This window comes from Streptomyces doebereineriae, assembly GCF_031845645.1.
Taxonomy (GTDB): Bacteria; Actinomycetota; Actinomycetes; order Streptomycetales; family Streptomycetaceae; genus Streptomyces; species Streptomyces canus.
This window is the reverse complement of sequence record NZ_JAVREZ010000033.1, coordinates 1-56,845: the sequence shown is the minus strand read 5'-3', so window position 1 is coordinate 56,845 and position 56,845 is coordinate 1. Positions and strand designations below refer to the sequence as shown.

53 protein-coding genes, 1 tRNA gene and 1 pseudogene (1 of these 55 cut by a window edge) are annotated in these 56,845 nt (G+C 70.5%); 32 read left to right on the top strand and 23 right to left on the bottom strand.

The window, feature by feature from the left end:
- Positions 1-378, bottom strand: the start of a protein-coding gene (locus RNB18_RS48365; RefSeq protein ID WP_311720537.1) for a P1 family peptidase. It extends 648 nt beyond the left edge of the window; 378 of the gene's 1,026 nt are visible here — the first part of the coding sequence; its start codon is at positions 376-378; its stop codon lies beyond the left edge, outside the window.
- Between the two features lie 52 nt (positions 379-430).
- Entirely contained in the window at positions 431-1,630 is a 1,200-nt protein-coding gene (locus RNB18_RS48360; protein ID WP_311720536.1) for a low temperature requirement protein A, read from the bottom strand.
- Positions 1,631-1,743: 113 nt separating this feature from the next.
- Here RNB18_RS48360 and RNB18_RS48355 point away from each other — a divergent pair, with 113 nt between their 5' ends.
- Positions 1,744-1,926, top strand: a complete 183-nt coding sequence (locus tag RNB18_RS48355) for a hypothetical protein (protein WP_311720535.1) — start codon at positions 1,744-1,746, stop codon at positions 1,924-1,926.
- 22 nt (positions 1,927-1,948) lie between these two features.
- Here RNB18_RS48355 and mscL read toward each other — a convergent pair whose 3' ends face one another.
- From mscL to RNB18_RS48325, 6 genes are all read right to left on the bottom strand, one after another.
- Positions 1,949-2,416 carry a large conductance mechanosensitive channel protein MscL gene (gene mscL, locus RNB18_RS48350; RefSeq protein WP_311720534.1) on the bottom strand — a complete coding sequence of 156 codons (468 nt, stop codon included), beginning with the start codon at positions 2,414-2,416 and terminating at the stop codon, positions 1,949-1,951.
- 138 nt (positions 2,417-2,554) lie between these two features.
- Positions 2,555-3,091, bottom strand: coding sequence for a CpaB family protein (locus tag RNB18_RS48345; RefSeq protein WP_311720548.1), 537 nt, complete (start codon positions 3,089-3,091; stop codon positions 2,555-2,557).
- A gap of 133 nt (positions 3,092-3,224) precedes the next feature.
- Entirely contained in the window at positions 3,225-4,058 is an 834-nt protein-coding gene (locus RNB18_RS48340; RefSeq protein WP_311720533.1) for an S-methyl-5'-thioadenosine phosphorylase, read from the bottom strand.
- Positions 4,059-4,157: 99 nt separating this feature from the next.
- Complete coding sequence (locus RNB18_RS48335) at positions 4,158-4,487, bottom strand: FmdB family zinc ribbon protein (protein WP_079072329.1); 330 nt, start codon at positions 4,485-4,487, stop codon at positions 4,158-4,160.
- Positions 4,488-4,554: 67 nt separating this feature from the next.
- A complete protein-coding gene (locus RNB18_RS48330; protein ID WP_311720532.1) occupies positions 4,555-5,823 on the bottom strand; it encodes an MFS transporter in 1,269 nt (422 codons plus the stop codon).
- 204 nt (positions 5,824-6,027) lie between these two features.
- The gene (locus tag RNB18_RS48325; protein ID WP_311720531.1) at positions 6,028-7,563 is read right to left on the bottom strand and encodes a potassium/proton antiporter; all 1,536 of its coding nucleotides are present in this window, start codon (positions 7,561-7,563) and stop codon (positions 6,028-6,030) included.
- Between the two features lie 323 nt (positions 7,564-7,886).
- Here RNB18_RS48325 and RNB18_RS48320 point away from each other — a divergent pair, with 323 nt between their 5' ends.
- The gene (locus RNB18_RS48320; protein ID WP_311720530.1) at positions 7,887-10,703 is read left to right on the top strand and encodes a penicillin acylase family protein; all 2,817 of its coding nucleotides are present in this window, start codon (positions 7,887-7,889) and stop codon (positions 10,701-10,703) included.
- Positions 10,704-10,813: 110 nt separating this feature from the next.
- Here the strand turns inward: RNB18_RS48320 and RNB18_RS48315 are convergent, their stop codons facing one another.
- Positions 10,814-11,362: a 5-formyltetrahydrofolate cyclo-ligase gene (locus RNB18_RS48315; protein ID WP_266563572.1), complete on the bottom strand. Its 549-nt coding sequence runs from the start codon at positions 11,360-11,362 to the stop codon at positions 10,814-10,816.
- 168 nt (positions 11,363-11,530) lie between these two features.
- Between RNB18_RS48315 and galU the strand changes: the two genes are divergently transcribed.
- The 7 genes from galU to RNB18_RS48280 all read left to right on the top strand — a co-directional run bounded on the left by galU (position 11,531) and on the right by RNB18_RS48280 (position 17,094).
- The gene (galU, locus tag RNB18_RS48310; RefSeq protein ID WP_266563574.1) at positions 11,531-12,433 is read left to right on the top strand and encodes a UTP--glucose-1-phosphate uridylyltransferase GalU; all 903 of its coding nucleotides are present in this window, start codon (positions 11,531-11,533) and stop codon (positions 12,431-12,433) included.
- Positions 12,434-12,437: 4 nt separating this feature from the next.
- Entirely contained in the window at positions 12,438-13,760 is a 1,323-nt protein-coding gene (gene glp / locus RNB18_RS48305; RefSeq protein ID WP_311720529.1) for a molybdotransferase-like divisome protein Glp, read from the top strand.
- 62 nt (positions 13,761-13,822) lie between these two features.
- The gene (gene moaC / locus RNB18_RS48300; RefSeq protein WP_266518136.1) at positions 13,823-14,302 is read left to right on the top strand and encodes a cyclic pyranopterin monophosphate synthase MoaC; all 480 of its coding nucleotides are present in this window, start codon (positions 13,823-13,825) and stop codon (positions 14,300-14,302) included.
- Positions 14,299-14,805 (top strand): MogA/MoaB family molybdenum cofactor biosynthesis protein, encoded by a 507-nt coding sequence (locus RNB18_RS48295; RefSeq protein ID WP_311720528.1) that lies wholly within the window; start codon positions 14,299-14,301, stop codon positions 14,803-14,805. Before moaC ends, RNB18_RS48295 begins: the two co-directional genes overlap by 4 nt.
- Positions 14,802-15,440, top strand: coding sequence for a GNAT family N-acetyltransferase (locus RNB18_RS48290; protein ID WP_079072327.1), 639 nt, complete (start codon positions 14,802-14,804; stop codon positions 15,438-15,440). Before RNB18_RS48295 ends, RNB18_RS48290 begins: the two co-directional genes overlap by 4 nt.
- Positions 15,441-15,614: 174 nt before the next feature.
- On the top strand, positions 15,615-16,931 hold the full coding sequence (gene sepX / locus RNB18_RS48285; protein WP_311720527.1) for a divisome protein SepX/GlpR: 1,317 nt from the start codon (positions 15,615-15,617) through the stop codon (positions 16,929-16,931).
- A gap of 89 nt (positions 16,932-17,020) precedes the next feature.
- Positions 17,021-17,094 (top strand) — tRNA-Ala (locus RNB18_RS48280).
- 60 nt (positions 17,095-17,154) lie between these two features.
- Here RNB18_RS48280 and RNB18_RS48275 read toward each other — a convergent pair.
- Complete coding sequence (locus tag RNB18_RS48275) at positions 17,155-17,631, bottom strand: GNAT family N-acetyltransferase (protein WP_311720526.1); 477 nt, start codon at positions 17,629-17,631, stop codon at positions 17,155-17,157.
- Positions 17,632-17,697: 66 nt separating this feature from the next.
- Between RNB18_RS48275 and RNB18_RS48270 the strand changes: the two genes are divergently transcribed.
- On the top strand, positions 17,698-18,501 hold the full coding sequence (locus tag RNB18_RS48270; protein ID WP_311720525.1) for an exodeoxyribonuclease III: 804 nt from the start codon (positions 17,698-17,700) through the stop codon (positions 18,499-18,501).
- Positions 18,502-18,534: 33 nt separating this feature from the next.
- On the opposite strand, the gene RNB18_RS48265 is transcribed toward RNB18_RS48270, so the two are convergent.
- Positions 18,535-19,179: a MerR family transcriptional regulator gene (locus RNB18_RS48265; protein ID WP_311720524.1), complete on the bottom strand. Its 645-nt coding sequence runs from the start codon at positions 19,177-19,179 to the stop codon at positions 18,535-18,537.
- 127 nt (positions 19,180-19,306) lie between these two features.
- Here RNB18_RS48265 and RNB18_RS48260 point away from each other — a divergent pair, with 127 nt between their 5' ends.
- The 4 genes from RNB18_RS48260 (at position 19,307) to RNB18_RS48245 (ending at position 22,890) form a co-directional block, all read left to right on the top strand.
- Complete coding sequence (locus RNB18_RS48260; RefSeq protein WP_311720523.1) at positions 19,307-20,803, top strand: flavin-containing monooxygenase; 1,497 nt, start codon at positions 19,307-19,309, stop codon at positions 20,801-20,803.
- The gene (locus tag RNB18_RS48255) at positions 20,800-21,717 is read left to right on the top strand and encodes an alpha/beta fold hydrolase (RefSeq protein WP_311720522.1); all 918 of its coding nucleotides are present in this window, start codon (positions 20,800-20,802) and stop codon (positions 21,715-21,717) included. The genes RNB18_RS48260 and RNB18_RS48255 overlap by 4 nt, the downstream gene beginning before the upstream one ends.
- On the top strand, positions 21,714-22,598 hold the full coding sequence (locus RNB18_RS48250; RefSeq protein ID WP_311720521.1) for an SDR family oxidoreductase: 885 nt from the start codon (positions 21,714-21,716) through the stop codon (positions 22,596-22,598). Before RNB18_RS48255 ends, RNB18_RS48250 begins: the two co-directional genes overlap by 4 nt.
- 88 nt (positions 22,599-22,686) lie before the next feature.
- Entirely contained in the window at positions 22,687-22,890 is a 204-nt protein-coding gene (locus tag RNB18_RS48245; protein ID WP_266563589.1) for a hypothetical protein, read from the top strand.
- A 65-nt stretch (positions 22,891-22,955) separates the two neighbouring features.
- Here the strand turns inward: RNB18_RS48245 and RNB18_RS48240 are convergent, their stop codons facing one another.
- The gene (locus RNB18_RS48240) at positions 22,956-26,201 is read right to left on the bottom strand and encodes a S41 family peptidase (protein ID WP_311720520.1); all 3,246 of its coding nucleotides are present in this window, start codon (positions 26,199-26,201) and stop codon (positions 22,956-22,958) included.
- 184 nt (positions 26,202-26,385) lie between these two features.
- Between RNB18_RS48240 and RNB18_RS48235 the strand changes: the two genes are divergently transcribed.
- Positions 26,386-26,988 (top strand): TetR/AcrR family transcriptional regulator, encoded by a 603-nt coding sequence (locus RNB18_RS48235; RefSeq protein ID WP_311720519.1) that lies wholly within the window; start codon positions 26,386-26,388, stop codon positions 26,986-26,988.
- A 105-nt stretch (positions 26,989-27,093) separates the two neighbouring features.
- Complete coding sequence (locus tag RNB18_RS48230; RefSeq protein WP_311720518.1) at positions 27,094-29,292, top strand: MMPL family transporter; 2,199 nt, start codon at positions 27,094-27,096, stop codon at positions 29,290-29,292.
- 36 nt (positions 29,293-29,328) lie between these two features.
- Here RNB18_RS48230 and RNB18_RS48225 read toward each other — a convergent pair whose 3' ends face one another.
- Together RNB18_RS48225 and RNB18_RS48220 are read right to left on the bottom strand one after the other, a co-directional pair.
- Complete coding sequence (locus RNB18_RS48225; RefSeq protein WP_311720517.1) at positions 29,329-29,958, bottom strand: GNAT family N-acetyltransferase; 630 nt, start codon at positions 29,956-29,958, stop codon at positions 29,329-29,331.
- Positions 29,959-30,006: 48 nt separating this feature from the next.
- A complete protein-coding gene (locus RNB18_RS48220) occupies positions 30,007-30,330 on the bottom strand; it encodes a hypothetical protein (protein WP_311720516.1) in 324 nt (107 codons plus the stop codon).
- 139 nt (positions 30,331-30,469) lie between these two features.
- Between RNB18_RS48220 and RNB18_RS48215 the strand changes: the two genes are divergently transcribed.
- From RNB18_RS48215 to RNB18_RS48185, 7 genes are all read left to right on the top strand, one after another.
- On the top strand, positions 30,470-31,231 hold the full coding sequence (locus RNB18_RS48215) for a 2-phosphosulfolactate phosphatase (protein WP_311720515.1): 762 nt from the start codon (positions 30,470-30,472) through the stop codon (positions 31,229-31,231).
- A 42-nt stretch (positions 31,232-31,273) separates the two neighbouring features.
- Positions 31,274-31,783, top strand: coding sequence for a YbaK/EbsC family protein (locus RNB18_RS48210; protein ID WP_311720514.1), 510 nt, complete (start codon positions 31,274-31,276; stop codon positions 31,781-31,783).
- Complete coding sequence (locus RNB18_RS48205; RefSeq protein ID WP_311720513.1) at positions 31,780-32,625, top strand: DMT family transporter; 846 nt, start codon at positions 31,780-31,782, stop codon at positions 32,623-32,625. The genes RNB18_RS48210 and RNB18_RS48205 overlap by 4 nt, the downstream gene beginning before the upstream one ends.
- Before the next feature lie 183 nt (positions 32,626-32,808).
- On the top strand, positions 32,809-33,753 hold the full coding sequence (locus RNB18_RS48200) for an ABC transporter ATP-binding protein (RefSeq protein ID WP_311720512.1): 945 nt from the start codon (positions 32,809-32,811) through the stop codon (positions 33,751-33,753).
- On the top strand, positions 33,750-35,099 hold the full coding sequence (locus RNB18_RS48195) for an ABC transporter permease (RefSeq protein WP_311720511.1): 1,350 nt from the start codon (positions 33,750-33,752) through the stop codon (positions 35,097-35,099). The genes RNB18_RS48200 and RNB18_RS48195 overlap by 4 nt, the downstream gene beginning before the upstream one ends.
- Positions 35,100-35,103: 4 nt before the next feature.
- Positions 35,104-37,839 carry a bifunctional YncE family protein/alkaline phosphatase family protein gene (locus RNB18_RS48190; RefSeq protein WP_311720510.1) on the top strand — a complete coding sequence of 912 codons (2,736 nt, stop codon included), beginning with the start codon at positions 35,104-35,106 and terminating at the stop codon, positions 37,837-37,839.
- Between the two features lie 128 nt (positions 37,840-37,967).
- On the top strand, positions 37,968-38,243 hold the full coding sequence (locus tag RNB18_RS48185) for a DUF1876 domain-containing protein (RefSeq protein ID WP_311720509.1): 276 nt from the start codon (positions 37,968-37,970) through the stop codon (positions 38,241-38,243).
- A gap of 3 nt (positions 38,244-38,246) precedes the next feature.
- Here the strand turns inward: RNB18_RS48185 and RNB18_RS48180 are convergent, their stop codons facing one another.
- The 6 genes from RNB18_RS48180 to RNB18_RS48155 form a co-directional block, all read right to left on the bottom strand.
- On the bottom strand, positions 38,247-39,407 hold the full coding sequence (locus RNB18_RS48180) for a serine hydrolase domain-containing protein (protein ID WP_311720508.1): 1,161 nt from the start codon (positions 39,405-39,407) through the stop codon (positions 38,247-38,249).
- A 35-nt stretch (positions 39,408-39,442) separates the two neighbouring features.
- Positions 39,443-39,889, bottom strand: coding sequence for an organic hydroperoxide resistance protein (locus RNB18_RS48175; RefSeq protein WP_311720507.1), 447 nt, complete (start codon positions 39,887-39,889; stop codon positions 39,443-39,445).
- 107 nt (positions 39,890-39,996) lie between these two features.
- The gene (locus RNB18_RS48170; protein WP_311720506.1) at positions 39,997-40,458 is read right to left on the bottom strand and encodes a MarR family winged helix-turn-helix transcriptional regulator; all 462 of its coding nucleotides are present in this window, start codon (positions 40,456-40,458) and stop codon (positions 39,997-39,999) included.
- The gene (locus RNB18_RS48165; RefSeq protein ID WP_311720505.1) at positions 40,455-41,216 is read right to left on the bottom strand and encodes an energy-coupling factor ABC transporter ATP-binding protein; all 762 of its coding nucleotides are present in this window, start codon (positions 41,214-41,216) and stop codon (positions 40,455-40,457) included. Before RNB18_RS48165 ends, RNB18_RS48170 begins: the two co-directional genes overlap by 4 nt.
- Positions 41,204-41,965, bottom strand: coding sequence for a cobalt ECF transporter T component CbiQ (gene cbiQ / locus RNB18_RS48160; protein WP_311720504.1), 762 nt, complete (start codon positions 41,963-41,965; stop codon positions 41,204-41,206). The genes RNB18_RS48165 and cbiQ overlap by 13 nt, the downstream gene beginning before the upstream one ends.
- Position 41,966: 1 nt before the next feature.
- Positions 41,967-43,007 carry an energy-coupling factor ABC transporter permease gene (locus RNB18_RS48155; RefSeq protein ID WP_311720503.1) on the bottom strand — a complete coding sequence of 347 codons (1,041 nt, stop codon included), beginning with the start codon at positions 43,005-43,007 and terminating at the stop codon, positions 41,967-41,969.
- 168 nt (positions 43,008-43,175) lie between these two features.
- Between RNB18_RS48155 and RNB18_RS48150 the strand changes: the two genes are divergently transcribed.
- A complete protein-coding gene (locus RNB18_RS48150) occupies positions 43,176-43,523 on the top strand; it encodes an SsgA family sporulation/cell division regulator (RefSeq protein ID WP_280858188.1) in 348 nt (115 codons plus the stop codon).
- Here the strand turns inward: RNB18_RS48150 and RNB18_RS48145 are convergent.
- The 3 genes from RNB18_RS48145 to RNB18_RS48135 form a co-directional block, all read right to left on the bottom strand.
- The gene (locus tag RNB18_RS48145) at positions 43,520-45,193 is read right to left on the bottom strand and encodes a penicillin-binding transpeptidase domain-containing protein (protein ID WP_311720502.1); all 1,674 of its coding nucleotides are present in this window, start codon (positions 45,191-45,193) and stop codon (positions 43,520-43,522) included. The two genes, RNB18_RS48150 and RNB18_RS48145, sit on opposite strands and share 4 nt — an antisense overlap.
- Before the next feature lie 96 nt (positions 45,194-45,289).
- Positions 45,290-46,912 (bottom strand): penicillin-binding transpeptidase domain-containing protein, encoded by a 1,623-nt coding sequence (locus RNB18_RS48140; RefSeq protein ID WP_311720501.1) that lies wholly within the window; start codon positions 46,910-46,912, stop codon positions 45,290-45,292.
- A 125-nt stretch (positions 46,913-47,037) separates the two neighbouring features.
- On the bottom strand, positions 47,038-48,777 hold the full coding sequence (locus RNB18_RS48135; protein ID WP_311720500.1) for a dolichyl-phosphate-mannose--protein mannosyltransferase: 1,740 nt from the start codon (positions 48,775-48,777) through the stop codon (positions 47,038-47,040).
- A gap of 85 nt (positions 48,778-48,862) precedes the next feature.
- Between RNB18_RS48135 and rsmI the strand changes: the two genes are divergently transcribed.
- From rsmI to RNB18_RS48095, 8 genes and pseudogenes are all read left to right on the top strand, one after another.
- Positions 48,863-49,711, top strand: a complete 849-nt coding sequence (gene rsmI, locus RNB18_RS48130; protein WP_266563630.1) for a 16S rRNA (cytidine(1402)-2'-O)-methyltransferase — start codon at positions 48,863-48,865, stop codon at positions 49,709-49,711.
- 246 nt (positions 49,712-49,957) lie between these two features.
- Entirely contained in the window at positions 49,958-50,350 is a 393-nt protein-coding gene (locus RNB18_RS48125; protein ID WP_311720499.1) for a hypothetical protein, read from the top strand.
- Between the two features lie 46 nt (positions 50,351-50,396).
- Entirely contained in the window at positions 50,397-51,281 is an 885-nt protein-coding gene (locus tag RNB18_RS48120) for a TatD family hydrolase (protein ID WP_311720498.1), read from the top strand.
- A gap of 118 nt (positions 51,282-51,399) precedes the next feature.
- Entirely contained in the window at positions 51,400-52,797 is a 1,398-nt protein-coding gene (locus RNB18_RS48115) for a ubiquitin-like domain-containing protein (RefSeq protein WP_311720497.1), read from the top strand.
- Positions 52,798-52,832: 35 nt separating this feature from the next.
- A complete protein-coding gene (gene rsmA / locus RNB18_RS48110; protein WP_311720496.1) occupies positions 52,833-53,708 on the top strand; it encodes a 16S rRNA (adenine(1518)-N(6)/adenine(1519)-N(6))-dimethyltransferase RsmA in 876 nt (291 codons plus the stop codon).
- Positions 53,705-54,598 (top strand): 4-(cytidine 5'-diphospho)-2-C-methyl-D-erythritol kinase, encoded by an 894-nt coding sequence (locus RNB18_RS48105; RefSeq protein ID WP_311720495.1) that lies wholly within the window; start codon positions 53,705-53,707, stop codon positions 54,596-54,598. The genes rsmA and RNB18_RS48105 overlap by 4 nt, the downstream gene beginning before the upstream one ends.
- A gap of 83 nt (positions 54,599-54,681) precedes the next feature.
- Positions 54,682-56,484, top strand: coding sequence for an ABC-F family ATP-binding cassette domain-containing protein (locus RNB18_RS48100; RefSeq protein ID WP_057610420.1), 1,803 nt, complete (start codon positions 54,682-54,684; stop codon positions 56,482-56,484).
- Positions 56,485-56,677: 193 nt separating this feature from the next.
- Positions 56,678-56,845, top strand: a pseudogene (locus RNB18_RS48095) (DNA-binding response regulator); the annotation flags it as partial.

The window sequence follows — 56,845 nt, the reverse complement described above, 5'->3', positions numbered from 1 at the left end:
CCGGGCCCGGAAGTCACCGCCCCGCCCGAGGTCGAAGACACACGCGGCAGGCACGACCGGTACCACATGCGAGGGCTCCGGCCCCACCCGCACCCCCCGCCCCTGCTCCTCCAGCCAGGCCATCACCCCGGAGGCCGCGTCGAGCCCGTACGCGCTGCCCCCGGTCAGCACGATCGCCTCGACCTTCTGCACCAGGTTGCGCGGATCGAGCGCGTCGGTCTCCTTGGTGCCGGGACCTCCACCGCGTACGTCCACTGCGGCGACGGCCCCGCCCTCCGGGGCGAGCACGACGGTGGTACCGGTGAGCCAACCGTCGCCGGTGCGCGTCGCGTGCCCCACGCGCACCCCGGCGACATCCGTCAGAGCGTCAACTGTCATGGAACCAGTCTCGTCCAGCCCCGCCGGACGAGGTGGCCCCAGCCGGACGAGGTCACGCCGCCCGAACCGGCTCCCCGCGCTCCCGGGCCGCCATGCGCGCGGTCAACGTCGTCCCGGTCACCACGGCCAGCGTCGCCACGATGCCCGCAGCAAGCACCGCCCAGTCGCCCAGGAAGGTGCAGCAGATCACCAGCAACGCCGTGACCGGCAGCACCAGTTGCTGCGCGATGCCCACCTTGAAATGCCGCGAGTGCAGGACCCAGACGGTCAGCAGGTAGAGGGTGGTCGGCAGCGTCACCGCGGCCGAAGCGGCCAGTGTCGAGATGTGTGCCTTGCCGACGGCCTGTTCCACGGCCACCTCCAGGCCCGCCCCGATCGCGGCGGCCGACGCGAACACCAGGTAGTGGCCGTATCCCCACAGGAACGCCTGCTTGTTGGAGCGCAGACGGCCGTGGATGGGCACCACGAAGTAGATCCACCAGGCGGCGAAGATGATCAGCAGTCCGCCCATGGCGATCGGCAGCAGCTCGTCCAGCGCGTCGTTCTCGTCGATGCCGGACTTCACGGCGACCGTGGCGGCGGCGATCGTCTCGCCGAGCACGATGATCGTGAACAGCCCGTACCGTTCCGCGATGTGGTGCGGATGCCACGACGTCGGATGGTCCCTCTCGGCGAAGGGCGGCACACACATCTCCAGCACCGCCATCACCAGGAAGACCCAGACCCGCCCGCCCTCGGGCAGCACCAGCAGCCCCAGCCAGCCGACCTGGCACAGCAGCACGCCGAACGCGTACCGCAGGGCCATCGTCCGCTCCGCGCCCTCGCTCGAACGCGCCACCCGCAGCCACTGCGCGATCAGCGCCAGCCGCATGATCACATAGCCCAGCCACACCGCCAGGAACTCGTGGTCCTCGAAAGCCCGGGACACCCCGGCCGCCAGCACCAGAACACCGGCGATCTGTACCAGGGTGACGACCCGGTAGAGCGCGTCGTCGTTGTCGTACGCCGAGGAGAACCACGTGAAGTTCATCCACGCCCACCAGATGGCGAAGAAGACCATCGCGTAGTTGAGGATCCCCTCGCCGGCGTGGCCCTCGGCGATGGCGTGCACGAGCGCCACGCCCGCCTGGGCGATGGCCACGACGAAGCACAGGTCGAAGAAGAGCTCCAGCGGCGAGGCGACCCTGTGGGCCTCGTCCCGGGCCCGGGCGGTGAGTCTGCGCAGTGGACTGCGTGTCGGACTGGACGTCATGGCCCAAGCACAGCAGATACCGGCCGGAAATTCCCTCGCGGCCGTTAACGAGCTGCCGGAGTGAGGGATCCGCGTCATACGAGCCGTCGGGACCGCTGCCGTACCCTGGACCGGTGAGCACCGCCCCCGACCCCACGCCCTCCGAGCCGAAGCCCGCGCTGGTCTTCGACGATCCGCTGGACCAGCAGTCCCCGGACGACACCGACCGAGGCTGGGGCGACCGACCGCGCGCCGACGGCGACAGCGCGGCCGACCTGAAGCGCTTCCTCGACGAGAAGCCGCCCCACCACCTCTGAGCGAGGCGCACGGCCCGGCTCGCTAGCGCCCGTCGTGGCCCGAGCCCCGCTGCGCGACCAGGGCGTCGCGGATCTCCTTGAGGACCTCCAGCTCGGTCACCTCGATGACCTCGTGCGTGCCCTCCTTCGCCTTCCGGCGGGCCTCCATCCGGGCCAGGTACTTCGACATCGGCAGCACCATCAGGAAGTAGACGACGGCCGCGGTGATCAGGAAGGTGAGCGTCGCGCCGAGGACCGAGCCCCACAGAATCCGGACACCCGTCGCGCTGTCGCCGGTACCTGTGCACGGGCCCTTGAGGCACGAGCTGTAACCGTCGAGGTTCTTCGTCCCGATCGTCCCTACCAGCGGGTTGATGATTCCCTTCACCACCGAGTTGACGATGTTGGTGAAGGCGGCGCCGATGACCACCGCGACAGCCAGATCGACGACGTTCCCGCGCATCAGAAAGGCCTTGAAGCCCTCCAGGACGTTCGGCTTCTTCTCGCTCACCTAGAGGCCTCTTCTCACACGCACAGGTTGTGGAACAAACAGCTCCGCAACCTACGTCAACGCGAGGTGACCCTGTCCAATGGGGTAGCTCGAAAGGGGCCCGTGACAGAAACACCCGCAACGGACGGGCCGCACAGCTCAGCACAGCGTCACCGCCAGCCGTGCCGTCGCGCTCGCGCCCGCGAGGCGTGCCGCCGTCGACCGCGGCACCGAGAGCACGATCAGTGCCCCGCTCTCGGTCACACCGTCCAGCGGCTCCGGCACCTTCGTCACCCGCGCCCCGCGCGCGACCACCCGCGCATCCCCGCCCAGCGCCGACTCTTCGGCGGCGATGACGTCGACCCGGTCCCCGGGGCGCAGCAGCCGGACCGTCGCACCGTCGGCGATCCGCACCGGCGCCGACACCGTCTCCACGGCACGGTGCTCGCGCACCGGCTCGGTTGCCGGATGCCCCCGCGCCCCGTCGACGCCGTGCGGGCCCGCCGCCACCAGCGCGGCCGCGGTGACGGCCAGGCCTAGGGCCAGGGCCCGCCCGCGGTGCCGTACGAGCCGCCGTAGTTGCCGGCGTCCGCCGCGCACCCGCACCGGCGCGAAGTGCGGGACCTCGCAGGTCGGGGGAGCGTCGGTGCCCAGTGGGAGGGGAGCGAGGGGAGAGGGGGACGGAGCGAAGGACATGAGGACCACCACCAGCGACGAGACATCGGCTTGCGCTGCCACGATGAGGCTTCGCGCCGGTTCCCGCCGGGGCCGGTGGACTACCCGCTGGTTGTGGAAAACTCCCTCACCCGAACGAGAACTTCCGTCGCCGCTACGGCAGTTCGAACCCCGGATTCATCCCGCCCAGCGCGTTCACGCACAGACAGTCCCGCTCCCCGCTCGCAGGCAGCGCCGCCACCGCGTCGAACAGCACACCCCGCAGCCTGTCCACGTTCGCCGCGAACACCCGCAGCACCTCGTCGTGCGAGACGCCCTCGCCGGTCTCGGCGCCCGCGTCGAGATCGGTGACCAGGGTCAACGACGTGTAGCAGAGCTCCAGTTCACGGGCGAGCGCCGCCTCGGGGTGGCCGGTCATGCCCACCACCGACCAGCCCTGGGCCTGATGCCACACCGACTCGGCGCGGGTCGAGAACCGCGGCCCCTCGATCACCACGAGCGTGCCGCCGTCCACCGCCTCCCAGTCCCGCCCACGGGCCGCCTTCAGCGCGGCCGCCCGCCCGACGGGGCAGTACGGGTCGGCCAGCGACACGTGCACCACGTTCGGCACACCGCCGTCCGGCAGCGGCAGCCCGTCGAAGTACGTTCCCGCCCGGGACTTCGTACGGTCGACCAGCTGGTCCGGCACGAGCAGCGTGCCCGGGCCGTACTCGGGGCGCAGCCCGCCCACGGCGCACGGGCCGAGGACCTGCCGTGCCCCCACCGACCTGAGTGCCCACAGATTGGCCCGGTAGTTGATCCGGTGCGGCGGCAGATGGTGGCCGCGGCCGTGCCGGGGCAGGAAGGCGACCCGTCGGCCGGCGACCTCGCCGAGGAAGAGGGAGTCGCTGGGCGGACCGTAGGGGGTGTCCACCTGAACCTCGGTCACGTCGTCGAGGAACGAGTAGAAGCCGGAGCCGCCGATTACGCCGATCTCTGCGTTCGCCATGACCAGCACAGTATCCGGCCCCGGAAAGCCGCGGCGGCCGGGCTCGGGAAACGCCGAAGACCCCGCCGTCTTACGACGGCAGGGTCCCGGAAGTGAGACCTATGCGGCGGAGCTGCTGCTGGACGAGGTGCCCGAGCTCGACGACTTCGAGTCCGAGGAGGACGAGGAAGAAGACGAGGACGACTCGGACGACGACGAGGTGGACGTCGACGGCTTCGAGGACGACGACGCCGGGGAGCTGCTCGACGAGGAGCCGCGGCTGTCGTTGCGGTAGAAGCCGGAGCCCTTGAAGACGATGCCGACCGCGGAGAACACCTTCTTGAGGCGACCCTGGCAGTTGGGGCACTCGGTCAGAGCGTCGTCGGTGAACTTCTGCACCGCCTCGAGGCCCTCGCCGCACTCGGTGCACTGGTACTGATAGGTGGGCACTGTCTTCCTCCTGGCACTCTCACTCAATGAGTGCTAACGATGGTCCATAGTGACGTATTCCCGGGGATCAGTCCACTGCCACCGGCACTCGGTGACCGATGCCACGTGCGACGGTCCGGCCGCGGGGTCGCGCCACGAGGTGTGAACGCAGCGCCAGCAGAGTCGCCAGGGCGAGCAGAGTGCCACCCATCGGCACCAGGAACCCGGCGCCGCCCCAGAGGCGGTCCTCCAGCTGTCCGGCGATCGTGACGGCGGCCGCCTGGCCGAGCGCCACCGCGCCGGTCAGCCAGGTGAAGGCCTCGGTGCGGGCGCCGGCCGGGACCAGGCTCTCGACCAGGGTGTAGCCGGTGATCAGGGTGGGCGCGATGCACATGCCGACCAGGAGGCCGAGGCCCGCCAGGACGAGCACCGACTGCGCGGCCCACAGGCCGGAGGCCGTCAGCGCGAGGGCGCCGTATCCGACGATCAAGCGCCGCTGGGGGGCCACCTTCCAGGCGATGGCGCCGCAGACCAGGCCGGAGAGCATATTGCCCGCGGCGAAGACGCCGTACAGGACACCGTTCAGGCCGGGTTCGCCGATCGACTCGCTGAACGCGGCCAGCGAGACCTGCATGCCGCCGAAGACGGAACCGATGCCCAGGAACGTCACGATCAGGACCCGCACCCCGGGGATGCGCAGTGCCGAGGCGTGCTCCACGCGTGCGTGCCCGTCGACGGCCGTGACCGACGGCTGCGTGCTCTTCTGCGCGGCGAACAGCAGGCCGCCGAGCAGTGTCAGGGACGCCTCCGTCAGCAGGCCCGCGGCCGGGTGCACGGCGGTGCACAGGGCGGTGGCGAGCAGCGGGCCGAAGACGAAGGTCAGCTCGTCCGTGACGGACTCGAAGGCCGCCGCCGTGGTCATCAGGGGCGAGCCCTGCAGCTTCACGCCCCAGCGGGCGCGCACCATGGGCCCGATCTGCGGCACCGAAGCACCGGTGGGCACGGCCGCCGCGAACAACGCCCACAGGGGCGCGTGCGCGAGGGCGAGGGCCGTCAGGGACAGGCCCGAAAGGGTGTGCACCAGCACGCCGGGGATCAACACGGCGCGCTGGCCGTGGCGGTCCGCGAGACGGCCGCTGTAGGGCGCGAACAGCGCCATGGCGACACCGGTGACGGCCGCGACGGCGCCCGCCGCGCCGTACGAGCCGGTGGTGTGCTGCACGAGCAGCACGAGGGAAAGGGTGAGCATCGCGAACGGCTGGCGCGCCGCGAAGCCGGGGAGCAGGAACGTCCAGGCGCCGCGGGTACGCAGCAGCTGCCCGTATCCGGGGCGGGAGGAGGTGACCGTGGATGCCACGGCCCGTGCCTTTCTGCCGCCTGGTAGCGCGGCTCCCCTTCCAAAGGGGCGGCGCCGAGAGCTGTCCTCTTGCGCGGACTGCGGTAGATGCCGGACTGCTCAGGGACGTCTCGGCCGCCATACGGTCGCGCCAGCTCTGCGTCAGGCAGAGTTGGTTCGATCAGGGGTGCGAGCTCATCGTACAGGGCCGCGCGTAACACGCTCTTAACGTGTGCCGTCGGCGCCGTCCGTGCCCAGCCAGTCGGCCAGCTTGCCGCCGTGGCCCACCGCGCGCAGCCGCCGTTCCGCGGCGTCGCGGACGGGGTCGGTGGCGACGACGAGCAGTTCGTCCCCGCGCCGCAGCACCGTGGTGGGCAGCGGAACGAACGATTTTCCCTCGCGGACGACGAGAGTGACCGCGGCCCCGGCCGGCAGCCGCAGCTCGTTGACCTCGACGCCGTGCATCCGGGACCCCTCGGGGATCGCGACGGACAGCAGGTGCCCGCGCAGCCGCTCCAGGGGCGCCGACTCGATGCCGAGGTCGGCGGCCTCAGGGTCCCCGCCCAGGCGCAGCTTGCGTGCCAGCCAGGGCAGCGTCGGACCCTGCACAAGGGTGTATACGACGACCAGGACGAAGACGATGTTGAAGATGCGACGGCTGCCCTCGACGCCGCTCACCATGGGGATCGTCGCCAGGATGATGGGCACGGCGCCGCGCAGTCCGGCCCAGGACATGAGCGTCTGCTCCTGCCAGGGCACCCGGAACGGCGTCAGGCACAGCACGACGCTCAGGGGCCGCGCCACCATGGTCAACACCAGCCCGATGACGAGCCCGGGCAGTACGTCGTCGCCCAGCTCGTGCGGGGTGACCAGCAGGCCCAGCAGGACGAACATGCCGATCTGGGCGATCCAGCCGAGCCCGTCGGCGAAGCCGCGGGTGGCGGGCCAGTGCGGCAGCTTGGCGTTGCCCATCGCCATGGAGGCGAGATAGACGGCGAGGAAGCCGCTGCCGTGTGCCAGCGCGCCCGCCGCGTACGCGGTGACGGCGATCGCCATGACCGCGATCGGATACAGGCCGGAGGCGGGCAGGGCGACATGCCTGAGGCCCCAGGAGCCAAGCCAGCCCACCGCGATGCCGATGGCCGCGCCGATGGCCAGCTCCAGGGTTATCTCGCCGATCAGCGTGTACCAGTGCTCGACCGGGCCCGCCTGGGAGAAGGCGACCACCAGGATGACCACCGGGGCGTCGTTGAAGCCGGACTCGGCCTCCAGCGTGCCCGTCACGCGCGTGGGGAGCGGGATCTTGCGCAGCACCGAGAAGACCGCCGCCGCGTCCGTGGAGGAGACGACCGCCCCGATGATGAGCGCCTGACGCCACTCGAGGCCGATCAGGTAGTGCGCGGCCGTCGCCGTGACCCCGACGCTCACCGCGACCCCGCCCAGCGCCAGCGCGGTGGCGGCCGGAAGGGCCGGCTTGATCTCCTTCCACTTCGTGCCGAGGCCACCCTCGGCCAGGATCACGACCAGGGCCGCGTACCCGATGACCTGGGTCAGCTCGGCGTTGTCGAACTTGATGTCGCCGATGCCGTCCTGGCCCATGGCGATCCCGATCCCCAGGTACACGAGCAGGCTGGGGAGCCCGCTGCGCGAGGAGATCCGGACCGCTGCCACAGCGACGAGCAGGACGAGCGAGCAGACGAACAGGAGCTGGTTGAGGTGGTGGACAGTCAGCGGCCGTTCCCTTCCCTGGCTCACCCGCATCACGCGCGCGTGAGCTCACGTACATAGGACACGAAGTGGTGGGACTCCGCATCCAAGTACTTCGTTACCTTACCTAACTCTTGACGATTTCTTGACGCTTCGCGAGCCAAGATCGAACGCTCGTCCGCGCTGGTTCCCCAGTCCGCGTCAAGTCCGCCTGGGCCCTGCGCCTATGGTTGCTCCAGCGCGCAGAGCCTGCGTCACATCCCCGGCCGGGCGCGCGACGCCTGGTGCGTGCGCTGATCCGGCCGGGGATGTGACGCAGGCTCCCCGTCGAAAGCACAGCCCGCCCTGCCGCTCGCGTTAGGACAGCAAGGACAGCGATGCCCCCCACCACCACCGCCTCATCGGGTCAGCAGCCCGGCAAGTCCGGCAGGAAGAAGGGGCGCAGAGCCCGTCTGATCGTTCTCGTCCTCGTCATGGCCGTCATCGGCGGCTTCGCCTACGGCGGCTACTGGTCGGTGAGCACCGTCCGCGCCTCCTTCCCGCAGACCAAGGGCTCCATCGAGCTCGAAGGCCTGTCGGGCCCCGTGGACGTCAAGCGCGACAGCTACGGCATCCCGCAGATCTACGCCTCCTCGGACGCGGACCTGTTCATGGCGCAGGGCTACGTCCAGGCGCAGGACCGCTTCTACGAGATGGACGTGCGCCGGCACATGACCTCAGGGCGCCTGTCGGAGATGTTCGGCAAGGGCCAGGTCGACGACGACGAGTTCCTGCGCACACTGGGCTGGGACCGGGTAGCGAAGAAGGAGTACGACACCAAGCTGTCGGCCTCCACCAAGAAGTACCTCCAGGCCTACGCCAAGGGAGTCAACGCCTACCTCCAGGGCAAGAGCGGCAAGGACATCTCCCTGGAGTACGCGGCGCTCGGCTTCAAGAACGACTACAAGCCCGGGAAGTGGACCCCGGTCGACTCGGTCGCGTGGCTGAAGGCCATGGCCTGGGACCTGCGCGGCAACATGCAGGACGAGATAGATCGCGCCCTGATGACGAGCCGCCTCGGCCCGAAGCAGATCGCCGACCTGTACCCCGAGTACCCGTACAGCCGGAACCAGACGATCGTCCAGGAGGGCCAGTACAACGAGCTGACCCAGACGTTCGAGCAGAACGGCAGCACGGAGAACAGCGGGACGACCGGCACCGGCACTTCCTCGAGCGGCTCCGGAACGTCCACGAGCGGCACCACGGGCACGTCGGCCTCCACCGCGTCGTCGACCTCCTCCTCGGCTGCCTCGGCGCTCCAGAGCCAGCTCTCGGGCCTCTACAACGTCCTGGACGACGTCCCCACGGCCGTCGGCGTCAACGGCCAGGGCATCGGCTCCAACTCCTGGGTCGTGGACGGCTCGCACACCATCACCGGCAAGCCGCTGTTGGCCAACGACCCGCACCTGTCGGCCTCCCTGCCGTCCGTCTGGTACCAGATGGGCCTGCACTGCCGGACCGTCTCCAGCACGTGCCAGTACGACGTCTCCGGCTACACCTTCGCGGGCATGCCCGGCGTGGTCATCGGCCACAACGCGAAGATCGCCTGGGGCATGACGAACTCCGGCGTCGACGTCACCGACCTCTACCTGGAGAAGCTCTCCGGCGACGGCTACCTCTACGACGGCAAGACCAAGCCCTTCACCACGCGCGAGGAGACCATCAAGGTCGCCGGCGGCGAGTCCAAGAAGATCGTCGTCCGTGAGACGAACAACGGCCCCCTGCTCTCCGACCGCTACGACGAACTCGTGAAGGTCGGCAAGAAGGCCACCGTCGACAACGCGGCCCCCGACCGCGGCGACGGCTACGGCGTCGCCCTGCGCTGGACCGCGCTCGACCCGGGCACTTCCATGGACGCCGTGTTCGCGATGGACAAGGCGTCGAACTGGAGCGACTTCCGCGCGGCGGCGGCCCTGTTCGACGTGCCCTCGCAGAACCTCGTCTACGCCGACTCCGAGAACATCGGCTACACGCTGCCCGGCCGCATCCCGATCCGCGCGAAGGGCGACACCGGCGCCATCCCGGCCCCGGGCTGGGACCCCAAGTACGCCTGGACCGGCAAGTACATCGAGCAGGACGAGCTGCCCTACGAGTACAACCCGTCGCGCGGCTACATCGTGACCGCCAACCAGGCCGTGATCGACAAGGACAAGTACCCCTACACGCTCACCACGGACTGGGGCTACGGCACCCGCAGCCAGCGCATCACCGACCTGATCGAGCAGAAGATCAAGGGCGGCGGCAAGGTCTCCACCGACGACATGCGCCAGATGCAGCTCGACAACAGCAGCGAGATCGCCAAGCTGCTCGTGCCCAAGCTGCTGAAGATCGACGTCAAGGACAAGGACGTCCGTCAGGCGCAGGAGCTGCTGGAGGGCTGGGACTACACCCAGGACGCCGACTCGGCGGCGGCCGCCTACTTCAACGCCGTCTGGCGCAACATCCTCAAGCTCGCCTTCGGCAACAAGCTGCCCAAGGAGCTGCGGGTCAAGGGCCAGTGCCTGTGGGTCGACCCCATCACCACCACCGGGCCCGCGGACGAGGCGGACAAGGTCCGCGAGTGCGGCCAGCGTGACGCCGACCAGGCGCAGCCCGACGGCGGCGACCGCTGGTTCGAGGTCGTGCGCAACCTCATGGACGACGAGAACAGCGACTGGTGGAAGACCCCGAAGGGCGCCGGTGACCGTCCCGAGGCCAACAACCGGGACGAGCTGTTCAAGCGAGCCATGATCGACGCCCGCTGGGAGCTGACCGCCAAGCTCGGCAAGGACATCGACACCTGGAGCTGGGGCCGGCTGCACCGTCTGTTCCTGAAGAACCAGACCCTGGGCACCGAAGGTCCCGACATCGTGAAGTACATGCTCAACCGCGGCCCCTGGAAGCTCAGCGGCGGCGAGGCCACGGTCAACGCGACCGGCTGGAACGCCGCGGGCGGCTACGGCGTCGTCTGGGTGCCGTCGATGCGCATGGTGGTCAACCTCGGCGACCTCGACAAGTCGAAGTGGATCAACCTCACCGGCGCCTCCGGGCACGCCTACAGCGCGCACTACACCGACCAGACCGGCAAGTGGGTCAAGGGCGAGTTGCTGGACTGGTCGTTCTCGGACGACGCCGTCGACAAGAGCACGACCGACACCCTGGTGCTGAAGCCGTGAGCCTCCGGCGGTAGAGCGAAGAAGGGGCCCGCCACACGTGCGTGTGGCGGGCCCCTGCGTACGCGAGGAGGACGAGGGGACGCACGCGATCCCATGCGTCCCCCAGATGTTCATGCGCCGCTACGGAAGCGGCGCACGCCCGACGGCGTCACGACCGCGTGCACCAGCCGGTCATGCGCCTCCTCCGGGACATGCGCGACGACCTCGGAGTCGTACAGGAGCACTACCAGCGCCGGTCGTGCGCCCGCGCGCTCCAGGCGCGCAAGCACCCGGTCGTACGACCCTCCGCCGCGCCCCAGGCGCATCCCGCGCCCGTCCACCGCCAGGCCGGGCAGCAGCACGACGTCGGCGCCGGTCACGGCGTCCGGGCCCAGCCGCTCGCCGGAGGGCTCGAAGAGGGCCATTTTCCCGCCGTGCTGGACGCGCGCGACAGAGCCCTCGCCGGTGTAGGCGCCCCAGTCCAGATCGTTGTCCGGAAGAAGCGCCGGGAGCAGAACGCGCACGCCCCGCTCGCGCAGCGCGTCGAGGAGGGTGAGCGTGCCCGGTTCGCTCCCCACCGAGACGTACGCCGCCACCGTGCGCGCACGCGCCAGTTCGGGCAGCTCAAGGGCCCGGTCGGCCAGCGCGGCCGCCGCTTCTCGCACGTCATCGGCCGTCAACCTGTTCCTCACCGCCAGGTATTCTTGCCGCAACGTTCGCTTGTCAGGCTCGGTGGGACGTCCGATGTGACTCAAAATCTGCACCCATACCCTTCTAATACGCTCATATAAGAGCTTATTAACCGGAGCCACAGATTCCAGGCAAAGGCACCGGATAGGGTGGCGAACATGACTCAGTCGCACCCTCGGATCAGCAAGGCTGTCATTCCGGCAGCAGGGCTCGGCACCCGCTTCCTGCCGGCAACCAAGGCCACTCCCAAGGAGATGCTGCCGGTGGTCGACAAGCCGGCGATCCAGTACGTGGTCGAGGAGGCCGTCTCGGCGGGCCTCGATGACGTACTCATGATCACGGGACGCAACAAGCGCCCCCTGGAGGACCACTTCGACCGCAACTACGAGCTCGAGTCCGCCCTCCAGAAGAAGGGCGACGCCAGCCGGCTCGCCAAGGTCCAGGAGTCCAGCGACCTCGCCACCATGCACTACGTGCGCCAGGGCGACCCGCGCGGCCTCGGCCACGCCGTCCTGTGCGCGGCCCCCCACGTGGGCCACGAGCCCTTCGCCGTCCTCCTCGGCGACGACCTGATCGACGCCCGCGACCCGCTGCTCAAGCGGATGATCGAGGTGCAGGAGCAGTACGGCGGCAGCGTCATCGCGCTGATGGAGGTCGCGCCCGAGCAGATCCACCTCTACGGCTGTGCCGTCGTCGAGGAGACCGAGGACAGCGACGTCGTCAGGGTGGGCGGCCTGGTCGAGAAGCCGGAGGCGTCCGACGCCCCGTCGAACTACGCGGTCATCGGCCGGTACGTCCTCGACCCGCACATCTTCGACATACTCCGCAAGACCGAGCCGGGCCGGGGCAACGAGATCCAGCTCACCGACGCCCTCCAGCAGCTCGCACAGGACGAGAAGGTCGGCGGGCCGGTGCACGGCGTCGTCTTCAAGGGGCGCCGCTATGACACCGGGGACCGCGGCGACTATCTGCGTGCCATTGTCAGACTCGCGTGCGAACGTGAAGATCTGGGCCCGGACTTCCGGACCTGGCTTCGCAGTTTCGTAGCCGAGGAGATGTAGCGAGTTGAGCAGCGCCGCGACCCGCCCCACCGACCAGGACCACCTCTGGTCGGTGGACGAACACCTGGAGGACATCCTCGCGACCGTCCGCCCCCTCGAACCCATCGAGCTGCAGCTGCTCGACGCCCAGGGCTGCGTCCTGGTCGAGGACGTCACGGTCCCGGTGTCCCTGCCGCCGTTCGACAACAGCTCCATGGACGGGTACGCGGTGCGGGTCGCGGACGTGGCGGGCGCGAGCGAGGAGTTCCCGGCCGTCCTGGACGTCGTCGGGGACGTCGCGGCGGGTCAGGCGGAGCTGCTGCAGGTCGGCCCCGGGCAGGCCGCCCGCATCATGACCGGTGCCCCGCTGCCGCCCGGCGCCGAGACCGTCGTCCCCGTCGAGTGGACCGACGGAGGCCTCGGCGAGGGCCCGGTGACCGGGATGCGTGCCCGCAGTCTCGCCCCCGAGGGCGCCGAGGGACACGTGCACGTGCACCGGCCCGCCGAGACACGCGCGCATGTGCGCGCCGAGGGCAGCGACGTGCGGGCCGGCGACCGCGCCCTGGACGCCGGCACGGTCCTCGGCCCCCCGCAGATCGCCCTGCTCGCCGCGATCGGCCGCGGCACCGTACGCGTGCGCCCGCGCCCGCGCGTGGTCGTCATGTCCACCGGCAGCGAACTCGTCCAGCCCGACGAGAGCCTCGGCACCGGCCAGATCTACGACTCCAACAGCTTCGCCCTCACCGCGGCCGCCCGGGACGCCGGCGCCATCGCCTACCGCGTGGGCGCCGTCGCCGACGACGCCGAGACCCTGCGCTCCACCATCGAGGACCAGCTCGTCCGCGCCGACCTCGTGGTCACCACGGGCGGCGTGAGCGTCGGGGCGTACGACGTCGTCAAGGAGGCGCTGTCCTCCGTGGGCGACGAGGACGAGCCGGGCAGCGGTGTCGACTTCCGCAAGCTCGCCATGCAGCCCGGCAAGCCCCAGGGCTTCGGCTCCATCGGCCCCGACCACACCCCGCTGCTGGCCCTGCCGGGCAACCCGGTGTCGTCGTACGTCTCCTTCGAACTGTTCGTCCGCCCCGCGATCCGCACCCTCATGGGTCTCGACGACGTCCACCGGCCGCGGACCAGGGCGACCCTGACCGCGGACAAGGCGCTGACCTCGCCCAAGGGACGCCGGCAGTTCCTGCGCGGTGCGTACGCCGACGGCTCGGTCGCCCCGGTCGGCGGCGCCGGATCCCATCTGGTGGCCGCCCTCGCACAGGCCAACGCGCTGATCGTCGTCCCGGAGGACGTGGAGTCCGTCGAGCCCGGGTCCGAGGTCGAAGTGGTCCAGCTCGGCTGAACACCCCTGGTTGGCGGTACCGTGTCGCGCACAACAGGCCGGACCGGGAGCGCCGCACAACCATGAGTACGCAGGACCGACTGACGCACATCGACGAAGCGGGAGCCGCCCGCATGGTCGATGTCTCCGGCAAGGACGTCACCGCACGCACCGCGCGTGCCAGTGGACGTGTTCTGGTTTCACCCCGAGTGATCGAGCTGCTGCGCGGCGAGGGCGTCCCCAAGGGCGACGCACTGGCCACCGCGCGGATCGCGGGCATCATGGGCGCCAAACGCACGCCGGACCTGATCCCGCTGTGCCACCCGTTGTCGGTGTCCGGTGTGAAACTGGACCTGTCGGTCGCGGACGACGCCGTGGAGATCAGGGCCACCGTGAAGACGACGGACCGCACGGGCGTCGAGATGGAGGCCCTCACCGCGGTGTCCGTCGCCGCGCTCACCGTGATCGACATGGTCAAGGCGGTCGACAAGGGAGCGGTCATCACGGACGTGCGGGTGGAGGAGAAGACGGGCGGCAAGTCGGGCGACTGGAGCCGGGCATGACCTATCGCGCTCTTGTGATCACCGCCTCCAACCGGGCCGCCGCCGGGGTCTACGAGGACAAGGGCGGCCCGTTGATCGCCGACGGCCTGAAGCGCTTCGGTTTCACCGTCGAGGGGCCGCAGGTCGTGGCCGACGGGCATCCCGTGGAGGAGGCCCTGCAGGCCGCGGTCGATTCCGGATACGACGTCGTCGTCACCACCGGCGGCACCGGCATCTCGCCCACCGACCGCACCCCCGAGGCGACCCGCGCGGTGATCGCATACGAGGTGCCGGGCATCGCGGAGGCCATCCGGGCGTTCGGACGGGAGAAGGTGCCGACCGCCGCGCTCTCCCGGGGCCTGGCCGGGGTGGCGGGACGCACACTGATCGTCAACCTGCCGGGTTCCAGTGGCGGGGTGAAGGACGGACTGGCCGTTCTGGAGCCCCTGTTGATGCACGCCGTCGACCAGATCCGCGGCGGCGACCACCCGAGACCCGGCCCCGGCAGTGGGGGTGCGAGCTGAACAGCCCATCCTGGCCCGTCGTACTGGCGGACGGCGATGTCGTCCTGAGGCCGATAAAGATGCGTGACCAGCGGCTCTGGCGTGAGGTCAACCGGCGCAACCGGGACTGGCTGCGCCCCTGGGAGGCGACCATTCCGCCGCCCACCCCGAGCGGGCCGATCGCGCACCGGCCGACCTACCGTCAGATGGTCCGCCACCTCAGGTCCGAGGCGAACGCGGGGCGGATGCTGCCGTTCGTCATCGAGTACCGGGGGCAGCTGGTCGGGCAGTTGACGGTCGCCGGAATCACCTGGGGCTCGATGTGCTCGGGGCACGTCGGCTACTGGGTGGACCAGTCGGTGGCCGGCCGCGGCGTGATGCCGACGGCCGTGGCGCTTGTCGTGGACCACTGTTTCCGCACGGTCGGCCTGCACCGCATCGAGGTCTGCATTCGCCCCGAGAACGGGCCCAGCCGTCGGGTCGTCGAGAAACTCGGATTCCGCGAGGAGGGGCTGCGGCCGCGTTATCTCCACATCGACGGCGCCTGGCGGGACCATCTCGTGTTCGCGCTCACCGCGGAAGAGGTGCCCGACGGGTTGCTCCGACGCTGGCAGCGGGCACGCTCCAGGAGTACGCCGCACGACAATCCCGCATAGGAATATGTGTTCGAAAATGATCGGTGCATGACCGTCTCGGGTCATTGAATTCACGACTCATGCGGCCTGCTGATCGGATCGGTCACAAAAAAAGCTCGAAATATCAGCCAGATCGTGCGACACACCGGCGCAATTGGCAGATGGCCTCACGCAAACCCCTCTACCGTGTGAGGCGTGAGCAGCAGCGGCCTCATCTACGCAGTCATTGTCGGGGCCTGGGCCGCCTACTTGGTGCCGATGTGGCTCCGTAGGCAGGACGAGCTGAACGAGGCCCGTCCGACGGAACGCTTCAGCACGGCCATCCGGTTGCTGTCCGGACGGGCGGGCATGGAGCGTCGGTACGCCAAGGACCTGCGCGCGCGCTCCACCGACGAGGGGGAGCACGGCGCCGACGAACCGGATGCCGTCACCGAGTCGGTGGACGTCCGGGCCTTCGCCATGCCTCCGACCCGTCCGCAGGCCCAGGCGACGGTCCAGCCGTCGGCTTCGGAGCGCCGGGAGGCGCCGCGCGAGCCCGCGCGTGAGGCCGGCAGGGAAGCAGGGCGGGAAGCAGGGCACGGCGAACCGGCTCGCGCGAAAACGAACACGCCCGCGCCCGAACACGGTGGCGCGCCGACGCGCAAGCAGGCACCCGTGTCCGCCGCCTCCGCGCAATCCCAGGCTCAGACGCATGCCCCCGCACCCCGGCGCACGGCCGCCGCGGAAGCGGCCGCGGCGCGCGCCCGGCGCACGAAGGTACTCGCGCGCCGACGGCGTACGACCGTGATGCTCTTCCTGGCCTTCACGCTCGGCACGATCGTCGCCGCCGTCGGAGGACTCGCCTTCCTGTGGGCGCCCGGCGTGCCCGCCGTGATGCTCAGCGCGTACATCGCGTACCTGCGCTCCCAGGAACACCGTCGCTTCGCCTACCAGATGGATCGGCGCCGGGCCGAGGCCGCCGCACAGCGACTGCGGGAGCGCGCGCGCCAGCCGCGCCGGCGCGCGTCCGTGAGCACCGGCGTGGACGCCGACGAACCGGAAGAGGGACCAGCGACGGAGACCGATCCCGGACTCTCGGCGCTCGCCGCCGACCGGCGCGCCCTCGTCGAGCAGACCGACCACGCCGAGTGGATCGACCAGCAGCGCGAGCGGCAGCACAGGCCGGGGCACGGCGACAGCTGGGACCCGGTACCGGTGCCACTGCCGACGTACGTGACCGCGCCGGTCGCTCCGCGAGCCACCTCGAACGTGGACCTCGGGGCGCCGGACGCGTGGAGTTCGGCGCGGTCCAGCAGTGCCGCCACTCCGGAGCAGTCGGGCCAGGAGGCGACGCCCGTCGCGGAGGACGGCGGATCGGATGAACTGCCGGACGACGCGGAGGACAAGCCGGCGGTGGGCGACCGCAGCGACGCCCGTCGCGCCGCCTCCGCCCGCCGTGCACGCGAGCGGGGCCGTACGCCGCTCTTCGACCAGTACGAGGAAGGCGACCGGCCGCGCGCGGCCAACGAGTGAACGGACGGGGCGGGATCACCGCGCCCTGACCAGCCGGGAACGGATTTCCAAGCACCCGGACGGGGATGCTAGAGTTTCACTCGTTGCAAGGGCCTGTGGCGCAGTCTGGTAGCGCACCTCGTTCGCATCGAGGGGGTCTGGGGTTCAAATCCCCACAGGTCCACGCATCATGAAGACCCGCTCCTGATTCAGGAGCGGGTCTTCTGTCATGTGGGCGGTGTCCTCACAGCGGCTTCGCGAAGCACCTGCTGTCCTCGTGGAAGCGGTAGTAGCCGAACTTCACGCACGGCTCGTAACCGCTCGACGTGTACAGGGCGATGGCCTCCGGCTGCTTGTTGCCGGTTTCCAGGACCATGCGGCTGCGGCCGGCCGTGCGGGCGTTGTCCTCCAGGGCGGCGAGGATGCGGCGGGCGAGGCCCCGGCCGCGCGCCACGTCGACGACGTACATGCGCTTGAGCTCGGCGTCGCCGTCCAGGTTGCCCTCGCCGTTCGCGTTCCGGGCGCGCCAGCCGCCCGTGGCCACGGGGGCGTCCGTCTCGTCGTACGCGATCAGGAAGACGCCGTTCGGCGGCTCGAAGTCCTCCGGCGCCAGGGTCGTGGCGTCGCCACCGTCGCCGTAGCGGACGTGGTACTCGGCCTGTACCTGGTCGTTCAGCTTCACGGCGTCCGGGTGGTCGAAGGGGACCTGGCGTATGTGCATGGTCATCACCATAAATTGATCAGATCGGCAAGAGAGTCCGATCCAGTGTGCCGGTATCGTTCGCGGGTGCTCACTGTGACCTCCGCCAATGTGAATGGACTGCGCGCCGCCGCGAAGAAGGGCTTCGTGGAGTGGCTCGCGGACACCTCCGCCGATGTGCTCTGCCTGCAGGAGGTGCGCGCCGAGCCGCAGCAGCTGCCCGAGGGCGTCCGTGCTCCCGAGGGCTGGCATGTCGTGCACGCGCCCGCCGCCGCCAAGGGGCGCGCCGGTGTCTCGCTTTACACCCGCCGTGAGCCGGACCGCGTCCGGATCGGCTTCGGGTCGGCGGAGTTCGACACCAGTGGCCGCTACGTCGAGGTCGACCTGCCCGGTGTCACCGTCGCCTCCCTCTATCTCCCCTCCGGCGAGGTCGGTACCGCGCGGCAGGACGAGAAGGTCCGCTTCATGGACGAGTTCCTCGTGTACCTGAAGAACCTGCGCGAACGCGCTGCCGCCGACGGCCGTGAGGTCGTGGTCTGCGGCGACTGGAACATCGCCCACCAGCAGGCCGACCTCAAGAACTGGCGCGCCAACCAGAAGAGCTCCGGGTTCCTGCCGGAGGAGCGGGCCTGGCTCAGCCGCGTGTTCGACGAGACGGACGGCGGTTACGTCGACGTCGTGCGCGCGCTGCACCCGGACGTCGAGGGGCCGTACTCGTGGTGGTCGTACCGGGGGCGGGCCTTCGACACGAATGCGGGTTGGAGGATTGATCTCGCGGTTGCGACCCCAGGCCTCGCGGGCAGGGCGGTCAAGGGGTTCGTGGAGCGGGCCGCCAGCCATGATGAGCGGTGGTCGGACCACGCTCCCGTGACGGTCGTCTTCGACATGTGACACGCGGTTCGGGTGAGGTGAACTCGCTGGGTTCTAGCCCTGTTTGCGCAACCGCCGGTCCAACGCCAGCGACAGCTCCGCCTCCACCACGCTCCGCGCCAGCGGGCGCAGGCGGTGGAGGTCGTCCTCTCCCGCGTGCCGCAGGACGAGTTCGGCGAACATCTCCGCCAGGGCGTCGACGTGTTCGCGGACGTGTTTGCCGGCGGTCAGGACCTCTGCCAGCGGGATGCCCTCGCGGACCAGGGCCGAGGAGACGTCCAGGAGGCGGCGGCTGATGTGGACGATCTCGTCGCCGTCGGTGCCGAGGTAGCCGAGCTCCATCGCGGCGGCGAGGTTCTCGGGGGTGACCTCGCCCTCGAAGCGGGCGGCGAGTTCCTCGGGGGTGAGGCGGACCGGCTCCTCCTCGGTGGGGGTGTCCAGGCCGACGAGGTCGGCCACGTCCCGGCCGTGTTCGAGGGCGTCGGCGAGTTCCGCGATGCCGGTGAGGGTGTGGCCGCGTTCCAGGAGCGCGGCGATCGTGCGCAGCCGGGCCAGGTGGTGGTCGTCGTACCAGGCGATACGGCCCTCGCGGCGGGGCGGCGGGATCAGTTTGCGTTCGCGGTAGAAGCGCAGGGTGCGCACTGTGATGCCGGCCAGGCGGGCCAGTTCCTCCATGCGGTATTCGCGCTTGTCCGTCACGGCCGCAGCCTATGTCGTACCCCCGGTAACTTTCTTTCCCCCCGCCCCCTACCCATCGGTACGGAGCTGCTCTACCCTCCCATTGCGCCAGTGTTCACTGGCAGAGTCGGGCAGGGAAGGCATCGGCATGGCCGAACACGAGCATGTGCGGGTGGCGGTGGTCGGGTCCGGATTCGGTGGGCTGGGGGCCGCCGTACGGCTGCGGCGCGAGGGTGTCACCGACTTCGTCGTGCTGGAGCGGGCCGCCAGTGTGGGTGGTACCTGGCGGGACAACAGTTATCCGGGGTGTGCCTGCGATGTGCCCTCCCACCTGTACTCCTTCTCCTTCGCGCCCAACCCGGACTGGCCGCGCACCTTCTCCGGGCAGGACCACATCCGCGCCTATCTGGAGCATGTGACCGACGTCTTCCGGCTCCGCCCGCACATCCGCCTCGACTCCGAGGTGAAGCGGATGACCTGGGACAGCCAGCAGCTCCGGTGGGACATCGAGACGGCCAGTGGCAATCTCTCGGCCGACTTCGTCGTCTCCGCAACCGGGCCGCTCTCCGACCCCAAGATCCCCGACATTCCCGGCCTGGACTCCTTCCCGGGCAAGGTCTTCCACTCCGCCCGCTGGGACCACGACTACGACCTGCGCGGCAAGCGGGTCGCCATGGTGGGGACCGGCGCCTCGGCCATCCAGATCGTCCCGGCCGTCCAGCCGCTGGCCCGGAAGGTCACGCTCTTCCAGCGCACCCCGCCCTGGGTGATGCCCCGCATGGACCGGGCGATCAGCGGCGCCGAGCGCTGGCTGCACCGGCAGCTGCCCTTCACCACCCAGGCCCGTCGCGGACTGCTGTGGGGGATCCGGGAGTTGCAGGTCCAGGCGTTCACCAAGCGGCCCAACGAGCTCGGTGCGGTGGAGCAGCTGGCCAAGCGCAACATGGCGCGTGCCATCAAGGACCCGGCCCTGCGCGCCAAGCTCACCCCCGACTACCGCATCGGCTGCAAGCGGATCCTGCTGAGCAGCGCGTACTACCCGGCGCTCGCCCAGCCCAACGTGGACGTGGTCGCGAGTGGGCTCAGCCGGGTCGAGGGGTCGACACTCGTCGCCGCCGACGGCACCGAGGCCCAGGTCGACGCCATCGTCTTCGGTACGGGCTTCCACGTCACCGACATGCCGATCGCCGACCGGGTCGTCGGCGCGGACGGGCGCACGCTCGCCGAGGCGTGGAAGGGCGGGATGGAGTCGCTGCGAGGCGCCTCCGCCGCAGGCTTCCCCAACTGGATGACCATCATCGGGCCCAACACCGGTCTCGGGAACTCCTCGATGATCCTCATGATCGAGTCCCAGCTGAACTACCTGGCGGACTTCGTACGGCAACTCGACGTCCTGGGCGGCCGGGTGGCCCTCGACGCCCGGCCCTCCGCGGTACAGGACTGGAACCAGCGGGTGCAGGAGCGCATGCAGCGCACGGTGTGGAACACCGGCGGCTGCACCAGCTGGTACCTGGACGCGAACGGCCGCAACAGCACGATCTGGCCCGGCACGACGACCGAGTTCCGGCGGGCGACCCGGCGGGTGGACCTCGCCGAGTACGAGGTGCTGCGGGTACCGGCGCACGCGGAGGCGACCGCCGTATGAGCCGTCAGACGCACGTGGTCTCCGGGCCGTACGCCCCACCCGTCCCGGTCCGCGAACTCACCGCCCTCTCCGCCGACGGCGCGCGCCTGCACGTGGAGGTGCACGGTCCCGACGACGCGCCCCCCGTCGTCCTCGCTCACGGCTGGACCTGTTCCACCGCCTTCTGGGCCGCCCAGATCCGCGAACTCCGCGTCGACCACCGGGTCATCGCGTACGACCAGCGCGGCCACGGACGCAGTCCGGCGAGCCCTGCCTGCAGTGCGGACATGCTCGCCGACGACCTCGAAGCCGTACTGCAGACGGCCCTCGGGGCGGGCGCGAAGGCGGTGATCGTCGGTCACTCCATGGGCGGCATGACCGTCATGGCCGCCGCCGAGCGGCCCGCGTTCCGTGCGCACGCGGCCGCCGTCCTGCTGTGCAGCACCGGTTCGTCGCGGCTGGTCGCCGAGTCGACCGTCGTACCGATCCGGGCCGGGCGGCTGCGCACCTGGCTGACCCGGCACGTCCTCGGGGCGCGGGCGCCGCTCGGGCCGGTCACGCCGCTCGCCCGGCGGATCCTCAAGTACGGGACGATGGGCCCCGGTTCGGCCCCGCACATGGTGGAGGCGTGCGCGCGGATCGTGCACGCCTGTCCGCGCAAGGTGCGCCACGCCTGGTCGCAGGTCCTCGATCTGCTCGATCTGGACCACGGCGTACGGCGGCTCACCGCGCCGACGGCCGTCCTCGTCGGTACGGCCGACCGGCTCACCCCGCCGGTGCACGCACACCAGTTGGCCGCAGCACTGCCCCACTGTCTCGGAGTGACCGAACTGCCCGGTGTCGGCCACATGACGCCCATCGAGGCGCCCGAGCCGGTCACCGCGCGGATCCGGGAACTCGTCACCACCTACGTACAGGTCAAGGAGGGCGCATGAGCAGGGTTGGGCTCGAAGGACAGGTCGCGGTCGTCACGGGGGCCGCGCGGGGCGTGGGCGAACTGCTCGCCCGCAAGCTGTCGGCGCGCGGGGCGAAGGTCGCGCTGGTCGGCCTGGAGCCGGACGCGCTCAAGCAGCTCTCCGGACGGCTGCACGGCGACAGCGACCACTGGTACGCCGACGTCACCGATCACGAGGCGATGACCCGGGTCGCGCGGGAGGTCAAGGAGCGGTTCGGGAAGGTCGACATCGTGGTCGCCAACGCCGGGGTCGCCACCGGCGGCCCCTTCGTCGACTCCGATCCGGAGGCGTGGCGGCGGGTGATCGAGGTCAACCTCATCGGATCGGCCGTCACCGCACGGGCGTTCCTGCCGGTGCTGATGGAGAGCCGGGGGTATCTGCTGCAGATCGCCTCCCTCGCGGCGATCACCCCGGCGCCGATGATGACCGCGTACTGCGCCTCCAAGTCCGGTGTGGAGGCGTTCGCGCACAGCCTGCGCGCCGAGGTCGGCCACAAGGGCGTGCGGGTCGGGGTCGGGTATCTGTCGTGGACCGACACCGACATGGTGCGCGGGGCCGACCAGGACGACGTCATGCGGGAGCTCAGGCAGCGGCTGCCGTGGCCGGCCAACAAGACGTATCCGCTGGGGCCGGCCGTCGAGCGGATCGTGGCCGGGATCGAGCGGCGGTCGAGCCATGTGTACGGGCAGGGGTGGCTGCGCGGGATGCAGGGGATGCGCGGGTATCTGCCGGGGCTCATCGGGACGGTCGGGCAGCGGGAGATGCGGCGCTTCGGGGAGCGTCTGGAGGGGATGCGGGTGGGACTCGTCGGTGCAGGTGGGGCCGCGGATGAAGAGGCTCGCGCTACGCACCGTGACTGATCGAAATGCGTACTTTGTCCGGGCGTGTGAATCTGGTCGAGGCCCCGGCCAGGGGCCTTTCCCCTCACCCCCACGGGAGTGAACCCACATGGGTATGAAGGACCAGTTCCAGGACAAGTCCGAGCAGTGGCAGCAGCAGGCCAAGCAGAAGGCCGAGCAGGCCAAGCAGCAGGGCCAGCGGGGTCGTCAGGGTCAGGGCCAGGGCCCGGACCGCGACCGCATGCGGGACGAGGAGACCGAGCGGCTCCAGCGCGAGGAGCAGGAGCGGCTCGATCCCGACTACGACATGTAGTCACTGCTTGACGCGTGGGGTGCCCTCTCATTCTTGGGAGGGCACCCTGCGTTGCTGTGTGTCCCTCAAGACCTCGGCGGAAGCTTCGGCCTTGACCTGTCCGGGACGTCCCGGTAGGTGGGCGGCGTAGCCGGAGGGTTCGTCTCCAGCAGGCTCAGCGCCAGCGTTACCGCGTCGTCCAGTTGGGCGTGGCGGCCCTCCGCCCAGTCCAGTGGGGTGCGGAGGATCTCCAGGTCCGGGGGGACACCCTGGTTCTCGATCGACCAGCCGTACGCGTCGAACCACGCCGCGTTCATCGGTACGGTGATCACCGTTCCGTCGCCGAGCTGGTGGCGGCCGGTCATGCCGACCACTCCGCCCCAGGTGCGCTGGCCCACCACGGGGCCGAGCTTCAGCAGCTTGAACGCCGCCGTGATCATGTCGCCGTCCGAGGAGGTCGCCTCGTCGGCCAGGGCGACCACCGGGCCGCGCGGGGCGTTCGAGGCGTACGACACCGGCTGGGCGTTTCGCGTCAGGTCCCAGCCGAGGATCGTGCGGGTCAGTTTCTCCACGACCAGCTCGCTGATGTGGCCGCCCGCGTTGCCGCGTACGTCGACGATGAGGGCGGGGCGGGAGACCTCCATCCGCAGGTCCCTGTTGAACTGGGCCCAGCCCGAGCCGCCCATGTCGGGGATGTGTAGATAGCCGCACCGGCCGCCGCTCAACTCCCGTACGACAGCACGGCGTTTGGCCACCCAGTCCTGGTAGCGCAGGGGGCGTTCGTCCAGGAGCGGGACCACCGCCACGCGGCGGGCCCCTCCGACGGGTGGGGCGAAGGTCAGCTCCACCGTCGTACCGCCCGCCGCCGCGAGCAGCGGATAGGGGCCCGCGACCTCGTCGACCGCGCGGCCGTCCACGTGGGTGAGGACCGCGCCCTCGCGGATGCCCGTGCCGGCCAGCGGGGAGCGTGCCTTGGAGTCCGAGGAGTCTCCGGGGAGGATCCGCTTGACCGTCCAACCACCCTCCCTGAGTGCGAGGTTCGCACCCAGGAGGCCCTGGCGGCGCTGGTAGTGCGGGGGGCCCTCGTTGCGGCGGGCGGCGGTGACATAGGCGTGGGAGGTGCCCAGTTCGCCGAGGACCTCGCGCAGCAGGTCGGCGAACTCGTCGGGGGAGGCGACCCGTTCGACCAGCGGGCGGTACTGGTCGAGCACCGCGCCCCAGTCGATCCCGCACATCCCCGGTTCCCAGAAGTACGACCGGATCAGGCGGCCCGCCTCCTCGTACGACTGGCGCCACTCGGCGGCCGGGTCGACCTCGTGGAGGATGCGGCGCAGGTCGATCCAGACGATCGTGTCGCTGTCGCCGGACTCCGTGGCGGGGGTCGCGCGCAGGTCGCCCTCGTCCACCACGACCAGCCGGGAGCCGTCGCCGCTGACCGCGAACCAGTCCAGGTGCTCGACCAGTTCGGTCTTCTTCGCCTTGCCGATGGCGAAGTGTTCGAGGGTCGGGCGCTCGGAGGTGTCGTCCGGGTTCACGAAGGTCTCGCCGAGGGCGCCCGAGATCGGCCAGCGCAGCCAGACCAGGCCACCGCCCGCGACCGGGTGCAGCGCCGAGTACTTGGAGGCGGGGACCGGGAACGGGGTCACCCGGCTCTCCAGCCCTTCGAGTTCGACCGTCACCGCCCCGCCCTCACCGCTCTCGTCCTCGACCGCGTCCAGGCCTCCGGCGGCCGGGCGGCCCTCCGGGTTCAGGGCGAAGGGGGAAGGGGTCGCCGAGGACAGCGGGACCAGGTAGGGCCGGCAGCCGAGCGGGAAGGACAGGTCGCCGGTGTGGACGTCGTACACCGGGTCGAAGCCCCGCCAGGAGAGGAAGGCCAGGTAGCGGCCGTCCCGGGTGAAGACCGGGTTCTCGTCCTCGAAGCGGCCGTTGGTGACGTCGAGAATCAGGCGATCCTTTATGCGGGCCAGCTTGATCTGGCGCAGGGAACGGCCGATCCCCGGGTGCGACCACGTCAGCCAGGAGCCGTCCGGGGAGAAGGCGAGGTCCCGCACCGGGCCGTTGACCGACTGGATCAGCTCGGTGACCTGCTCGTCGGAGTCCTCCGTGCCCGCGGCGTCAGCCGCATTGTCGGACACCGTGAGCAGCAGCAGGCGTCCGTCGTGCGAGGCGATGGCCAGGCGCTCGCCCTGCGGATCCGAGACCAGCTCCAGAACCCGGCCCAGTTCACCGGACGCCATCCGTCGCGGTTCGCGGTCCCCCGTCGCCCGCGGCAGATAGGCGATCTCGATCGCGTCCTCGCCCTCCGCGTCCGTCACATACGCGACCTGGCCGACGGAGCCGAGCATCTCCGGGAGCCGGACCCGTACCCCCGGGGTGTCCGTGATCGTGCGGGCCGGGCCGTCCCGGTGGGTCAGCCAGTACAGGCTGCCGCGGACGACGACGGCACTCGCCCGGCCCGTCTCGTCGACCGAGATGCCGTCCACGTGCTGAGCGGCGGGCACCTGGTACGTACGGCGTCCCGCGCGCGGCCCGCTCAGCCGTACGTCGAGCCTGCGGGCCTCGGTCGAGAGGTCGGGCACGATCCACAGGTCGCCCCCGCACTGGTACACCACCCGGGTGCCGTCGCTGGAGGCGTGCCGGGCGTAGAAGGCGTCGTGGTCGGTGTGGCGGCGCAGGTCGGAGCCGTCGTGGGCGCAGGAGTAGAGGTTGCCGACGCCCTCGTGGTCGGAGAGGAAGGCGATCCGGTCGCCGACGAACATGGGGGAGTGGAGGTGGCCGCCGAGGTCGGGCAGCAGGCGTTCGCCGTGCAGCCAGAGCCGGCCCGTGGCGCCGCCCCGGTAGCGCTTCCAGGCGGCCGGTTCGTGCGGTGGGGTGCCGGTGAGGAGGAGGGTCTTGCGGTCGGCGACCTGGATGTCGGAGACCGGGCCCCAGGGGAGCTTGCGGCCCGGGGAGCCGTCGGTGGGGACCTTGTACGCCCAGGTGAAGTAGGAGAAGGGCTCGCCGTGGGAGGCGACGGCGAGGATGGTGGCCCCTTTCTCTCCTTCGCACGGCGTCCATCCACAGACCTGGGTGTCCGCGCTGCCCCAGTAGGTGAGCCGCCGGCCCGGCCCGCCGTCCACGTCGGTCAGGTGGATCTCGGGCACGAGACTGCGCCAGCTCGTGTAGGCGATGTGGCGGCCGTCGGGCGAGAAGCGCGGATGGCCGACCTTGGTGCGGTCGACGGTCAGACGCCAGGCGCGGCCCGGACCGTCGAGAGGGGCCAGCCAGAGGTCGTCCTCGGCCACGAAGCACAACAGGTCGCCGCTCAGATGCGGAAGGCGCAGATAGCTCACCTCCCCATGCTTTTCCTGGGGATGGACCGGAGCAACTTATGAAAAATCGGTCGGCGGTGATCTGCGGCGACCTGGGGTGACCCACGACACGAACGAAACCGTTTCGTTTCGTTGAGGAATGCGCTACATTCGTGTCGTACGAAACAGTGTCGTTCGAAGTCCCGGAGCGGAAAGGGTGAGTGACATGACCGAGGTCTCGACCGCGCGTCGCAGCCGCATCACCCCCGAGCGTGAGGCCGAGCTGTACGAGGCCGTGCTCGAACTGCTCAGGGAGGTCGGCTACGACGCCCTCACCATGGACGCCGTCGCCGCGCGCACCCGTTCCAGCAAGGCCACGCTCTACCGCCAGTGGGGCGGCAAGGCCGAGCTGGTGGCGAAGGCGGTGCGGCACACCAAGCCGGGCGGTCTCGGTTTCGACGAGATCGACACCGGGTCGCTCAAGGGCGACCTGCACGCGCTCACCATGCGCTCGGACGACTGCACGATGGAGCAGAACTCCGCGCTCATGCGCGGTCTGGCCATGGCGATCCACGGCAACCCGGATCTCCTGAAGGCGTTCCGCGCGCATCTCATCGAACCCGAGATGGCGGAGTTCCGCCGAGTGGTGCAGCGGGCGGTCGACCGGGGCGAGGTGCGCCCCGACAACCCGGCGATCGAGTTCATGATCCACATGATGATCGGCGGGTTCGCGGCCCGCACGATGATCGACGAGCTGCCGCCGACCCAGGCCTTCCTCCTTTCGTACATCGACGCCGTGGTCCTCCCCGCCCTCGGCGTGCACGACTGACCCACAGTCACCCCAGCAAGCCCTCCACCTGACGTAACCGCTCACGTCGTCGGGCTGATCATCCCTGCCCTGAAAACCTCACGACCTGACCGGGAGTACGCCTTCGTGGCCACTTTCCTCTACCGGCTCGGCCGGCTCGCCTTCCGGCGACGGCACTTCGTCGCCCTGATATGGGTGGCCCTGCTGACCCTCGCGGGCGTCGGCGCGGCCAGCGCGCCCGCCGCCGGATCCACCTCCTTCTCCATCCCCGGCACCGAGGCGCAGAAGGCCTTCGACCTGCTGGAACAGCGTTTCCCCGGGGCCAGCGCCGACGGCGCGACCGGGCGCATGGTCTTCAAGGCGCCCGAGGGCGAGAAGATGACGGACGCCGTCAACAAGGCGACCGTCGCGAAGACCGTCAAGGAGCTGGGCGACGGCTCCGAGGTCGTCTCCGTCACCGACCCGTTCACGACCAACGCGGTGAGCAAGGACGGCACGGTCGCCTACCTCTCGGTGAAGTACGACGCTCCCGCCGTCGGGCTGAAGGACGCGACCAGGGACGCCCTGGAGACCGCCGGTGACGACGCCCGGGCCACCGGCCTGACCGTCGACGTCGGAGGCGACGCGCTCCAGGCCCAGCCCGACGCGGGGGGAGTCGGCGAGGCCATCGGTCTCGCCATCGCCGCGGTCGTCCTGGTCCTCACCCTGGGCTCGATGATCGCGGCCGGGTTGCCGCTGCTGACCGCGATCATCGGTGTCGCGATCGGCGTCTCCACCATCACCGTTCTCGCCAAGCCGCTCGACCTCGGCGACACCACGTCCACACTCGCGGCGATGATCGGACTCGCGGTCGGCATCGACTACGCGCTGTTCATCGTCTCCCGCTACCGCGCCGAGCTGGCCGAGGGCCGCGACCGCGAGGAGGCGGTGGGCCGGGCCACCGGCACCGCCGGTTCCGCGGTGGTCTTCGCGGGCCTCACGGTCGTGATCGCGCTGGCCGGTCTCTCGGTCGTCAACGTGCCGATGCTGACCAAGATGGGTCTCGCCGCGGCAGGCACGGTCGTGATCGCCGTCCTCATCGCGCTGACGATGATTCCGGCGCTCCTCGGGTACGCGGGCCGCAAGATCCGCCCGGCGGGCGAGAAGCGCAAGAAGACCACCGGGGCGGCGCTCACGAAGCCCAACCTGGGCACGCGCTGGGCGAGCTTCGTCATCCGCCGTCCGGCCGCCGTGCTGCTGCTCGGTGTGGTCGGCCTGGGCGCCGTGGCGCTGCCGGTCAGCCAACTGGAGCTGGGCCTGCCCGACGACGGCTCGCAGCCGACGTCCACGACCCAGCGCCGCGCCTACGACCTCCTCTCGGAGGGCTTCGGGCCCGGCTTCAACGGCCCCCTGATGATCGTGGTCGACGCGAAGAACAGCGACGACCCGAAGGCAGCGGCCACCACGGTGACCGACGGCATCAAGGGCCTCAAGGACGTCGTCACGGTCACCCCGGCGACCTTCAACAAGGCCGGCGACACCGCGACCATCACGGTCGTCCCCGACTCGAAGCCGTCCTCGGCCCAGACCGAGGACCTGGTGCACGCCATCCGTGACGACGTCGCGTCCAAGGCGGACGCGGACGTCCTGGTCACCGGCACGACGGCGATGAACATCGACTTCTCGCAGAAGCTGAGCGACGCGCTCATCCCGTACCTGGCCCTGGTCGTGGGCCTGGCCTTCCTCCTTCTGATCGTGGTCTTCCGCTCGATCCTGGTCCCGCTCAAGGCGGCCCTCGGCTTCCTGCTGTCGGTCCTCGCCGCGCTCGGTGCCGTGGTCGCGGTCTTCCAATGGGGCTGGCTCGGCGGGCTGCTCGGCGTCGAGGAGACCGGCCCGATCATGTCGATGATGCCGATCTTCATGGTCGGCGTGGTCTTCGGCCTCGCGATGGACTACGAGGTGTTCCTCGTGACCCGCATGCGCGAGGCGTACGTCCACGGCGAGTCCCCGAGCCAGGCCATAGTCACCGGCTTCAAGCACAGCGCCCGTGTCGTGGTCGCCGCCGCGGTCATCATGATGGCCGTCTTCGGAGGCTTCATCAGCTCCGGCGAGTCGATGATCAAGATGATCGGCTTCGGTCTCGCGATCGCCGTCCTCTTCGACGCGTTCGTCGTCCGCATGGCGATCGTCCCGGCCGTTCTCGCCCTGCTCGGCCACCGCGCCTGGTGGCTGCCGAAGTGGCTGGACCGCGCGCTGCCCAACGTCGACGTCGAGGGCGAGGGACTGCGCACGCAGGACGAGAAGGACGCGGATCCGGACGACGACCGGGAGCTGGTACGCGTCTGACGCACACCGCGTGAGAGGGCCGGTGAGGGAGTTCCCTCACCGGCCTTTCTCTGTCGTGGGCCGGCCGAGATACGTGACGGGCCCGGGGTCCGGTACGGCGATCTCGTGAAAGCCGAGACGGTCGTAGAAGGCACGGGCGGGCGTGTTGGCGGACACCATCGACAGATGTACGGCGGCCACGCCCCGCTCGTGCAGCGCGCGCAGGAAGCTCTCCATGAGCGCGCGCCCGTACCCGCGCCCCTGCCACTCGGGGAGCAGATCGATGTGCAAGTGGGCGGGGTAGGCGGCGACTTCGGGCACGAGCATCCGCTCGGGGCGGTGCACAAGCGCCACGATCTCCTCGTCGGGGGTGCGCGGCTCGTGGCGGGGCTCCGGGTAGCGGTCGGCCACCAGGGGCAGCCATGTCGCGCGGTAGTCCGCCACGAACCGGGGCGTGTCGGCGGTCCCGACGATGTACCCGACGGCCCGTCCCTCCCCGTCGTCCAGCACGAAGGCCAGCTCCGGTTCGAGATGGACGTACGGCGCCGCGAAAGCCGCCGGGAAGACGCCGGGGTCCTTGTAATGCGGGCGGCTGTCCCGGCCCGCGTGGGCGGTGCGGACGCAGATGTCCTCGAGGGCGTCGCGGTCCTCGGGGCGGTAGGGGCGTACGGCGGGAGACGGGGTCATCGCAGCATCCTGCACGACGGGAGGGGGCAGGGGAACGAAACCGCCGTGTCAGTCGGCCGATGGCGGTGACGCGGACCGCCGCTCGGCTCGGGCGACGCGTTCCTCAAGGGCCTGGATACGGTCGTAGAGATCGACCAGGGTCACGCCGTCGGCGACCAGGCCGGAGCGCTGCCAGTGCCTCCGGACGAATTCCTCCCGGCTCTCCTGCGGCGACTGATGGAATCCCGTCCGATCCGCGGTGGGTGACGCCGTCACCGGCATGGACCCCATGCGCCTGAGCGAGGCCTTCTGCAGCTTCAGCACGGCGATCGCACCGGGCACGAACAGCACGAGAGCGGCGATAGGTATCAGCACGAACCAGTTGGCCGACACGACAACTCCCCTCGACGCCGGTGCCCGAACTCCCGGTCACGACCAGGACGTTACAACAAGCCCGGTTTGTCAGTGACGCCGCTGTGCGTACGGTGACTGTCCTGGCTTCGTCCTTCGTCGAGCAAGCACCGGGGAGACCATGAGCGCCACTGAACTCCATTTGACGCACGGCGTTCGCTTCGAGTGGGGTCCCACCGGCGCGGAGCACCTCGCGGCCGACGTGGACTGCCTGGTCGTGGTCGACGTGCTGTCCTTCACCACATCCGTGACGGTCGCCGTCGACGCCGGTACCACCGTCTTCCCGTACCGCTGGCGGGACGAGACCGCCGTCGCCTTCGCCGCGCAGCACTCCGCGGAGTTGGCGGTGGGGCGAAGGGCGGCCGGCCCCGGGGCGCCCTGGTCCCTGTCGCCCGCCGCCCTGCGTGCCGCTCCCTTCACGCCTCGGCTCGTGCTCCCCTCGCCCAACGGCTCCGCCATCTCCGCGTCCGCCAAGGGGAAGCACGTGGTCGCGGGGGCCCTGCGGAACGCCACGGCCGTAGGGGAGTGGCTGGCTCGGGAAGGGCTGGGGACGGCCGGAACCCCTGTTGCCGTGATCGCAGCCGGGGAGCGGTGGCCCGACGGGAGTCTGCGGCCCGCGCTGGAGGATCTCCTCGGGGCGGGGGCCGTCATCGCCGCGTTGCACGAACGCGCGGGAGCGACGCTCTCGCCGGAGGCGGCCGTGGCCGCAGGCGCGTTTCGGCAGGTGGACGACCTCAAGGCCGTCGTGGCCGGGAGTTTCTCCGGGCGTGAGCTGATCGACGACGGCTTCGCCGAGGACGTCGAGATCGCCACCGAAGTGGACGGCTCAACGGCGGTTCCGATGCTGGTGGATGGCGCGTTCACCGCCGTGCATACCTCTTAACCGGGTCGCGTGCCCGGTACACCCACCGCTAGCGTGCCCTGCATGACGACCACCGACGCCCACGGTTCCGGGGCCGCCCACCCCCGTTTCGCCGAGGCCCTGCGCGAGTTGGGCCTCGGCGAGCTCATCGCGCAGGTCCGCCGCTTCCCGGACGCGACCCGTACAGCCGCCGAGGCCGCCGCGGCCATCGGCTGCGAGCTGAGTCAGATCTGCAAGTCGCTGATCTTCGCGTCGGACGGGGTGCCCGTGCTGGTGCTGATGGACGGGGCCTCGCGGGTCGACCTCGAGCGAGTCCGGGAGGAACTCGGCGCCGACAAGGTCACCCGGGCCAAGGCCGATGTCGTACGGGAAACGACCGGGTATGCCATCGGGGGTGTGCCCCCCTTCGGGCACCGTACGAGGACCAGGGTGCTGGCCGACCGGTCGCTGCTCGAACACGAGCTGGTGTGGGCCGCCGCCGGCAATCCGTACGCCGTGTTCCCCATCGCACCCAAGGACCTGGTCGCCCAGGCCGGTGCCGCTCTCGTGGACGTCCGCGAGAGCACCGCGTGACGCCGCTCGTCACCGCGGCCGTTCTCCTCGCCGCGGTCACGCACGCGAGCTGGAACGCCATCGCGCACCAGATCACCGACAAGCTGGTCGGGTTCACGCTGATCTCGGGCGGGGGGATGCTCATCGGGCTGGCGATCATCCCGCTCGCGGCGGTTCCGGCGGCGGGCGCGTGGCCGTATCTCCTCGCCTCGTCCTGCATCCACATCGCGTACTACGCGCTGCTGATGAAGTCCTTCCAACTGGGGGACTTCGGGCAGGCCTATCCGATCGCGCGCGGCACCGCGCCCCTGGTCGTGACCGTGCTGGCCGCCCTCTTCGCGAACGAGGTGCCGGACGGGTGGGCCGCCGCCGGAATCGCCCTCTCCTGCGCGGGACTGACCGGCGTCGCGCTGTGGGGGCTGCGCGGCCGTCGGCCCAACTGGTCGGCGATCGGCGCCGCGTTGGCGACCGGGCTGACCATCGCCGCGTACACCGTCGTCGACGGACTCGGCGTGCGCGCCTCCGGTTCCTCGCTCGGTTACATCGCCTGGCTGATGGCGGTGCAGGGGGTCGTGATCCCGGTGTACGCCCTCACGCGGTGGCGTGGTCGATTCGTCGCCGTACTGAGGCCGTTCGCAGGGGTCGGGCTCGTCGGCGCCGCCCTTTCCGTGGCCGCGTACGGGCTCGTCCTGTGGGCCCAGACCAAGGCCGAACTCGCCCCCGTCGCCGCCCTGCGCGAATCCTCGATCATCGTCGGCGCGGCCATCGGCGCCGTGTTCTTCAAGGAGCGGTTCGGGGCGCCGAGGATCGTCGCGGCGGGGCTGCTGGTCGCGGGCATCGGGCTGATGCTGCACGCCGGTTAGCCGTCCGTCTCGGGGGCTTGTCCCAAGCGCTGCCCAAGTCCGGCCCAACGTCGGCTATTCGTTTGCCGACTTGCCGAGGCCTTGACGGTCCGTTCCCTGAGCGTTCAGGCGGACGTTCGTGGCCGGGTCGTATGCCGTCCCTAGGGTCCAGGCGGACCGCGAAAGAAGGGACGCAAGGGACTCATGGACGCACTCCACGCAGTCCGGGCCCGAGGGATCACCAAGTGCTTCGGTGACGTCGTGGCGCTCGACGGCGTCGACCTGGACGTGACGCGGGGACAGATCCACGGCCTGGTCGGGCCGAACGGCGCCGGCAAGACGACACTGCTCGGGCTCCTGCTGGGCCTCGCCGTCCCTGACGGCGGGGAGTTGGAGATCCTGGACGTGCCGGTCGGGCGGGCCTTCGCCGCGCCTGACGGAGTCGCCGGATTCGTGGACGGGCCCGGTCTCTACCCGTCGCTCACCGCCCGGCAGAACCTCACCGCACTCGCCGAACTCCGCGGTCGACAAGCGCGTACGGCCGGCATCGACGACGTGCTCGAGCAGGTCGGGCTCACCGATGTCGCCAACGACAGGACCCGCGGTTTCTCCCTCGGCATGCGCCAGCGGCTCGGGCTCGCCGCCGCACTGCTGACCCGGCCACGGCTGCTGGTGCTCGACGAGCCGTCCAACGGCCTGGACCCGGCCGGTAAACGGCATGTGCACGGAGTCCTGAACCGGCTCGCCGCGGACGGCACGAGTGTCGTGCTCTCCAGCCACCGTATGGACGACCTGGAGGCGCTGTGCTCCGAGGTCACCATCCTCGCCACCGGGCGGGTCGTGTTCTCGGGCCCGCTCGGCAAACTGGCCGCCGAAAGCCGTGAACTCGACTACCGGGTTCGGACGTCCGACCCGGAGGCCGCGCGGCGGCTGGCCGACGGCACGGACGGCATCCGGATCGCCGACGACACCGGCCGGCAGACGCGGGACGCCGACGTGCTCGTCGTACGCGCGCTGGTGCCCGCTCTCGACGACCTGGTGGCGCGGCTCGTGACGTCGGGCGTCGCGTTGCGCGAACTCGCGCCCGTGGTCTCGCCCTTGGAGGCCGCGTTCCTGGCCCTGACCGAGGTCCAGGAGACCAGCAGATGACCACCACCGTCACCGCGGCCCCCACCACCGTGCGGCCCGTCTCGGTCCCGCGGAGCTACCGTTTCGAACTCGTCAAGCTCGTCTCGCAGTGGCGGATCCGCCTCCTCGTGGTCGCCTGCTGGATCCTGCCGGGGCTCTTCGTCGCCGGGGTGAGCCAGCAGAGCACGCTGCCCTCCGACACCTTGTTCGGCCGCTGGATGCACGCCACCGGCTGGGCCGGACCGCTGGTGATGCTCGGTTTCGCGGGTACCTGGGCGCTTCCGCTGCTGACCTCGGTGGTCGCCGGTGACGTGTTCGCCGCCGAGGACCGGCTCGGCACCTGGCGGTACCTGCTGGTGGCGGTCCGCTCGCCGCGGCGGATCTTCCTGGCGAAGGTGCTGGCCAGTCTCACCGTCATCCTGCTGCTCGTCACCGGACTGGCCTGCTCCAGCGCCGTGGGCGGGCTCGCCTCCGTCGGCAACCAGCCGCTCGTCGGCCTCGACGGCCACCTGTTGACCCCGTCGGATGCCGCCGGAAGGGTCCTGCTCGCCTGGGTCGCCGCCCTCGCCCCGACCCTGGCCCTCGCCGCGATCGGCCTGCTCGGGTCGGTCGCCCTCGGGCGGTCCCCGATGGGGCTGCTGCTGCCCCCGCTGGTCGCGCTCGGCATGCAGGTCGCCCAGATGCTGCCGCTGCCCGTCGCCGTACGCCTCGCCCTGCCCGGCTACGCCTTCCTCTCCTGGAACGGCCTGTTCACCGCCCCGGCCCAACTCGCCCCGCTCCTGATCGGCGTCGCCGTCAGCCTGGCGTGGGCCGTGCTCGCGACCGTACTGGCCCATCTGCTGTTCCTCCGGCGGGACTTCACCAACCTCGCCTACGACGGTGGTGGGCGCCGCGCGTTGACCGTGGGTGTGCTGCCCCTGGCCGCACTGACCGCTCTCACCGTCGGGGGGATCGCCGTCGCGACCGACTCGACGGGCATCACCCAGGCCAAGGTCCAGCGCTCCCTCGCCACGGCCTTCGCCCACCTCTACCGCCTGCAGACCGAACAACTCCACCGCCCCGCCGTCACCGAGGACCGGATCAGGGCCTCGGCGGCGTGCACCAAGAGCGACGGCCAGGCCGCTCAGCAGGGGGCGGGCAATGACTGGCGGTGTGTCGTGACCTGGCACCTGCCCGGCGTACCGGTGGCGGGGACGGCTGTCTATCAGCTGGACGTCGGATCGGACGGGCGGTTCGTCGCCGACGGCGACGGACCGAAGGAAGTGAACGGCTACTTCCTGGTGCGGACCTCCACCGGCGACGCACCGAACCCGTTGTGGCAGTTCGACGGCAACGTCGCGCTGCTGGACACCACCTCGAAGGGATAGTCCCATGCAGGTAACACGGCAGCGCCGGAGCAGCGAGAAGGTCAGACGCCTCAGTCGCCGGACCACGCTGGTGACGGCCGGTATCGCCGTCGCCCTCGGTGTCACCGGCACCGCGGTCGCCTCCACCTACCAGTTCGGCACCCAGCAGGTCGCACAGAGCACCGCCAAGGGCGAGGTCATCTCCAGCGACCAGTACCTCAAGCCGTACGGCAGCCGGACCGTCATCAACGACGGCAAGATCATGTCGTCCACGGTCAGCCCGGACGGCACCCACCTCGCGGCCGCGGTCACCGACGGCGACGCGGCACTGGTGATCATGGACCTCGCGACCGGGCAGGTGAAGCAGAAGATCGGCGCCAACGCCGCGGACGACCTGCGCATCAGCAGCGCCGCGATCGGCCAGGAAGGTCCCACCTACTCGCCCGACGGCAAGCAGCTGTGGCTCGGACAGGCGAACGGCTACACCAGGTTCACCGTGAACGCGGACGGCACCCTCTCCACCCCGACGGCCGTCGACATCCCGGCCGTCGGCACCCAGCAGGCCCTGGTGGGCGCCGCGGTGTTCTCGGCGGACGGCTCCACCGTGTACTCCGCGGTCAACGGCCAGAACCGGGTCGTCGCCCTCGACGCCACCACTGGGACCGTCGAGCAGAGCTGGGCCGTCGGCAACGCCCCGCGCGGCCTCGCCCTGGTCGGCGGCAAGTTGTACGTCAGCAACGAGGGCGGACGTCCGGCCAGGGCCGGCGAGACCACCATGAACTCCTACGGCACCCAGGTGCCCGCCGACCCCGACACGGGCGCCTCGACCACCGGCACGGTCAGCGTCATCGACACCGGCGCGGACAAGGTCGTCCGGACCATCGACGTGGGTCTGCACCCGACCGCCGTGTACGCCAGGAAGGGCGCGGTGTTCGTCACCAACACCGCCGACAACAACGTGTCGGTCATCGACACCCGCAAGGACAAGGTCGTCCAGACCATCGCCACTCAGCCGTGGCCCGAGGCGAAGGTCGGCTACGAGCCCGACGCGGTCACCCTCACCGACGACGGCCACCTGCTGGTCACGCTGGGCCGCGCCAACGCGGTCGCCGTCTTCCGGTACAAGTCCGCGCAGGAGCCCGCCAGTTACGTCGGCCTGCTTCCCACCGACTACTTCCCCGCCGAGATCACCACGGTCGGCAAGAAGGTCGTCGTCTCCAACACCCGTGGCATAGACGCCCGCCGCCCCACCACCGCCTCCGGCCACGGAACCCACGACACCACGTCCAGCCTCACGCAGTTCACCCTGCCGAGCGACCTCGTCATCAGGTCCCGGACGGCCAAGGTCTTCCAGCAGAACGGCTGGACGCCCGGCTCCGTCACGACAGTGAAGGGCGAGAGCCACGCCAAGCCGGTCCCGGTCCCGGCACGGCTCGGCGACCCCTCGACGATCAAGCACGTCTTCCTGCTCGTCAAGGAGAACCGCACCTACGACCAGGTCTACGGCGACCTCCCGCAGGGCGACGGCGACCCGGCCCTGACGACCTTCGGCGCCAACGTGACGCCCAACCAGCACGCCCTGGCCCAGCAGTTCGGCCTCTACGACAACTTCTACGACATCGGCACCAACTCCGCCGAGGGCCACAACTGGCTGATGCAGTCGGACAACCCGGAGTACACCGAGTCTTCCGCCGGTGAGTACACGCGCAGTTACGACACCGAGAACGACGTCCTCGGCCACCAGAAGTCCGGCTTCATCTGGACCGGCGCGCAGGCGGCCGGGAAGTCGGTCAAGGACTTCGGCGAGTTCCAGTCGACCGAGTCCAAGCCGTCCGGCGCGACCTGGCAGAACCTGTACTGCGACAGCAAGAACATGGCCGCGACCGGGGCGCAGACCCAGTACCCCATCCAGACCGGCTCGGCGATCCCCTCGCTCAACAAGGTGTCGGTGCAGGGCTTCCCGATGTTCGACCTCGACGTGCCGGACATCTACAAGGAGCAGATCTGGCAGCAGGACTTCGAGAAGAACGGCCCGGCGAACCTGAACATGTTCTGGTTCTCCAACGACCACACCGGCGGCCCGGCGAACGCGTCCGCCGAGGTCGCCGACAACGACCTCGCGGTCGGCCGGATGGTCGACGAGATCTCCCACAGCTCGTACTGGAAGGACTCGGCGATCTTCGTCGTCGAGGACGACTCCCAGAACGGCCTCGACCACGTCGACGGTCACCGGGCACCGGTCCAGATCATCAGCCCCTACGCCCAGCACGGCACCGTGGACAGCCACTACTACTCGCAGATCACGATGATCCGCACCGTCGAGCAGATCCTCGGGATCCACCCGATGAACCAGAAGGACAGCGCGGCCACCCCGATGTTCGGGGCGTTCACGGGGAAGGCGGACACCACCCCGTTCACGGCGGTCCCCAACCGCACCTCGCTGACCCTCGGAGTGAGCCCCACGCCCTCCTGCGGCGCGGACACCCCGGCCGCCCAGGACGCCGACGCGGCCCCCGCTCCGACGTCCGCCGCGGTGCCGCAGGCCGAGCAGGGGCTCGCGGCGCAGTGGAAGACCTGGGCCTCGCACCAGCGGCTGACCGGCTCGCACGCCGTGCCGGACTACGCCAACGCCGAGCAGATGAACCGCTACACCTGGTACCAGACGCACGCCTGGACCAAGCCCTACCCCGGCGACAGCAAGGTCTACGCGCCGAACGACGTCCCCGGCGCCTACCTGCCGTCGGCGGAGTCCGACGGCTAGACAGCCCGGTCCGGCCGGGGCACACCCGCCCCGGCCGGAATCCGGAGACACGGCCAGGGGACCCGGTCTCGTGCGTCAGGGCCCGGGGAGGAGCACTCTGGAAGCAGAGGTCTCCGGAGGTGATCCCCATGACGCACACCGCAGTCGGATGGCACGTCGAGCTGGAGTTCCGGGAGGACGAACGGCACACCGAGGCGGTCGCGCTGGTGCGCCTGCCCGACGGGAGCGAGGTACGGGCACGCGGACACGCCAGCCGCCACCGCAGCGACACGAATCAGCCGCGGGTCGGCGAGGAGGTCGCGGGAGCGCGGGCGCTCAACGAAATCGCGATGCAGTTGCTGACCAAGGCGCACGACGAGATCGACGAGGCGTCCGGGCGGACGTCCCATTCGATCAACGTGTAGCCCTCACAGGGCCGCCCGCACCGCCCTGACCAGAGCCTGGGCCCTCGGATCCGCCGTGACCGTCTTGCGGAACCCGTTGGTGACATAGCCGAAGGCGATACCGGTCTCGGGGTCGGCGAACCCGAGGGAGCCACCGCGGCCGGGGTGTCCGAAGGAGCCCGCGCCGAGGAACGGCGACGCGCTGCCGTGCAGCATGTAGCCCAGTCCGAAACGGGTGTTCACGACGAGCACCCGGTCCGGACCCGCCGACTCCTCGGTGCGGGCGAGCTCGACCGTGGCCGGGTCGAAGAGCCGTACCCCGTCGATCCCGCCGACCAGCGCCGCGTAGATCCGTGCCAGCCCGTCGGCCGTCGCGATCCCGTTGGTCGCGGGCAGGGCGCTCGCCCGGTACTCCGGTGCGTTCTGGTCGGGGAAGGGGGTGATCGCGGCGAAGGCGCGGCGGGTGAGGGAGCCGGGATCGTCGTAGGCCTCGGTGACGGACCGCTTGGGACGGGCGCGCAGGCCGCCGGTGGGCTCGGGGCCGTCGACCCGTCCGACCCGTCCCGTCCGCCCGGCCGCTTCCTCCTCCTCGGGCAGCCCGAGCCAGAACTCGGCTCCCAGCGGCCCGGCGATCTCCCGCGCGATCCACTCACCGGCCCCGAGCCCGGTCACCCTGCGCACCAGCTCGTCCAGCAGCCAGCCGTACGTCAGCGCGTGATACCCGTGGTCCGTGCCGGGCTCCCAGGCGGGTGCCTGCGCGGCGACCGCCTCGGGGCCCTTCAGCGGGTCCAGGGCCTCCTCGGGGGTGAGCGGCCGGTCGATCACCGGCAGCCCGGCCCGGTGGTTCAGCACGTGCCGGACCAGCACCCGCTCCTTGCCGCGGGCCTTGAACCCGGGCCAGTACTCGGCCACCGGCGCGTCCAGGTCCAGCTCCCCGCGCTGGTGCAGCATCAGGGGTACGGCGGCGGCGACGCCCTTGGTCGCCGAGCGCACGACCTGCGCGGTGCCGTGCCGCCAGGGCTCGGTGCCGTCGATGTCCCTGGTGCCGGCCCACAGGTCGACCACCTTGCGCCCGTCCCGGTACACGGCGACCGCCGCGCCCCGGTCCCCGAGCGCCTCGAAGTTCCGCGCGAACACATCCCTGACCGGCTCGAAGCCCTCGGCGACTGTGCCGTTCACGTCCACGCCCGTACTCCCTCTACTGCCGCTCGGTGCCCCCCTCAGCCAAGCAGAATCGTCACGTCGATGTTCCCGCGGGTCGCGTTCGAGTACGGGCACACCTCGTGGGCCGCGTCCACCAGCTTCGCCGCGAGGCCCGCGTCGAGGATCGGCAGCGAGACGCTCAGGGCGACCGCGAGGCCGTAGCCGCGGTACTTGTTGGGGCCGATGCCGACCTTCGCGGCGACCGTGGAGCCGGTCAGGTCGTAGCCCTCGCGGTTGCCGACGAGGATCAGCGCGTTGTGGAAGCAGGCGCTGTACCCGGCGGCGAACAGCTGCTCCGGGTTGGTGCCGTTGCCGTCCCCGCCGAGCGCCGGCGGCATCGCGACCTTCAGCTCGATCTGGCCGTCCTGGCTGGTGACATAGCCGTCCCGGCCGCCGTGTGCCGTGGCCTCGGCGACATACATGATCTTCGTCGGCCGGGTGTCGACGGCGGTTTCCTCAGGCATGGCTGGTCTCCCCCCGGAGAAGTGTGCGCAAGTGCATCGTGCACAAGGTACCGGCCGGTAGGTAGGCCCGGGATGACCAGGGGGTAGCAACCTCGGGTAACAGGAGGTCAGCGGGGGCGCTCAGAAGCTTCGTGCGCTCTTTTCGCGAGCCCCCACAAGTCCTCGCGCAGTCTCGCGGCCTCCGTGGTGTCGAGCCCGGTCGCGGAGAGGAGGGCGCCGGGGACGGCTGCCGCCCGCTCCCTGAGTTCCTCCGCGCGCCCCGTGCACGCCACCAGCACCGAGCGCTCGTCGCTCGCCGCGCGCTCCCGGCGTACGAACCCCGCGCTCTCCAGCCGCTTGAGCAACGGCGAGACCGTGCCGTAGTCGAGGCGCAGGGCGGCCGCCAGCTCCTTCACGCTCGTCTGACCGCGCTCCCACAGCACCAGCAGCACGAGGTACTGCGGGTAGGTGAGCCCGAGCTCGTCGAGGAGCGGCCGGTACGCGGCCGTCACCGCGCGCTGGGCGGCGTACAGCGCGAAGCACAACTGGTCGTCGAGCAGCAGCGATCCGGCGTCCTCTTCGTTCGTCACGCGCCCATTGTCACGGACCGCGGATCGAATCCGAAGGGCAACTCCAGCCGGTGGGCCCGCATCAGCTCGTCGTCGGCGAGGAGTTCGGCCGTCTTTCCGTCCGCGGCGATGGTGCCCTCGCTCAGGATCAGCGAGCGCGGGCACAGCTCCAATGCGTACGGCAGGTCGTGCGTCACCATCAGGACCGTCACGTCCAGCGAGCGCAGGATGTCGGCGAGTTCACGGCGGGAGGCCGGATCGAGGTTGGAGGAGGGCTCGTCGAGGACGAGGATCTCCGGCTCCATCGCCAGCACGGTGGCCACCGCCACCCGGCGCCGCTGGCCGAAGGAGAGGTGGTGCGGGGGCCGGTCCTTGAACTCCGCCATGCCGACCCTGGTCAGCGCCCGGTCCACGCGCTCCTCCAGTTCGGGCCCCCTGAGTCCGGCCGCCGCCGGTCCGAACGCCACGTCCTCGCGCACGGTCGGCATGAAGAGCTGGTCGTCGGGGTCCTGGAAGACGATGCCGACCTTGCGCCGGATCTCGGCCATGTGCTTCTTGTCCACGGGCAGCCCGGCGACCGTCACCGTGCCCACCCCGCCGCTCAGGATGCCGTTGAGGTGCAGCACCAGGGTCGTCTTGCCGGCGCCGTTCGGGCCGAGCAGGGCCACCCGCTCGCCGCGCGCGAGGGAGAAGTCCACGCCGAACAGGGCCTGGTGCCCGTCCGGGTAGGCGAAGGCGAGGCCGGAGACCTCCAGGGAAGCAGTGCTCACAGGGCCCATCCCAACACGCAGACGACAAGGGCGGCGACGGGGAGCGCGAGGGCGTACGACCACTGCGCCCGGGACGCGGTCACCTCGTCGATGACCGGCATCGAACCGGCGTACCCCCGGCTGACCATGGCCAGGTGCACGCGCTCGCCGCGCTCGTAGGAGCGGATGAACAGCGCGCCGGCCGACTTCGCGAGGACGCCCCAGTGCTTGACGCCGCTCGCCTCGAACCCCCGCGACTCCCGCGCGATCCGCATCCGCCGCATCTCGTCGGTGATGACATCGCCGTAGCGGATCATGAAGGAGGCGATCTGGACCAGCAGCGGCGGCAGTCTGAGCCGTTGCAGTCCGAGCAGCACCGAGCGCAGTTCGGTGGTGGACGCCAGCAGCACCGATGCGGCGACCCCCAGCGTGCCCTTGGCCAGCACGTTCCAGGCGCCCCACAGGCCGCTCACGCTCAGGGAGACCCCGAGCACCTCGACCCGCTCGCCCTCCGCGACGAACGGCATCAGCACGGCGAACGCCACGAACGGCACCTCGATCAGCAGCCGCTTCAGCAGGAAGCCGGCCGGCACGCGCGCGGCGTACGCGACGACGCCCAGGAGGACGGCGTACAGGCCGAACGCCCACATCGCCTCGCGCGGGGTCGAGACGACGACCACCACGAAGCCGAAGGCCGCCGCGAGTTTCGTGTGCGGCGGCAGGGCGTGCACCGGCGAGTGTCCGTGCCGGTAGAGCCTGTGCGCGTGTCCGGAGCCCACGTCAGACGCCCGTCCCGACGGGGCTGGTGTCGGCCGTACGGCGCCTGCGCACCACCCAGAACACCGTGCTGCCCGCGACGACGGTGACGCCGACGCCGATCACGCCCGCCAGCCCCCCGGACAGGCGGGCGTCCTCGACGTCCTTCACGCCGTAGTCGGCGAGCGGCGAGTCCGCCGTGGCGTGCTTCTCGGTCTTGGCGTCGATGCCCTTGTCGGCGGCGACCTTCTCCAGCCCGTCCGGGTCGGCGGACGCGTAGAAGCTGACGAATCCGGCGAGCACCACGGAGGTGACCAGGCCGGTGATCCACACCTTGCGGTGCGATCGGGCGGCGACCGGGTTGGGTTCGGCGGGTACGTCGACGAGTTGGCCGTCCACCCGCAGCTTCAGCTTCTGCTGGAGGCCGCGGGCGCCGTACACCAGGTCGGGGCGTACGGCGATGACGGCGCCGACGGTCAGCGCGGTGATGACCGCCTCGCCGATGCCGATGAGGACGTGGACGCCGATCATCGCGGTGGCGACCTTGGCGATGGAGACGTCGGTGGTGCCGCCGACGGCGTAGATCAGGGTGAAGGCGACGGCCGCGGCGGGCACGGAGAGCACGGCGGCCACGAAGGAGGCGGCGGTGATGGAGCCGCGCTTCCTGGGGAGCACCTTCACCAGCCCGCGGAAGACGGCGTACGCCACGACCGTTGTGACGACGGCCATGTCGGTGATGTTCACGCCGAGCGCGGTCAGGCCGCCGTCCGCGAAGAGGATGCCCTGCATGAGCAGGACGACCGAGACGCAGAGGACCCCTGTGTAAGGGCCCACGAGGATCGCGGCCAGTGCTCCGCCGAGCAGATGTCCGCTGGTCCCCGCGGCGACGGGGAAGTTCAGCATCTGCACGGCGAAGATGAACGCCGCGACGAGGCCGGCCAGGGGCGCGGTGCGTTCGTCCAGCTCGCGGCGGGCGCCGCGCAGGCTCACCGCGACGGCGGCCGCTGCGACGACTCCGGTCGCTGCCGAGATGGGGGCGTCTATGAATCCGTCAGGCACATGCACCGTTCGATGATAGTGGCTTGTTGCGAACTCTTTGCAAGAGGGCCGAGCCGCGAACAGCAATCAGCAGGCTTTCGGTCCAGGGGGCGGAACACGGGAAATGTGCGACGCTGGGAGGGGAGTGGACGCACAGCTTCCACACAGGTTACGCAGCGTGAGAGGCCCGTCACGATGTCTGTAGTCGAACAGTACGCGCGAGCCCACATCGTTTCGGACGTGGACATCGCGGAGGACGAGGCGATCCCGGTTGTCCTGCGCTACGACCCGGAGACCGACCCGCGCTCGGTACGGATCGGCCTGCCGGGCACGCACGAATGGACCTTCTCGCGGGCGCTGCTGGAACAGGGACTCAGGGCGCCGGTCGGCAGCGGTGAGGTGCGGGTGTGGCCGTGCGGCCGGGTGCAGGCCGTGGTGGAGTTCCACTCCCCGCAGGGGGTGTCGGTGGTGCAGTTCGAGCAGAAGGCCCTGCTCAGGTTCCTGCGGCGGACGTACACGGCCACGGCAGCCGTACGGAATTAGCCGCCCATCTTCAGCAGGGCCGCCACGATCGGGCCCGCCGTGTCGCCGCCGTGGCCGCCCGCCTGGACGACGCCCGCGGCCGCGAGGTCGCCCCGGTACGCGGTGAACCAGCCGTTCGGCTTCTTCTGGCCGTCGACCTCCGCGGAGCCGGTCTTCGCGCCCACGTTGCCGTAGACCCCGGACATCGCCTCGGCCGCCGTGCCGTAGCCCGCCGTGTACGCCATCAGCTCACGCAGCTGCGACAGCGTCCCCGAGGACATCGTGCGCGAGGCGGTGGCCAGCGTGCGGTTGTCGACCGAGGGGGAGACCAGGTAGGGCTGCTTGAAGGTGCCCGACTCGACGGTGGCGGAGACGGACGCCATGTTCAGCGGGTTCATCCGGACCCCGCCCTGGCCGATCAGCGAGGCCGCCTTCTGGGCCGCGCTCTGCACCGGCACCGAGCCGTCGAAGGACGGGACGCCGATCGCCCAGTTGTTCATGGACAGGCCGAAGACCTGCTGGGCCTGCTTGGTCAGGCTGTCGTTGTCCAGCTTGCCCGCCTGGCTGATGAAGGCGGTGTTGCAGGAGCGGGCGAAGCTCGCCTTGAAGGTGCCGCCCTTGATCTCGAACTTGTCGTCGTTCTGGAACTTCCAGCCGCCGTACGTGAAGTACTTCGGGCACGGGTGTGCCTTGTCCGCGGACGCGAGGTCCTCGTCGATCAGCAGCGAGGAGGTGATGACCTTCATCGTGGAGCCCGGGGCGAGGGAACCCTGGAAGGCGGTGTTGAAGCCGTGGCTCGCGTTCGCCACCGCGAGGATCTCGCCGGTCGACGGACGCAGCACGACGACGGAGGACCGGGCCTGCTTGGCGACCTGCGCCTCGGCCGCCGCCTGGAGCGTCGGGTTCAGGGTCGTCCGCACGGTGCCCGGGGTGCCCTTGCTGAGCTCCACCAGCGTCTTGTCGGAGGACTTGGAGTCCTTCCCGCGGATCACCCGCAGCTCGATGCCCGCCTTGCCGCCGGCCTTCTTGCCGTACTTCTCGCGCAGGCCGTCCAGCACCGTGCCGAGCGACGGGTACTTGGCCTCGGTGATCTCGCCGCCGTCCCGGTCGACCGCCTTGATCGGCGGGGTCCCGGACTCGCCGGTGACCAGGGTGTCGCCGTCCTTGAGGTCGGGGTGGACGACCGAGGCGGTCCAGTCGACCTGGGGCTTGCCGGTGGCGGTGTCGCGGACGACGGTCAGCGAACTGCCGTACGCCAGCGGCTTGCTGGTGCCCTTGTACGTCACCGTCGCCTTCACGGAGAAGGGCACCTTGTCGCCGGTGCGGGTGCCCGGGGTGAGGGTGACGCCGGTGAGGTGGGCGTCCTTGGTGTAGCCGGTGAGGAGGGTGGTGGCGGCCGCGCTGTCGCTCGTCGCGGCGGCGGCCGTGCTCACCTTGCCCTGCTGCCAGGAGGTCAGGAAGGTGGTCGCGGTGGTGGTGACCTCGGTCGCCGACAGCGGTCCGGTCTTGACCTTCGGCTTCTGGTCCTCGGCGGACACGGACGTGTTCTGCGTCCGGTCGTCGGCCGCGGCCCCGGCACCATACAGCGCGTAGACGCCGGCGCCGGCGCCGGCGACGACCACGGCGATCATCCCGCCGATCACGGCGGGCTTGGTCTTCCGTCGCTCGGCGACGCGCCTTCTGCTACCCACGGCTTCCGTTTCCTCCGCCAGTTCCCAGGGTCCCCGTTGCCCTCATCCATCCCAACGACGGCCACAGCCTAGAGTCCCTGTCCCGCACGGGTGACGTCAGCCTGCGGCTCGTAGCACAGCTGCGACAATCGGGCCCGCCGCGTCGCCGCCGTGGCCGCCCTCCTCGGTCATGGCCGCCGCGGCCATGTCGTTGCGGAAACCGGTGAACCAGCTGTTGGACACCTGCTGCCCGTCGACCTCCGCGGAACCGGTCTTGGCGCCGATGTCCCCGCCGAGTCCCGCCATCGCCTTGGTCGCCGTTCCCTGGGTCGCGGTGAGCCGCATCATCTGCTTCAGCTGGGAGGCCGTGTTGTACGGCAGCCCCTTCGCGGTGGCCAGTTCGCGGTCGTCGAGCTTCGGCGAGACCAGGTAGGGCTGGCGGAAGGCGCCGGTGATCGCGGTGGCCGTCACCGAGGCCATGTTCAGCGGGTTCATCTGGACCTGGCCCTGGCCTATCGCGTTCGCCGCGCGGTCCGGACCGCTGACCGCGGGCACCTTCCCGTCGAAGGAGACGATGCCGGTCTTCCAGTCCTCGCCGATCCCGAACCGGTTCTGCGCCTCCAGCGTCAGCGACTCGTCGGTGAGCGGCTTCTCGTCGATCAGCTTGATGAAGGCGGTGTTGCAGGACCGCATGAAGCTGTTGGCCAGCGAGGCGCCCTCGTTGGGCTCCATGCCGGTGAGGTTCTTGAAGGTCTGTCCCTGCCACACGGCGTCGGGCGGACAGGGCGCCGGGCCGTTCATCGAGGTCACGCCGTTGTCGATGAGCATCGCGGCGGTGATGATCTTCATCGTGGAGCCGGGGGCCTTGGTGCCCTCGAAGGCCGCGTTGAAGGCGTCCGTGCGGTTGTTGGCCACGGCCAGCACCTCACCGGTGCTCGGCTTGACGGCGACGACCGACGACTGGCCGTACAGCTTCACGGCCTTCTCGGCGGCCGCCTGTGCGGTCGCGCTGAGGGTGGTCTCCAGCTTGCCCGCCTTGCCCTCGGAGAGAGTCAGCAGCGAGGTGTCGGGGGTCTGGTCCGGGTGCTTGATGACCAGCTCGATCCCGGGAGTACCGCCGGCCTCGGCTCCGTACTTCTCGCGCAGGGCGTCCAGGACCGGGCCCAGCGAGGGGTACTTCTCCTTGGTCAGCACGCTGCCGTCGCGGGCCACCGCCTCGATGGCCGGGTTCGCGGACTCGCCGGTGACCAGCCGGTCGTCCCTCTGGAGCTTCGGATACACCAGGGAGGGCTGCCAGTCGACGAGCGCCTTCCCGGTGGTCACCCCGCGCACGACGGTCAGCTTGCTCTCGTACGCCAGCGGCTTGGACTTCCCGTCGTAGGAGACGGTCGCCTTCACGCTGTACGGCACGGTGGCGCCGGTCGTCTTTCCGGGCGTGATGCGCACATCGCCGATGTGCGCGTCCGTCCCGTAGGCGGCCAGCAACACCTCGGCCGCCGTGTTGTTGTTCGTCAACGCGGCCGCGCTCGCCGCGTCGCCCTTCTCCCAGGCGGCGAAGAAGTCCTTCGACGTCTTCGCGATCTCGTCGGCGGTGGGAGGCCCGCTCCGCTTGGCCTCCCCGACCCCGCCGCTCCCGTCGTCGCTCATCGCCGACACGAAGTTGTACGCCCCGTATCCGGCCCCGCCGACCATCACGGCGAACACCGTGCTGACGACAGCGACCTTCACCCCCTTGGCCATGGTCTGGCCCCCTCCCCGATGACCCCGTTGTTGTGGGAACTCTAAGCGGGAGGTGTGACACGCGGGGTAAGAGTTTCCTGATTCGTTGAAGCAGGTGCTCAATCACATACGTGAATATCAGCCCTCTAGACCCACGTATCCAGCCACATCCGCGACCGCCAGTCGTCGATCGGGATGCTCGTGCCGGTGTACAGCGGCCAGAAGTAGATGAAGTTCCAGGCGATCAGGAGGACCAGGACGCCGGCCGCCGTGGCGCCCGCAACCCGGCGGGTGTCCCTGGCGCCCGGGGGGCCGACGAGGGCGCCGATGAGCATGGCGACGGCCAGGCAGAGGAAGGGGAGGAAGACGATCGTGTAGAAGAAGAAGATCGTGCGTTCCTGGTAGTTGAACCAGGGGAGATAACCGGCCGCGATACCGCAGGCGATGGCGCCCGCGCGCCAGTCGCGGCGGAAGAACCAGCGCCACAGGACGTAGAGGATCGCAAAGCAGGCGGCCCACCACAGCAGCGGTGTGCCGATCGCCAGGACCTCGCGGGCGCACTTCTCGCCCGCGTCGGCCGGGCAGCCGTCGGTGCCGGGCGCGGGGGACTCGTAGAAGTACGAGACCGGGCGGCCGTCGACGATCCAGCTCCACGGGTTGGACATGTACGTGTGCGGCGAGGACAGGCCGACGTTGAACTTGTAGACCTCGTGCTCATAGTGGACCAGGCTGCGCCACCAGTCGGGCAGGAAGGTCCAGCTGCCGCCCTGGCCGTCGTTCGCGGCCCAGTTGCGGTAGTAGCCGCCGGAGCCGTCCGCGGGGGAGAGGATCCAGCCGATCCACGAGGTGACGTAGGTGACGACCGCGACCGGCACCATGGCCAGGAACGCGATGCCGAGGTCGTACTTGAGGACCGCCTCGTAGGGGCGGCGCGCGCCCGCGACCTTGCGGGAGCCGACGTCCCACAGGACCGTCATGATGCCGAAGGCGATGAGGAAGAACAGGCCGTTCCACTTGGTGCCGATGGCCAGACCGAGGAGCAGGCCCGCCAGCCAGCGGTAGGGGCGCCACCCCAGGCGCAGGGTGTCCGCGATGTGCGCGTCGGGGCGCACGAGGCCGTAGGAGTCGACCGGCAGCGCTGCGGCGAGTTTCTCCCGTGCCCGGTCACGGTCGATGACCAGACAGGCGAACGCGGCCAGCACGAAAAACATCAGTACACCGTCGAGCAGCGCGGTGCGCGCCATCACGAAGGCCAGGCCGTCCACGGTCATCAGCGCGCCCGCCAGGCAGCCCAGGAACGTGGAGCGGAAGATACGGCGGCCCACCCGGCACACGATCAGCACCGACAGCGTCCCGAGCAACGCCGTCATGAACCGCCAGCCGAACGGGTTGAACCCGAACATCAGCTCGCCGAGTCCGATGACGTACTTGCCGACCGGCGGGTGCACCACATAGGCGGCGTTCGTCGGGAGCGGAACGTTCCCGTTGGAGTTGAGGATCAGACTGTCGACGTTCTTGTCCCAGCTGAGCTCGAAGCCGCGGTGGACGAGCGCCCACGCGTCCTTGGCGTAGTACGTCTCGTCGAATATCACCTTCTTCGGGCTGCCCAGGTTCCAGAACCGCATCAGCCCCGCCACCAGCGTCACCAGCAGCGGCCCGGTCCAGCCCGACCAGCGCGCGATCCGCTCGGCGAGCACCCGGGGCACGCCCAGGACCTGCCACATCCGCGGACTGGGCGCGACGAAGGGCGGCACCAGGCGCTCGCGCACGTCGCTTCTGGCCTCGGCCGTGTAGCCGAAACGGCGCAGCCTCTGCTGCCACGACGGCCGCCGGTCCTGGGGGGCCTGGTCCTGCCGGGTGTCCGTGGAGGACGCGGTACTGGTCACCGCGCCATCGTAAGGAACGGCGCTGTGTGAGTCCCGTGCATGGGCGGATGCGTCCGGTTCGGGGCGCCCCTGGGAGGATGGGGGTGTGACTGGAACCCTTGTCTTGGCGGGCACCCCCATCGGCGACATCGCGGACGCTCCTCCCCGGCTGGCGGAGGAACTGGCCGGGGCCGACGTGGTCGCGGCCGAGGACACCCGGCGGCTGCGGCGGCTCACCCAGGGGCTGGGCGTGACGCCCAAGGGCCGGATCGTGTCCTACTTCGAGGGCAACGAGGCCGCCCGTACGCCCGAACTCGTCGACGAACTCCTCGGCGGCGCGCGCGTGCTGCTCGTCACCGACGCCGGGATGCCGTCGGTGTCCGACCCCGGGTACCGGCTGGTCGCCGCGGCGGTCGAGAAGGACGTCCGCGTCACGGCCGTACCGGGGCCGTCCGCCGTCCTCACCGCGCTCGCGCTGTCCGGGCTGCCCGTCGACCGGTTCTGCTTCGAGGGGTTCCTGCCGCGCAAGGCCGGTGAGCGGCTCTCCCGGCTGCGGGAGGTCGCCGACGAGCGGCGCACCCTGGTGTACTTCGAGGCTCCTCATCGGCTCGACGACACGCTCGCGGCGATGGCCGAGGTGTTCGGGGCGGAGCGGCGGGCGGCGGTGTGCCGGGAGTTGACGAAGACGTACGAGGAGGTCAAGCGGGGGACGCTGGGCTTTCTCGCCGAGTGGGCCGCGGAGGGGGTCCGGGGGGAGATCACCGTCGTGGTCGAAGGGGCGCCCGACAAGGGGGCCGAGGAGGTCGACGACGCCGAGCTCGTGCGGAGGGTGCGGGTGCGGGAGGAGGCGGGCGAGCGGCGCAAGGAGGCGATCGCCGCGGTGGCCGTCGAGGCGGGAGTCCCCAAGAGGGTTGTTTTCGATGCGGTGGTTGCGGCGAAGAACGCCCCTTCCTGACGCGCCGCATGAGGTGGGTCACACCCGCTCTGAGCAGGGCGCATGACTTCTGAGCGTGCGCCCCATGTGCCGGCAAAGCGGTGTCTCGGAATGCAAAGCTCCGCGCGGTCTCGCGGGGCGGTTTGGCAAGGAACGCCCAAATCGCCTCCAACAGTCGACAGGGTCGTCGCGTTCGGGTCCGAGGAGGCGTCCACTGGGGTGAGGGACGTACCCGTCCTTCGAACCAGCGGACACACAGGAGCTGGCATGAGCGAGATCGCAGGGCACCCCGGTGCGACAGCTGTCGTCAACGAGTCCTATTCCTTCGCCTGCATGCGCTGCGGGCACGGGTGGGAGCAGTCGTACGAGATAGAGCACCACATCGACGGCGACGGCCGGGAATTCGTGCAGTACGTGGTGGACGGACAGGTCGTGCCCTCTCCGCTCTCCAGGCCCGCGTGCGCGAACTGCGACCACCACGTCGTACGGATCATGCGGCCCGGTCGGGTCGCGTCCGCCCGTGACGCGGCGCACCAGCAGCACCGCACGCCCCCCGCCGGGCCCGTGGAGGCGCCGACGGCCGGGGGCGAGGAGCCGGGCGAAGAGCACCACTGGCACCTGGCCGACCTGCTGCACGTGTTCCAGCGCAAGGCGAGCTGACCGCTCCGGCGTCCGGGTGGGCATGCCCCTTTCGTAGGATCGGGGCATGCCTTCGAACAGCCCGCGCGAGAAGAACGCGGCGCCGCCGCTCCCGGAGCCCCTCCGGGTGCCGGTCGCCGACTCCCACACCCACCTGGACATGCAGGACGGGACCGTGGAGGAGGGGCTCGCGAAAGCCGCGTCGGTCGGGGTGACCACGGTCGTCCAGGTCGGCTGCGACGTACGGGGCTCCCGCTGGGCGGCCGAGACGGCGGATCGGTACGACGCCGTCCACGCCACCGTCGCCCTGCACCCCAACGAGGCGCCCCGGATCGTCCACGGCGACCCCGACGGGTGGTCCCGGCAGGGGGAGCGCAAGGCGGGGGGCACGCCGGCGCTCGACGAGGCGCTCGCGGAGATCGACCGCCTGGCCGGGCTCCCGCAGGTCAAGGGCGTCGGCGAGACGGGCCTCGACCACTTCCGCACCGGGCCCGAGGGCAAGGAGGCGCAGGAGGCGTCCTTCCGCGCCCACATCGAGATGGCCAAGCGGCACGGCAAGGCGCTCGTCATCCACGACCGCGACGCCCATGCGGACGTCCTGCGCGTGCTGAAGGAGGAGGGCGCTCCCGAGCGCACCGTCTTCCACTGCTACTCCGGGGACGCCGAGATGGCGCAGATCTGCGCCGGCGCCGGATACTTCATGTCCTTCGCCGGCAACGTCACCTTCAAGAACGCCCAGAACCTGCGGGACGCGGTGGCCGTGGCGCCGCTCGAGCTCCTGCTCGTGGAGACCGACGCGCCCTTCCTGACGCCGGTGCCGTACCGCGGACGGCCCAACGCCCCCTATCTCATTCCGGTCACAGTGCGTGCCATGGCCGCCGTGCGCGGCATCGACGAGGACGCGTTGGCCACGGCACTCGCCGCCAACACCGCACGCGCCTTCGGTTACTGACCCCATCGAACGTAACTCCGGGTAGTCGTGTCACTTTGGAGAGTGACGACCGCTCCGCTAGGTTCTGTGGGCCCGATCCGGACCCCTTTGGACCCCTCGGCCCCTGGAGCGTGTCGGCGTGAGCAACTCGCAGTACGAGACGTACGAGACGAACGAGACATACGGGCCCTATGAGCCGTACGGCCCGACCGAGCCGTACGGACCCCCGGCGCACGGCGGCTTCGACACGCCCCCCGCCGATCCGCACACCGCGGAGACGCTCGCGTACGGGATGTACGGGGCACCGGACCCGGGGCGGACGCTGGCGTACGAGGACACGTACCGGCCCGCGTACGAGGAGTCGAACCCGGCGCCCATGCCGCCCCCGCGTGCCGAAGTGGGCCGGGCCGCACGCCGGCGCCGGGCGCGGTACGCGGAGCGCCCGGACACCGCGATGCGCCGACTGCTTCCGCAGGCGCTGGTGGTCGCGTTCCTGGCGGGCGGCACCACCGCGTTCGTCGCCAAGGACAAGGCGATCGAGCTCAGCGTCGACGGCAAGCCGCGGACCCTGCACACCTTCTCGGACGACGTGACCGAACTGCTCGTGGAGGAGGGAGTCGCGGTCGGGGCACACGACGTCGTCGCGCCCGCCCCCGGCGAACAGCTCGCCAGCGGGGACGAGGTCGCGGTGCGGTACGGGCGTCCCGTACGGCTCACGCTCGACGGGAACCGGCGTGAGGTGTGGACCACGGCACGCACCGTGGACGGGGCGCTCGAACAGCTGGGGGTGCGCGCGGAGGGCGCGTACGTGTCCACCTCGCGCTCCCGGCCGATCGGGCGGGAGGGGCTCGCGCTGGATGTGCGGACCGAGCGCTCCGTGACGATCATGGCGGACGGCCGGGCACGGACGATCCGGACCAACGCCGCCACCGTGGGGGAGGCCGTGGAGGCGGCCGGGATCACGCTGAGCGGCATGGACACCACCTCGGTGGCACCGGGGAGCTTTCCGCGCGACGGGCAGACCGTCACGGTGCTGCGGATCACCGGGATGAAGGAAGTGCACGAGGAGCAGATCCCGTTCCTGGAGGAGCGGAGCGAGGACGCCTCGCTCTTCAAGGGCACGGAGGTCGTCGAGCGGGCGGGGGTACCGGGGGTGCGACGGGTCACGTACTCCCTGCGGACCGTCAACGGGGTCCGGCAGAAGCCGCGACGGATCAGGGTCGAGTTGGTGCGGGAGCCCCGGGCGCAGAGGGTCAGGGTGGGCACGAAGCCGATGCCCACGTCCGTGCAGGGAGCGGACCATCTGAACTGGCAGGGGCTCGCGGTGTGCGAGTCCGGCGGGCGGCCGAACGCCGTGGATTCCTCGGGGACGTACGGAGGGCTGTACCAGTTCGACACGAGGACCTGGCACGGGCTGGGCGGCTCGGGGCGACCGCAGGACGCGCCTGCGGCGGAACAGACGTTCCGCGCGAAGAAGCTGTACGTACGGCGGGGGGCGAGCCCGTGGCCGCACTGCGGAGCCCGCCTGCACGGGTGAGTGGAGCACCCACCCAGCCCCGTACCCTTGGGGCCGTGAGCAGCAGCCCCTCCCCAGACGCCCTCCTCGGCCCCGCCGACATCCGTGAACTCGCGGCTGTCCTAGGGGTCCGCCCCACCAAACAGCGCGGCCAGAACTTCGTGATCGACGCGAACACGGTCCGCCGTATCGTCAGGACCGCGGGCGTCCGCCCCGACGACGTGGTGGTGGAGGTAGGGCCCGGGCTCGGCTCGCTCACCCTGGCGCTGCTGGAAGCGGCGGACCGCGTCACCGCCGTCGAGATCGACGACGTCCTCGCCTCCGCACTGCCCGCGACGATCGCCGCCCGCCTGCCGGACCGGGCCGACCGCTTCGCCGTCGTGCACTCGGACGCGATGCACATCACCGACCTTCCCGGCCCCGCGCCGACGGCACTGGTCGCGAACCTGCCGTACAACGTCGCCGTACCCGTGCTGCTGCACATGCTCGAGACCTTCCCGAGCATCGAACGCACCCTCGTCATGGTCCAGGCCGAGGTCGCCGACCGGCTCGCCGCACCGCCCGGTTCGAAGGTGTACGGCGTCCCGTCCGTGAAGGCCAACTGGTACGCCGAGGTCAAGCGGGCCGGATCGATCGGCCGCACCGTCTTCTGGCCCGCACCGAACGTGGACAGCGGGCTCGTCGCGCTGACCCGGAGGACCGAGCCGATCAAGACCACCGCGTCGAGGCGCGAGGTGTTCGCGGTCGTCGACGCCGCTTTCGCCCAGCGCCGCAAGACGCTGCGGGCCGCGCTCGCCGGGTGGGCGGGTACGGCCGCGGCCGCCGAGACGGCCCTCGTGGCGGCCGGGGTCTCGCCCCAGGCCCGCGGTGAGTCGCTCACCGTCGAGGAGTTCGCGCGCATCGCAGAAAACAAGGAGCCCGGTCAGCAGTGAGCGTCACCGTCCGCGTCCCCGCCAAGGTCAACGTCCAGCTCGCGGTGGGCGCCGCCCGCCCCGACGGCTTCCACGACCTGGCCAACGTCTTCCTCGCGGTCGGCCTCTACGACGAGGTGACCGTGACGCCCGCCGAGGAGCTCCGCATCACCTGCGCGGGCCCCGACGCCGCCGAGGTCCCCCTCGACCGTACGAATCTCGCGGCCCGCGCGGCGATCGCCCTCGCGGAGCGCCGCGGGCTCGACCCCGCCGTGCACCTCCACATCGCCAAGGACATCCCCGTGGCCGGCGGCATGGCGGGCGGCAGCGCGGACGGGGCCGGTGCGCTGCTGGCCTGCGACGCGCTGTGGGGGACGGGCGCCTCCCGTGAGGAACTGCTCGAGATCTGCGCCGAGTTGGGCAGTGACGTGCCGTTCAGCCTGGTGGGCGGGGCCGCGCTCGGGACGGGCCGCGGGGAGAAGCTGCGCACCCTCGAGGTCGGCGGCGGCTTCTCGTGGGTGTTCGCGATGGCGGAGCGCGGGCTGTCGACCCCGGCCGTCTTCCGGGAGTTCGACCGGCTCACCGAGGGCCTCGACGTCCCCGAGCCCGTCGCCTCCGAGGACCTGCTCGACGCGCTGGCCGGGGGCGACCCGGAGGCGCTCGCCGCCGCCGTCTCCAACGACCTTCAGCCCGCCGCCCTCTCACTCTTCCCGGAGCTCGCCGACACCCTCGCGGCCGGCAGCGCCGCGGGCGCCCTCGCCGGGCTCGTCTCGGGCTCGGGCCCGACCACGGCGTTCCTCGCCCGTGACGCCGGGGCGGCGACGAAGATCGCGGACGCACTGCGCGCCTCCGGCACGTGCCGGACGGTGCGTGTGGCGTCGGGCCCCGCGCCGGGTGCGACGGTGATCTGATCCGGCGGAAGAGCGCGGGGCGAGGGGATGTCGCGCGCCGGACTACCCTGGAGGGTCGATCGATCCCCCTGGGCAGGAGAGAAATGGCCGTCAATCTGGTCAATGTCGAGAACGTCAGCAAGGTGTACGGCACCCGTGCCCTGCTGGACGGTGTCTCGCTCGGCGTCTCCGAGGGCGATCGCATCGGCGTCGTGGGCCGCAACGGTGACGGCAAGACCACCCTGATCCGCATGCTCGCCAAGCTGGAGGACGCCGACACCGGGCGCGTCACGCACTCCGGCGGACTGCGGCTGGGCGTCCTCACGCAGCACGACTCCCTGGACCCCACGGCGACCGTCCGGCACGAGGTCATCCGGGACATGGCCGACCACGAGTGGGCCGGCAACGCCAAGGTCCGCGATGTGCTGACCGGACTGTTCGGCGGGCTCGACCTGCCCGGCTTCCCGCAGGGCCTCGACACCGTCATCGCGCCGCTCTCCGGTGGTGAGCGCCGCCGGATCGCCCTCGCCAAGCTGCTCATCGAGGAACAGGACCTGATCGTCCTCGACGAGCCCACCAACCACCTCGACGTCGAGGGCATCTCCTGGCTGGCGAAGCACCTGCGCGAACGGCGTTCGGCCCTCGTCTGCGTCACCCACGACCGGTGGTTCCTCGACCAGGTCTGCACGCGGATGTGGGATGTGCAGAAGGGCGACGTCTTCGAGTACGAGGGCGGGTACTCCGACTACGTCTTCGCGCGTGCCGAGCGTGAGCGGATCGCCGCCACCGAGGAGACCAAGCGGCAGAACCTCGTCCGCAAGGAGCTGGCGTGGCTCAGGCGCGGCGCCCCCGCGCGGACGTCCAAGCCGCGTTTCCGGGTGGAGGCCGCCAACGAGCTCATCAAGGACGTACCGCCGCCGCGGGACAGCAGCGAGCTGATGAAGTTCGCGTCGTCGCGGCTGGGCAAGACGGTCTTCGAGCTGGAGGACGTGACCGTCCAGGCCGGGCCGAAGGTGCTGCTGAAGCATGTGACCTGGCAGCTCGGTCCGGGCGACCGGATCGGTCTCGTCGGGGTCAACGGCGCGGGGAAGACGTCCCTGCTGCGGGCCATGGCCGAGGCCGCGCGGACCGAAGGCGAGACCCAGCCCGTGGGCGGACGGGTCGTGGTCGGCCGGACCGTCAAGCTCGCCTATCTCTCGCAGGAGGTCGCCGAACTCAAGCCCACGCTGCGGGTGCTGGAGGCCGTCCAGCAGGTGCGGGAGCGCGTCGACCTCGGCAAGGGGCGCGAGATGACCGCCGGGCAGCTGTGCGAGACGTTCGGCTTCAACAAGGAGAAGCAGTGGACGCCGGTCGGGGATCTCTCGGGCGGTGAGCGGCGGCGCCTGCAGCTGCTGCGGCTGCTGATGGACGAGCCCAACGTCCTCTTCCTCGACGAGCCCACCAACGACCTTGACATCGAGACCCTGACCCAGCTGGAGGACGTCCTCGACGGCTGGCCCGGCTCGATGGTCGTCATCTCCCACGACCGGTTCTTCGTCGAGCGCACGACCGACCGGGTCTTCGCGCTGCTCGGGGACGCCACCCTGCGGATGCTGCCGCGCGGTATCGACGAGTACCTGGAGCGGCGGCAGCGGATGGAGGAGGCGGCCGCGGCTTCGGCTCCGGTGGTGGTGAAGCCGGTGGCCGAGAAGAGCTCCGCGGATCAGCGGACCGCGAAGAAGGAGCTCCAGAAGATCGAGCGGCAGCTCGACAAGATCTCCGCGAGGGAGACGAAGCTGCACGCGCAGATCGCCGACAACGCCACCGACTTCGCGAAGGTGGCCTCCCTCGATGCCGAGCTGCGGGATCTCGCCGGGGAGCGGGAGGAACTCGAGATGCGGTGGCTGGAGCTGGCCGAGGACGCGTGAAGGTGCGGCACATCATCCTCGAATGACAGGAAAGCCAGGAATTAAGCTCTTCCGGGACACTTCTCACCGGTAGGGGAAGCGCAACGTCGAACTAGCGTGTAGCTTCCGGGGGCATGAAGGGCGGGGGTGCTGGGAGAGTGCCTCTGTCCGTGCGGATCAGAGGGCATCCATCGTGGGGCCTTCACGCGGATCCATGGGGGGACTGGGGGGTTGCTCGATGGGAGTTCGGCTCATGGTGGTCGACGACCACCGATTGCTCGCCGAGGCGCTGGCCTCGGCGCTGAAACTGCGCGGGCACCGGGTGCTCGCGGCGGCGGCGCCTGCCGCGGGGGCGGCGGAGCTGGTGATCAGCCGGGCGCCC

What these genes read in the sequence shown, in the direction of transcription:
- RNB18_RS48125 (WP_311720499.1), top strand. Translation starts at nt 49,958, where the DNA reads ATGAGCGAGATCGCAGGGCACCCCGGTGCGACAGCTGTCGTCAACGAG.
- RNB18_RS48165 (WP_311720505.1), bottom strand. Translation starts at nt 41,216, where the DNA reads ATGGGCCCTGTGAGCACTGCTTCCCTGGAGGTCTCCGGCCTCGCCTTC.
- moaC (WP_266518136.1), top strand. Translation starts at nt 13,823, where the DNA reads ATGAGTACGCAGGACCGACTGACGCACATCGACGAAGCGGGAGCCGCC.
- RNB18_RS48275 (WP_311720526.1), bottom strand. Translation starts at nt 17,631, where the DNA reads ATGCACATACGCCAGGTCCCCTTCGACCACCCGGACGCCGTGAAGCTG.
- RNB18_RS48100 (WP_057610420.1), top strand. Translation starts at nt 54,682, where the DNA reads ATGGCCGTCAATCTGGTCAATGTCGAGAACGTCAGCAAGGTGTACGGC.
- RNB18_RS48175 (WP_311720507.1), bottom strand. Translation starts at nt 39,889, where the DNA reads ATGCCTGAGGAAACCGCCGTCGACACCCGGCCGACGAAGATCATGTAT.
- RNB18_RS48190 (WP_311720510.1), top strand. Translation starts at nt 35,104, where the DNA reads ATGCAGGTAACACGGCAGCGCCGGAGCAGCGAGAAGGTCAGACGCCTC.
- RNB18_RS48225 (WP_311720517.1), bottom strand. Translation starts at nt 29,958, where the DNA reads ATGACCCCGTCTCCCGCCGTACGCCCCTACCGCCCCGAGGACCGCGAC.
- RNB18_RS48195 (WP_311720511.1), top strand. Translation starts at nt 33,750, where the DNA reads ATGACCACCACCGTCACCGCGGCCCCCACCACCGTGCGGCCCGTCTCG.
- RNB18_RS48255 (WP_311720522.1), top strand. Translation starts at nt 20,800, where the DNA reads ATGAGCCGTCAGACGCACGTGGTCTCCGGGCCGTACGCCCCACCCGTC.
- RNB18_RS48345 (WP_311720548.1), bottom strand. Translation starts at nt 3,091, where the DNA reads ATGTCCTTCGCTCCGTCCCCCTCTCCCCTCGCTCCCCTCCCACTGGGC.
- RNB18_RS48320 (WP_311720530.1), top strand. Translation starts at nt 7,887, where the DNA reads ATGCCCCCCACCACCACCGCCTCATCGGGTCAGCAGCCCGGCAAGTCC.
- RNB18_RS48325 (WP_311720531.1), bottom strand. Translation starts at nt 7,563, where the DNA reads ATGCGGGTGAGCCAGGGAAGGGAACGGCCGCTGACTGTCCACCACCTC.
- RNB18_RS48200 (WP_311720512.1), top strand. Translation starts at nt 32,809, where the DNA reads ATGGACGCACTCCACGCAGTCCGGGCCCGAGGGATCACCAAGTGCTTC.
- RNB18_RS48235 (WP_311720519.1), top strand. Translation starts at nt 26,386, where the DNA reads ATGACCGAGGTCTCGACCGCGCGTCGCAGCCGCATCACCCCCGAGCGT.
- RNB18_RS48260 (WP_311720523.1), top strand. Translation starts at nt 19,307, where the DNA reads ATGGCCGAACACGAGCATGTGCGGGTGGCGGTGGTCGGGTCCGGATTC.
- RNB18_RS48140 (WP_311720501.1), bottom strand. Translation starts at nt 46,912, where the DNA reads ATGGCCAAGGGGGTGAAGGTCGCTGTCGTCAGCACGGTGTTCGCCGTG.
- RNB18_RS48295 (WP_311720528.1), top strand. Translation starts at nt 14,299, where the DNA reads ATGACCTATCGCGCTCTTGTGATCACCGCCTCCAACCGGGCCGCCGCC.
- RNB18_RS48210 (WP_311720514.1), top strand. Translation starts at nt 31,274, where the DNA reads ATGACGACCACCGACGCCCACGGTTCCGGGGCCGCCCACCCCCGTTTC.
- RNB18_RS48150 (WP_280858188.1), top strand. Translation starts at nt 43,176, where the DNA reads ATGTCTGTAGTCGAACAGTACGCGCGAGCCCACATCGTTTCGGACGTG.
- RNB18_RS48215 (WP_311720515.1), top strand. Translation starts at nt 30,470, where the DNA reads ATGAGCGCCACTGAACTCCATTTGACGCACGGCGTTCGCTTCGAGTGG.
- RNB18_RS48340 (WP_311720533.1), bottom strand. Translation starts at nt 4,058, where the DNA reads ATGGCGAACGCAGAGATCGGCGTAATCGGCGGCTCCGGCTTCTACTCG.
- RNB18_RS48185 (WP_311720509.1), top strand. Translation starts at nt 37,968, where the DNA reads ATGACGCACACCGCAGTCGGATGGCACGTCGAGCTGGAGTTCCGGGAG.
- RNB18_RS48120 (WP_311720498.1), top strand. Translation starts at nt 50,397, where the DNA reads ATGCCTTCGAACAGCCCGCGCGAGAAGAACGCGGCGCCGCCGCTCCCG.
- RNB18_RS48250 (WP_311720521.1), top strand. Translation starts at nt 21,714, where the DNA reads ATGAGCAGGGTTGGGCTCGAAGGACAGGTCGCGGTCGTCACGGGGGCC.
- RNB18_RS48360 (WP_311720536.1), bottom strand. Translation starts at nt 1,630, where the DNA reads ATGACGTCCAGTCCGACACGCAGTCCACTGCGCAGACTCACCGCCCGG.
- galU (WP_266563574.1), top strand. Translation starts at nt 11,531, where the DNA reads ATGACTCAGTCGCACCCTCGGATCAGCAAGGCTGTCATTCCGGCAGCA.
- RNB18_RS48245 (WP_266563589.1), top strand. Translation starts at nt 22,687, where the DNA reads ATGGGTATGAAGGACCAGTTCCAGGACAAGTCCGAGCAGTGGCAGCAG.